This window comes from Enterorhabdus sp. P55, from assembly GCF_009911695.1.
GTDB lineage: Bacteria > Actinomycetota > Coriobacteriia > Coriobacteriales > Eggerthellaceae > Enterorhabdus.
This window is the reverse complement of the sequence record NZ_QWKK01000006.1, coordinates 1-57,073: the sequence shown is the minus strand read 5'-3', so window position 1 is coordinate 57,073 and position 57,073 is coordinate 1. Positions and strand designations below refer to the sequence as shown.

At 67.9% G+C, this 57,073-nt stretch carries 49 protein-coding genes and 1 tRNA gene (1 of these 50 cut by a window edge); 40 read left to right on the top strand and 10 right to left on the bottom strand.

From position 1 onward, the window contains the following. Together D1643_RS01390 and D1643_RS01385 are read left to right on the top strand one after the other, a co-directional pair. Positions 1-510, top strand: the final stretch of a protein-coding gene (locus D1643_RS01390; RefSeq protein ID WP_370520245.1) for a molybdopterin-dependent oxidoreductase. The gene continues 1,902 nt to the left of window position 1, outside the view; only the last 510 of its 2,412 coding nucleotides appear in the window; the start codon falls outside the window, past its left edge; the stop codon is at positions 508-510. Beyond that, on the top strand, positions 497-2,056 hold the full coding sequence (locus tag D1643_RS01385) for a molecular chaperone TorD family protein (RefSeq protein WP_160707859.1): 1,560 nt from the start codon (positions 497-499) through the stop codon (positions 2,054-2,056). Before D1643_RS01390 ends, D1643_RS01385 begins: the two co-directional genes overlap by 14 nt. Positions 2,057-2,198: 142 nt before the next feature. Here the strand turns inward: D1643_RS01385 and D1643_RS01380 are convergent, their stop codons facing one another. Further along, entirely contained in the window at positions 2,199-2,954 is a 756-nt protein-coding gene (locus D1643_RS01380) for a hypothetical protein (RefSeq protein ID WP_160707858.1), read from the bottom strand. 128 nt (positions 2,955-3,082) lie between these two features. On the opposite strand from D1643_RS01380, the gene D1643_RS01375 reads away from it, so the two are divergent. The 11 genes from D1643_RS01375 to D1643_RS01325 all read left to right on the top strand — a co-directional run bounded on the left by D1643_RS01375 (position 3,083) and on the right by D1643_RS01325 (position 15,590). Next, positions 3,083-4,114 carry a LytTR family DNA-binding domain-containing protein gene (locus D1643_RS01375; RefSeq protein ID WP_160707857.1) on the top strand — a complete coding sequence of 344 codons (1,032 nt, stop codon included), beginning with the start codon at positions 3,083-3,085 and terminating at the stop codon, positions 4,112-4,114. Positions 4,115-4,311: 197 nt separating this feature from the next. After that, complete coding sequence (locus D1643_RS01370; RefSeq protein WP_160707856.1) at positions 4,312-4,479, top strand: hypothetical protein; 168 nt, start codon at positions 4,312-4,314, stop codon at positions 4,477-4,479. Positions 4,480-4,489: 10 nt separating this feature from the next. Then, positions 4,490-5,335 carry an ABC transporter ATP-binding protein gene (locus D1643_RS01365; protein ID WP_160707855.1) on the top strand — a complete coding sequence of 282 codons (846 nt, stop codon included), beginning with the start codon at positions 4,490-4,492 and terminating at the stop codon, positions 5,333-5,335. 1 nt (position 5,336) lies between these two features. Beyond that, entirely contained in the window at positions 5,337-6,086 is a 750-nt protein-coding gene (locus D1643_RS01360) for an ABC transporter permease (RefSeq protein WP_160707854.1), read from the top strand. 590 nt (positions 6,087-6,676) lie between these two features. Further along, complete coding sequence (locus D1643_RS01355) at positions 6,677-7,612, top strand: class B sortase (RefSeq protein ID WP_160707853.1); 936 nt, start codon at positions 6,677-6,679, stop codon at positions 7,610-7,612. A gap of 133 nt (positions 7,613-7,745) precedes the next feature. Further along, a complete protein-coding gene (gene purM / locus D1643_RS01350) occupies positions 7,746-8,822 on the top strand; it encodes a phosphoribosylformylglycinamidine cyclo-ligase (protein WP_160707852.1) in 1,077 nt (358 codons plus the stop codon). After that, complete coding sequence (gene purN, locus D1643_RS01345; RefSeq protein WP_160707850.1) at positions 8,812-9,426, top strand: phosphoribosylglycinamide formyltransferase; 615 nt, start codon at positions 8,812-8,814, stop codon at positions 9,424-9,426. The genes purM and purN overlap by 11 nt, the downstream gene beginning before the upstream one ends. 408 nt (positions 9,427-9,834) lie before the next feature. Beyond that, on the top strand, positions 9,835-10,824 hold the full coding sequence (locus tag D1643_RS01340) for an XdhC family protein (protein WP_160707848.1): 990 nt from the start codon (positions 9,835-9,837) through the stop codon (positions 10,822-10,824). Between the two features lie 504 nt (positions 10,825-11,328). After that, on the top strand, positions 11,329-12,894 hold the full coding sequence (gene purH, locus D1643_RS01335) for a bifunctional phosphoribosylaminoimidazolecarboxamide formyltransferase/IMP cyclohydrolase (protein WP_160707846.1): 1,566 nt from the start codon (positions 11,329-11,331) through the stop codon (positions 12,892-12,894). A 460-nt stretch (positions 12,895-13,354) separates the two neighbouring features. After that, positions 13,355-14,530, top strand: a complete 1,176-nt coding sequence (locus D1643_RS01330) for an ATP-grasp domain-containing protein (protein ID WP_160707844.1) — start codon at positions 13,355-13,357, stop codon at positions 14,528-14,530. Then, positions 14,520-15,590: a lysylphosphatidylglycerol synthase transmembrane domain-containing protein gene (locus tag D1643_RS01325; protein WP_236643286.1), complete on the top strand. Its 1,071-nt coding sequence runs from the start codon at positions 14,520-14,522 to the stop codon at positions 15,588-15,590. The genes D1643_RS01330 and D1643_RS01325 overlap by 11 nt, the downstream gene beginning before the upstream one ends. Here D1643_RS01325 and D1643_RS01320 read toward each other — a convergent pair. After that, a complete protein-coding gene (locus D1643_RS01320; RefSeq protein WP_160707842.1) occupies positions 15,587-16,471 on the bottom strand; it encodes a methyltransferase domain-containing protein in 885 nt (294 codons plus the stop codon). The two genes, D1643_RS01325 and D1643_RS01320, sit on opposite strands and share 4 nt — an antisense overlap. A gap of 176 nt (positions 16,472-16,647) precedes the next feature. Between D1643_RS01320 and D1643_RS01315 the strand changes: the two genes are divergently transcribed. Beyond that, a tRNA-Pro gene (locus D1643_RS01315) sits at positions 16,648-16,724 on the top strand. 125 nt (positions 16,725-16,849) lie between these two features. Here D1643_RS01315 and D1643_RS01310 read toward each other — a convergent pair. Further along, positions 16,850-17,197 (bottom strand): helix-turn-helix domain-containing protein, encoded by a 348-nt coding sequence (locus D1643_RS01310; protein ID WP_160707840.1) that lies wholly within the window; start codon positions 17,195-17,197, stop codon positions 16,850-16,852. 122 nt (positions 17,198-17,319) lie between these two features. Here D1643_RS01310 and D1643_RS01305 point away from each other — a divergent pair, with 122 nt between their 5' ends. From D1643_RS01305 to D1643_RS11520, 9 genes are all read left to right on the top strand, one after another. After that, entirely contained in the window at positions 17,320-18,252 is a 933-nt protein-coding gene (locus tag D1643_RS01305; protein ID WP_160707838.1) for a radical SAM protein, read from the top strand. A 618-nt stretch (positions 18,253-18,870) separates the two neighbouring features. Then, on the top strand, positions 18,871-19,641 hold the full coding sequence (locus D1643_RS01300; RefSeq protein ID WP_160707836.1) for a hypothetical protein: 771 nt from the start codon (positions 18,871-18,873) through the stop codon (positions 19,639-19,641). Between the two features lie 52 nt (positions 19,642-19,693). Then, positions 19,694-22,402: a molybdopterin-dependent oxidoreductase gene (locus tag D1643_RS01295; RefSeq protein WP_160707834.1), complete on the top strand. Its 2,709-nt coding sequence runs from the start codon at positions 19,694-19,696 to the stop codon at positions 22,400-22,402. Beyond that, a complete protein-coding gene (locus D1643_RS01290) occupies positions 22,392-23,018 on the top strand; it encodes a 4Fe-4S dicluster domain-containing protein (RefSeq protein WP_160707832.1) in 627 nt (208 codons plus the stop codon). The genes D1643_RS01295 and D1643_RS01290 overlap by 11 nt, the downstream gene beginning before the upstream one ends. Before the next feature lie 16 nt (positions 23,019-23,034). Beyond that, positions 23,035-23,847 carry a DmsC/YnfH family molybdoenzyme membrane anchor subunit gene (locus D1643_RS01285; protein WP_160707830.1) on the top strand — a complete coding sequence of 271 codons (813 nt, stop codon included), beginning with the start codon at positions 23,035-23,037 and terminating at the stop codon, positions 23,845-23,847. Between the two features lie 19 nt (positions 23,848-23,866). Continuing rightward, positions 23,867-24,625 (top strand): molecular chaperone, encoded by a 759-nt coding sequence (locus D1643_RS01280; RefSeq protein ID WP_160707828.1) that lies wholly within the window; start codon positions 23,867-23,869, stop codon positions 24,623-24,625. Between the two features lie 2 nt (positions 24,626-24,627). Next, positions 24,628-25,251 carry a 4Fe-4S dicluster domain-containing protein gene (locus D1643_RS01275; protein WP_160707826.1) on the top strand — a complete coding sequence of 208 codons (624 nt, stop codon included), beginning with the start codon at positions 24,628-24,630 and terminating at the stop codon, positions 25,249-25,251. Between the two features lie 2 nt (positions 25,252-25,253). Beyond that, positions 25,254-26,294 carry a 4Fe-4S binding protein gene (locus D1643_RS01270; protein ID WP_160707862.1) on the top strand — a complete coding sequence of 347 codons (1,041 nt, stop codon included), beginning with the start codon at positions 25,254-25,256 and terminating at the stop codon, positions 26,292-26,294. 14 nt (positions 26,295-26,308) lie between these two features. Beyond that, the gene (locus D1643_RS11520) at positions 26,309-28,141 is read left to right on the top strand and encodes a helix-turn-helix transcriptional regulator (RefSeq protein WP_236643285.1); all 1,833 of its coding nucleotides are present in this window, start codon (positions 26,309-26,311) and stop codon (positions 28,139-28,141) included. Between the two features lie 1,044 nt (positions 28,142-29,185). On the opposite strand, the gene D1643_RS01260 is transcribed toward D1643_RS11520, so the two are convergent. Continuing rightward, a complete protein-coding gene (locus tag D1643_RS01260) occupies positions 29,186-30,337 on the bottom strand; it encodes an aldo/keto reductase (RefSeq protein WP_160707824.1) in 1,152 nt (383 codons plus the stop codon). Between the two features lie 188 nt (positions 30,338-30,525). Between D1643_RS01260 and tatA the strand changes: the two genes are divergently transcribed. The 3 genes from tatA to lysS all read left to right on the top strand — a co-directional run bounded on the left by tatA (position 30,526) and on the right by lysS (position 33,380). Further along, the gene (gene tatA / locus D1643_RS01255) at positions 30,526-30,783 is read left to right on the top strand and encodes a twin-arginine translocase TatA/TatE family subunit (RefSeq protein WP_160707822.1); all 258 of its coding nucleotides are present in this window, start codon (positions 30,526-30,528) and stop codon (positions 30,781-30,783) included. 168 nt (positions 30,784-30,951) lie between these two features. Beyond that, entirely contained in the window at positions 30,952-31,422 is a 471-nt protein-coding gene (greA, locus tag D1643_RS01250) for a transcription elongation factor GreA (protein WP_160707820.1), read from the top strand. A gap of 8 nt (positions 31,423-31,430) precedes the next feature. After that, positions 31,431-33,380 carry a lysine--tRNA ligase gene (gene lysS, locus D1643_RS01245; RefSeq protein ID WP_160707818.1) on the top strand — a complete coding sequence of 650 codons (1,950 nt, stop codon included), beginning with the start codon at positions 31,431-31,433 and terminating at the stop codon, positions 33,378-33,380. 87 nt (positions 33,381-33,467) lie between these two features. Here lysS and D1643_RS01240 read toward each other — a convergent pair whose 3' ends face one another. Continuing rightward, positions 33,468-34,811, bottom strand: coding sequence for an ATP-binding protein (locus tag D1643_RS01240; protein WP_160707816.1), 1,344 nt, complete (start codon positions 34,809-34,811; stop codon positions 33,468-33,470). Positions 34,812-34,992: 181 nt separating this feature from the next. Here D1643_RS01240 and D1643_RS01235 point away from each other — a divergent pair, with 181 nt between their 5' ends. After that, entirely contained in the window at positions 34,993-35,886 is an 894-nt protein-coding gene (locus tag D1643_RS01235) for a LysR family transcriptional regulator (RefSeq protein WP_160707814.1), read from the top strand. Here D1643_RS01235 and D1643_RS01230 read toward each other — a convergent pair. From D1643_RS01230 to D1643_RS01220, 3 genes are all read right to left on the bottom strand, one after another. Further along, positions 35,877-36,125, bottom strand: a complete 249-nt coding sequence (locus tag D1643_RS01230; RefSeq protein WP_160707812.1) for a zinc ribbon domain-containing protein — start codon at positions 36,123-36,125, stop codon at positions 35,877-35,879. The two genes, D1643_RS01235 and D1643_RS01230, sit on opposite strands and share 10 nt — an antisense overlap. Positions 36,126-36,256: 131 nt before the next feature. Continuing rightward, positions 36,257-36,598, bottom strand: coding sequence for a 4Fe-4S binding protein (locus D1643_RS01225; protein WP_160707810.1), 342 nt, complete (start codon positions 36,596-36,598; stop codon positions 36,257-36,259). Between the two features lie 28 nt (positions 36,599-36,626). Further along, complete coding sequence (locus D1643_RS01220) at positions 36,627-38,954, bottom strand: molybdopterin-dependent oxidoreductase (RefSeq protein ID WP_160707808.1); 2,328 nt, start codon at positions 38,952-38,954, stop codon at positions 36,627-36,629. Positions 38,955-39,133: 179 nt separating this feature from the next. On the opposite strand from D1643_RS01220, the gene D1643_RS01215 reads away from it, so the two are divergent. The 8 genes from D1643_RS01215 (at position 39,134) to D1643_RS01180 (ending at position 48,025) form a co-directional block, all read left to right on the top strand. After that, entirely contained in the window at positions 39,134-40,087 is a 954-nt protein-coding gene (locus D1643_RS01215) for a LysR family transcriptional regulator (protein WP_160707806.1), read from the top strand. Between the two features lie 205 nt (positions 40,088-40,292). Continuing rightward, positions 40,293-41,762, top strand: a complete 1,470-nt coding sequence (locus D1643_RS01210; RefSeq protein ID WP_160707804.1) for an MFS transporter — start codon at positions 40,293-40,295, stop codon at positions 41,760-41,762. 198 nt (positions 41,763-41,960) lie between these two features. Continuing rightward, positions 41,961-44,366 carry a molybdopterin-dependent oxidoreductase gene (locus D1643_RS01205; RefSeq protein WP_160707803.1) on the top strand — a complete coding sequence of 802 codons (2,406 nt, stop codon included), beginning with the start codon at positions 41,961-41,963 and terminating at the stop codon, positions 44,364-44,366. Between the two features lie 2 nt (positions 44,367-44,368). Beyond that, positions 44,369-44,707 carry a 4Fe-4S dicluster domain-containing protein gene (locus D1643_RS01200; protein WP_160707802.1) on the top strand — a complete coding sequence of 113 codons (339 nt, stop codon included), beginning with the start codon at positions 44,369-44,371 and terminating at the stop codon, positions 44,705-44,707. An 81-nt stretch (positions 44,708-44,788) separates the two neighbouring features. Next, positions 44,789-46,183, top strand: coding sequence for an SLC13 family permease (locus tag D1643_RS01195; protein ID WP_160707801.1), 1,395 nt, complete (start codon positions 44,789-44,791; stop codon positions 46,181-46,183). 52 nt (positions 46,184-46,235) lie between these two features. Continuing rightward, positions 46,236-46,754, top strand: a complete 519-nt coding sequence (locus D1643_RS01190) for a peptidylprolyl isomerase (protein ID WP_160707800.1) — start codon at positions 46,236-46,238, stop codon at positions 46,752-46,754. Positions 46,755-46,804: 50 nt separating this feature from the next. Then, on the top strand, positions 46,805-47,716 hold the full coding sequence (locus D1643_RS01185; protein WP_160707799.1) for a LysR family transcriptional regulator: 912 nt from the start codon (positions 46,805-46,807) through the stop codon (positions 47,714-47,716). Positions 47,717-47,758: 42 nt separating this feature from the next. Beyond that, complete coding sequence (locus D1643_RS01180; RefSeq protein WP_160707798.1) at positions 47,759-48,025, top strand: hypothetical protein; 267 nt, start codon at positions 47,759-47,761, stop codon at positions 48,023-48,025. A 20-nt stretch (positions 48,026-48,045) separates the two neighbouring features. Here D1643_RS01180 and D1643_RS01175 read toward each other — a convergent pair whose 3' ends face one another. Then, the gene (locus D1643_RS01175) at positions 48,046-49,560 is read right to left on the bottom strand and encodes an APC family permease (protein ID WP_160707797.1); all 1,515 of its coding nucleotides are present in this window, start codon (positions 49,558-49,560) and stop codon (positions 48,046-48,048) included. A gap of 356 nt (positions 49,561-49,916) precedes the next feature. On the opposite strand from D1643_RS01175, the gene D1643_RS01170 reads away from it, so the two are divergent. Beyond that, on the top strand, positions 49,917-52,487 hold the full coding sequence (locus D1643_RS01170) for an ATP-dependent Clp protease ATP-binding subunit (protein ID WP_160707796.1): 2,571 nt from the start codon (positions 49,917-49,919) through the stop codon (positions 52,485-52,487). Between the two features lie 84 nt (positions 52,488-52,571). Here the strand turns inward: D1643_RS01170 and D1643_RS01165 are convergent, their stop codons facing one another. Next, positions 52,572-53,774 carry a hypothetical protein gene (locus tag D1643_RS01165; protein WP_160707795.1) on the bottom strand — a complete coding sequence of 401 codons (1,203 nt, stop codon included), beginning with the start codon at positions 53,772-53,774 and terminating at the stop codon, positions 52,572-52,574. Between the two features lie 128 nt (positions 53,775-53,902). On the opposite strand from D1643_RS01165, the gene ispD reads away from it, so the two are divergent. The 4 genes from ispD (at position 53,903) to D1643_RS01145 (ending at position 56,954) form a co-directional block, all read left to right on the top strand. After that, on the top strand, positions 53,903-54,760 hold the full coding sequence (ispD, locus tag D1643_RS01160; RefSeq protein WP_160707794.1) for a 2-C-methyl-D-erythritol 4-phosphate cytidylyltransferase: 858 nt from the start codon (positions 53,903-53,905) through the stop codon (positions 54,758-54,760). Next, complete coding sequence (gene ispF, locus D1643_RS01155) at positions 54,750-55,292, top strand: 2-C-methyl-D-erythritol 2,4-cyclodiphosphate synthase (protein ID WP_160707793.1); 543 nt, start codon at positions 54,750-54,752, stop codon at positions 55,290-55,292. The genes ispD and ispF overlap by 11 nt, the downstream gene beginning before the upstream one ends. Before the next feature lie 563 nt (positions 55,293-55,855). Next, a complete protein-coding gene (locus D1643_RS01150) occupies positions 55,856-56,395 on the top strand; it encodes an RNA polymerase sigma factor (protein ID WP_201750895.1) in 540 nt (179 codons plus the stop codon). Beyond that, a complete protein-coding gene (locus D1643_RS01145; protein ID WP_160707792.1) occupies positions 56,334-56,954 on the top strand; it encodes a hypothetical protein in 621 nt (206 codons plus the stop codon). Before D1643_RS01150 ends, D1643_RS01145 begins: the two co-directional genes overlap by 62 nt. Positions 56,955-57,073 lie beyond the last annotated feature (119 nt).

Here is a 57,073-nt window from a genome sequence, read left to right as displayed (position 1 = left end):
GACAACCGCGACGAGGGCACGCTCGGATGGCTGCCGGAGTTCACCGGCCCGCCGGAGGGCCCGGCCGAGACGCCGGAGCTGGCGCGCGAGTACCCGCTCGTGCTCTCCGATGTGCACGCCTATCGCCTGTGCGTCCACAGCTACTACACCGACACGCCCTGGCTCCACGAGCTGCAGCCGACGCCGTGGGTGAAGATCAACCCGGCTACGGCGGCGCGCTACGGCATCGCCGACGGGTCGTGGGTGCGCGTCGAGTCGCCTCACGGGCGGGTGCGCTTGGTGGCGGAGTACTTCGAGGGCGTCGCGCCGGGCGTGCTCATGACGCGTCGCGGCTGGTGGCGCGCCACCACGCCCGATGCCCCGGCTGAGCGCGTCCGCTTCGCCTGGCAGAGCGACTCCTCGGTGCTCTACGACACCGATGAGGTCCGCTTCGACCCGTTCCACTCCGCCATGGCCAAGCAGACCCTCGTGCGCATAGCCCCGTGGGAGGAAGGGGATGGAGATGAGTAGGGATGCGAAGAGGGGCGCGGGGGGCGTGATGGAGCCGAGGGCGGAGGCCTCGAAGAGCGCAAGCGCGCGGAGCGCAGAGGCGGAGGCCGCGCAGGGCGCGCCTGGCGCGGCGGGTGCGCGGGACGCGGGCGCGCCGGATGCGGCGGATTCGGGGGCTGCAGGCGCGCGGGATGCAGGGGCTGCCGAAGGCGCGCGCGGGGCGGGAATCGCGGCCCCTGCGCAGGACGCGGGCGCACGGCGCTTCGCCATCGGCTTTGACAGCACGCGGTGCGTGAAGTGCTGGGCGTGCGAGGTGGCCTGTCGCCAGTGGAGCGGCCTTGCCGCCGACGCTCCGGCTCGACGCTGGGTGCGCGAGGAGGTGCGCGGCACGTTTCCACGGGTGGAGCGCGTGTTCGTGTCGGAAGGCTGCCGGCACTGCGCCGACGCGCCCTGCGTGGCAGCCTGCGCGTTCGGCGCCCTGGGGCAGCGGGCCGACGGGCGCGTGACGGTGGACGCGGCCCGTTGCGCGGGCTGCGGGCGCTGCGCGGCGGCGTGCCCCCACGCTGTGCCGCGCTTCACGGCGTCGGGCGTCATGGACAAGTGCGACGGCTGCTTCGCGGCGGGCGTGCCCGACGGCGCCGCGCCGCACTGCGTGACCACCTGCCCGACGGGGGCGCTCGCGTTTTTCGGCCTCGCGGACGAGTCGGGAGGGCTTGAAGGCACGGCGGCCGACGGGCCGTCCTGCGCGTCTGCTGCTGCGCCCGGCGAAAGCGAGTGCGCGCCACGCGGAGCGGCGGACGCACCTGCGGGACGCGAGGGCGCGCGCCGGGCGGAAGGCCTGCTGCCAGGTGAGGGGGAGGGGAGCGCGTCCTCCTCTCCGCTTTGCAACGCAGCCGGGGGCCTTCGGGCGGCGGCTCGGTCTGCGTGGGGTGGCGGGCGCGCGGACGGGGCCGCGCGCCCTGCGGAGCGCACGGCCCCCGGGGTTTCCGCCGATGAGCTGGCGGACGCCTACGGGCTCCTGGCGGCGCTCGTCATGCGCGAGGTGCCGGCAGCCTTCCTGGCGGCGCTGCGCGACAATCTCCCGGCCGCGCCGGAGCCGCTCGCAGCGTACGCGCGCTCGCTTCAGGGGGCTGATCTCGACCGGGAGGCCGAGGAGCTGGCGGTTGACTTCGCCACGGTGCTCCTGGGGATGTCGCCGCATCCGGTGTTCCCCTATGAGTCGGCCTACGCCGACGGCGACCGCCTGCTCATGCGGCCGGTGCGTGACGACGTGGTGCGCGCCTACGCGGCCGCGGGCTTCGCGGTCGACCCGGCGCTCTGCCTGCCGGAGGATCACCTCGCCTTCGAGCTTGCCTTCGTGTCGTACCTCGCCCGGTGCGAGGCTGACGCCTGGGCAGCCGGTGACGAGGCGACGGCCGCCCAGGCCGCCGCGCGCCGCGCCGCCTTCGAGCGCGACCACCTGGGCTCGTGGGTCCCGCGCTTCGCTGCCGACTGGGCGCGCGCGAGCGCGTCCCCCTTCTACCAGGCCCTCGCTCGGCTTCTGGTCGACCTCACCGCTCCCGCCTAGGTCGCCGTGCCTCGGCGCTACCGTACCAAACTGACAATCTCTGCCAAGCCGCTGACCTGGTATAACGTCATGTTATACCAAGTCAGCGAGCATTTTCTGAGATGGCAGAGATTGTCAGTTCGGTACGCTTTGCCGCGCCCGCCTAGGCCCTTTCGGCGTCTTGGCGGGCGCGGTGGCGGAGCGCGGCGGCGAAGGCGGCAGCCGAAGCGGCCAGCCAGAGGGCGAAGACGACGCCAGTCGCGAGCCAGCCCTCGGGCGGCGTCGCGCCGATGGCCAGCCAGGAAACCGCAGAGGCACCGGCCTGAAGGGGCGAAAGGGCCGCCAGGGGCAGGATGGCCGAGTCGATGGTGGCCAGCAAGGTGGGCATGGCCAGGGCTACGAGCGCGAGATACCAGCCGCTCGTCTGGCCCTGAGCGCGCGTGATGAGCCCCATGGCGGTCGAGGCCAGCATGAACGGCACGCTCGCGAGGACTGTGGCCAGCGTCGCAGGTGCCAGCGCGCCGACGGGGACGCCTGCAATCGTGAGGCATGCCAGCGCGAGCAGCGCTATGAGGATGAGCGCGGCGAGCGCCTTTGACGCGGCGATGGCGCTCATCGATGCGCCGGCCCGGGAGAGCAGGGCGGTCGTCCCGTGCTCGCGCTCCTCCGCCATGAGCGAGAGGGGGATGACGCTGCCGCCGGTGAGCGCCGGCATGACGGCGCTGGAGGCCAGGACGAAGCGGGAGAGATCGCCGCGGGCCTGGGGGATGTCGGAGAACCCGAGGGACCATTGAGCGACGCCCCAGCACAGCAGGACGCCGAAGGCCGCCATGAAGAGGACGGTGGGCGTGCGCAGCGTGCAGCCGAGGTCGCGCAGCACCAGAGCGCCCACGGTGCGCATCGGGCTGATCTCTGGCATTCGCATGCTCCTCTCATCGTTCGAAAGTCCCCCTATTATAATAGTGCGCGGCCGGAGACGCCGGCCGGCGACGGAGGTTCCGCGGTCCGGCGGCGCGAGAGGGCAAGCCCGGCCGGAAAGGCAGAGACATGCAGGTACGGGAAGATTCCAGGGCAGGCGACGCCGCCGCGAGGGATGCGAGCGCGGTCGGCCCCGCGTCCGCGACGTCCGCCGCGGCGAGCGCGCTGCCCGTCGAGTACGCCTCGGCGGCCGACCTCGTGCGCGGCGAGGTGGGCGCAGGTCGCAGCGTGCACCTCGAGTGCTCGCGTGACGCCATGCGCGCCGCTCGCGAGGCCGTCCAAGAGCTGGCCGGCCCGCGACGCACTGCCTTCTACCTGGAGGACGACGGCGGCTTCGACCGCGATACCGTCCGCTCCTACCTGCGCTTCTTCGCGCGCCTGGCTGGCGACGCCTCCGCGGCGTCCGATGCGATCGCCCACTTCGGGCTGCGCGAGCGCGCCAGCGTCCTCGTGCCCAAGCTGACGCCGGAGGAGCGCGCGCTGCTCGGCTTCGCGCGGGTGAGCCTGCTCGACCCGGAGCTGTGCTTCTGCGAGCGCCCGCTGCTGGAACTGGGCCCCGACGCGCGCCAGACGGTGCTCGCCTGGATCGGCGCGCAGAGCGAGGCCGGCACCCTCTTCGTCACCTGCGGCCAACCCCTGCGCGAGGCTCTGCTCATGCCCGGGCGCGCCTTCTGGGAGGAGGACGGTCGCTTCCTCGCTGCCGAGGTGGACGACGATGCCGCCGACGATGAGGACGAGCCCGCCTTCGAGGGCGACGAGGTGCGCGTCTGCAAGATCGCCGCCAAGGCCGGCGACGTGACGCTGCTGCTCGACCCGCGCGAGATCGACTTCATCGAGAGCGCCAATCGCGTCAACTACGCGAGCGTCCGCGGCGAGCTGTACCCCACCGCGCTCACCATGGACGAGCTGGAGGTTGAACTCGAGCGCTTCGGGTTCTTCCGCTGCCATCGCTCCTACATCGTGAACGTGCAGAAGGTGGCGAAGGTGGAGCGCTACACGCGCAACACCTACAACCTCGTGCTCTCCGACGCGCACCACTCGTCGCTGCCGCTGTCGAAGGGCCGGGCGGAGGAGATGCGCGAGCGCTTCCGCTGGAGGTAGCGTTTCTCGGAGGGCCGCGTCGGGCGTGCTCCCCTCGTGCCCTTCGTGCTCCACTCGTGCGCCGCTGCGCTCCTCTCGTGCGGGGAGTGCTCCTGTCATTCGGGAGTTATTGCAGGTCAGGGGCCTGCTGGGCATCATGGGCCGTGTTGAGTCAACCGGCGCCGCCCAAAGCGCCCCGCACGAGAAAGAGCATCACCATGATCACCACCCACGCCTTGAGCATCCTCGTCCTCGCCCTTGCGATCGCCTTCCTCATTCTGCTCGCATCCCATGTGAGCCACGACTTCGCCCTCCGCCGCGCCAACGCGCGGATCGACGCCCTGGAGGCCGCCTGCGCGGCTGTCCCGGTCGCGGCGGCCGAGTAGGAGGGGCGCCATGGCTGCGAGCATTCTCTCCATGGAGGCGGTGAGCCTCTCGTTCAAGGACAAGCGCGTCCTCGATAACCTCACCTTCGCCATTCCGCGCGGGCAGACCTTCGGCTTCCTCGGGCCGTCGGGCGCGGGCAAGACCACCACCATCAAGCTGCTCACCCGCCAGCTCGTGAAGGACGCCGGGCGCATCAGCCTGCTGGGTCGTCCCATCGAGAAGGCGAGCCCCGCCGACTATGAGCGCATCGGCATCCTCTCGGACACGAGCGCGCTGTACGAGCGCATGAGCATCGCCGACAACCTGCGGTTCTACGCCCGGACGCGCGGCGTGAGCCACGGTCGCGTGCCGTACCTGCTCGAGCGCATGGGGCTGGCCGAATCGGGCAAGACGCTCATCAAGAACTGCTCGAAGGGCATGCGCCAGCGGGCGGCCTTGGCCGCGGCGCTCGTGCATCAGCCGGAGCTGCTGTTCCTGGATGAGCCCACGAGCGGTCTTGACCCGGCGGCTCGCGCCGAGGTTCACAAGATGCTCGGCGAGCTGAAGGAGCGCGGTACTACCGTGTTCATCACCACGCACGATATGGCCGAGGCCGAGACGGTGTGCGACCGGGTGGCCATCTTGAACGACGGGGCTATCGCGGCCTGCGATGCGCCTGATGACCTGAAGTTGCGCTATGCTCGCAACCGCGTCGTCATCCGCACGCGCACCCGCGGCGCCTTCGAGGCGGCTAAGGATGCCGCCGGAGCCGCCCTCATCGACGAGCTGATACGCGCCGGCGAGCTGGTGTCCATTCATTCTGACGAGCCTAACCTCGAGGAAGTGTTCCTCGAGGTGACCGGAAGGGAGTTCTAACGTGGAAGCCTCGATGCGCAAGCTTGGCGCGCTGCTTGACAAGGACGCGCGCGACCTGCTCAAGAACCCCACCATGGTGGTGGCCGTCATCATGCCGGTGGCCCTCACCCTGTTCTACCGCTTCTCGTTTCGCGACGCCTTGGCCGCCGGCGAGTCCGACCCGGCGATGCGCCTGATCGTCGACGGCATCTTCCTCGTCATCGCGCTCTGCATGAGCGTGGGCGTGGTGGGCGCCACCGTGCTCGTCTACGGCATCGCCGAGGAGAAGGAGAAGCATACGCTGCGCACCCTCATGCTGGCCAACGTGAGCGCGGGCCAGGTGGCGCTGGCCAAGGGGCTCGTCAGCCTGGCGGCCATCCTGGTGGTGGCGGTGGCGTGCTTCGCCCTCACGGGCGTGAGCTGGCAGTTCTTCGGCGGGTTCATCGCGTTTGCGGCCGTGGGGTCGGTGCCCATCATCCTGCTGGGCCTGGTGCTCGGACTGGCTGCGCGCGACCAGATGACCGCCGGCCTGTACAGCATGCCCATTCTGGTGATCAGCCTGGTGCCGCTGTTCACGACGTTCGCCCCGGAGGCTGAGTTCGTGGCCGGCCTCACCCCGCTCGGCGGTGTCTGCGATCTGCTGCTGCTCATGATAGAGGGCAACCTGATGTCGGCCGACGCCCTGGCTCCCGTGGCCGTCACCCTCGCCTGGACGGTGGCGGGCGCGCTGGCCTTCAAGCTGCTCTACCGCAAGCTCGCCCAGGACAACTAGGGAAGAGGCGCCGCGCGTCGGAGGGTATCCGGCGTGCGGCGCCTCTGCGTGCGGGAAGGCGACGCGCGCGCAGCCCGATCTTCCCGCCGAGGCGAACCGGGGGGGGAGGCGCGGGACGGCGAGCGGGGCGTTCCCCCCCCCGGCCCCGCCTCCCTTGGGCCGGCGTGCCTTGCGCGGCGGGGGTGGTTCGCGGTACGATAATGGGGTTATCGTAGTTTCGGCCCATGCGGCGCGCCAGGCGCGCGTCCCGTAGACAAGGGGTACCCTCCATGGACTTGTTCGGCTTCCACGTTCCCATGCAGGCGATCTGGATCATCGTCGCCATCGTCGTGCTCGTTATCGTGGCGTTCATCGCCAAGGGCTTCATCGACGAGATGAAGAAGTAACCGGGGCCGGCGTCGGACGCCCCGGGCTCGGTTGCGTCGCGGCGCGCGGCGCTGACGCCGCCGGTGGTGAAAATTGCGTAGACGACGCAGTTCACGCCCCCATTATTGGGGGCGTTCCCTATTATGGTGGGGTTAAAGGCACGAGGCCGCCGCAGGGGCGGCCGCGGCCCAAGGGGAAGGGCCGCAGAGGGAAAGGACGGTGCCGTGGCACGAGGTCACCGCAACGACGCATCGATGGACGTATCTCGCGAGGCCACCAAGGAGCGCGCCCGCAAGAAGCGCCGGGGCCCCTGGCGCGTGGTGTTCTGGCTGGCGCTGGTGGTGCTCATCGGCTCCCTGAGCGTGCTGGGCTACCTCATCTACACCTACTGGAACGGGCAGAAGGCCTACGACGACATCGTGGACGTGGCCTTCGAGGAGCCGGCTGACCCGCGGGCGGCCACCCTGGCCGACTTCCGCGTGGACTGGGACGCCCTGCGCGCCATCAACCCGGAGGTGGTGGCCTGGGTCTACATCCCCGGTACCCCCATCAACTACCCCGTGGCCCACAAGGCCGGCGACAGCGAGTACTACCTGCACCACAACTTCGCCAACTCCTCCACTGGCGAGTTCGGCGCCGAGTACGGCTGCGTCATGCTCTCGGGCGAGAACAACCCCGACTTCACCGACTCGGTGAACATCATCTACGGCCATAACATGCGCAACGGCTCGATGTTCGCCTTCTTCAACCAGATGAAGGACAACGCGGTATTCAACGAGCACCGCACCGTGTACCTGCTGACGCCGGAGGGCAACTACCTGCTCAAGTCCTTCGCCCTCGACCACGTGCCGGGGACGAGCACCGACATCGTGATCCCCAACTTCGAGACGCCTGAGGAGCTGACCGCCTACGTGCAGGATCGCATCGCGCAGTCCATCGTGACGCCCGATCCGGCGGCGCCGGCGGCGGCCGACATCACCAAGGTGTTCGCGTTCTCCACCTGCGACGGAGCTAACAACAAGAACCGCTACATCACCTTCTGCTACGTGGACGAGTTCCTGCCGCTGTCCGTGGCCTCGGCGGCTCCGTCCATGGCGCCTGAGGTGGACGGCGATGACGTGGCCGCCACCAACGACGCCGCCGCGGAGCGCGTCTCGTAAGCGCAGGCGGCTGGCGGGCGCCCGCGGCCCTTCGAGCCGCGGCGGCGTGAAGGGCCCCTGCCGGGGCCGAGGCATTTCGGTGCCGCCATCGCGCGGCGCGGATCAATCGAGAGAACGGGGAAGGACGGACAAGATGGCTGAGGAGCAGGTAACCTACGCCCAGGCCGGCGTGGACATCGAGGAAGGCGCCCGCGCGGTGGACGCCATCAAGGGCGTCGTGCACTCCACCTACCGCCCGGAGGTCGTGGGTGATATCGGCGGCTTCGGGGGGCTGTTCTCCCTGGCTGCGGCCAAGGCCATGGACGACCCGCTGCTGGTGAGCGGCACCGACGGCGTGGGCACCAAGCTCAAGCTGGCGCAGCTGGTGGGCAAGCACGACACCGTGGGCATCGACCTGGTGGCCATGTGCGCCAACGACATCTTGGCCACGGGTGCCGAACCGCTGTTCTTCCTGGACTACGTTGCCGTGGGCAAGCTGGACGCCGACGCCATGGCGAAGATCGTGGGCGGCATCAGCGAGGGCTGCCGCCAGGCCGGCTGCGCGCTCATCGGCGGCGAGATGGCCGAGCACCCCGGCGTGATGGATCCTGACGACTACGACCTGTCCGGTTTCTGCGTAGGTCTGGTGGATCGTCCGAAGATGCTCGACCCCCAGTCCGTGCGCGAGGGCGACGTGCTGGTGGGCCTGGCCTCGAGCGGCCTGCACTCCAACGGCTACTCGCTTGCGCGCAAGGTGTGCGTCGAGGGTCGCACGGCCGAGGAGCTGTCGGTGCCGGTGGAGGCGCTCGGCGGCCAGTCGGTGGCCGAGGCGCTGCTCGCGCCTACACGCATCTACGTGAAGCCGGTGCGCGCCGTGCTCGACGCCTGCCCGGACGCCGTGCGCGCGCTCGCCCACATCACTGGCGGCGGCATCACCGAGAACCTCAACCGCGCGCTGCCCGAAGCGTGCGATGCCGTGGTGGAGCTGGGCAGCTGGCCTGTGCCGCCCGTGGTGCGCCATGTGTGCGACGCTGCGCGCCTGAGCGAGGCCGAGGCGCTCAAGACGTTCAACATGGGCTTGGGCCTGGTGCTCATCGTGGATCCGGCTCGCGCCGACGAGGTACGCGACGCGCTGGTCGCCGCCGGCGAGACGCCGTACCGCGTGGGCTCTGTGGCCGCTGGCTCCGGCGTGGTGCGCTACGAGAGCGAGGGGAGCCTCTATGGCGCCTAACCTGAAGATCGGCGTGCTGCTCTCGGGCAACGGGACCAACCTCCAGGCCATCATCGACGCCGCGGCTGCGGGGCTGCCGGTGGACATCGTGGCGGCCGTGTCGTCGCGGCCCGACGCCTACGGCATCGAGCGCGCGCAGGCGGCGGGCATTCCCGTGACGGTGCTCAACCGCGACGCGTACGCCGATCCGGAGGCCGCCGACGCGCTCATCGCGCGCACGCTGCATGCCGCCGGTGCCGAGTACGTGGTGATGGCCGGCTACATGCGCAAGCTCACCCCGGTGATGCTCGACGCCTTCCCCGATCGCGTGCTTAACCTGCACCCGGCGCTGCTGCCCTCGTTCAAGGGCGCGCACGCCATCGCAGACGCCTACGCGGCGGGCGTCAAGGTGACCGGCGTTACCGTGCACCTGGCCAACGAGGACTACGACAAGGGGCCCATCGTGGCCCAGGAGCCGGTGCGCGTGGAGGAGGGGTGGTCGCTCGACGATCTGGAGGCCGCCATCCACGAGGTGGAGCATCGCCTGTATCCCGAGGTGCTGCGCATCATCGCCGAGGGGCGCATGACCCTGGGGGACGATCGCAGGGTGCGTATTGCGGGCTAGACGCGTCACCGGCGCTTGAAACCATGCGATGAAGGCCGTATAATGCGGATAAGCGGTTGCCCGTTGCCTCGGGCGGCTGCTTCACATTACCGTGACTAATGTGATGAAGAGCCGCTCTTTAGCTAAGGGGCGGCTTTTTCGTTGGCGATAACGCAAGACCAATTCAATCACCGCAACGATCACCAGACAAAAGGCCAAGAGCTCCGTCCCTGTAACCATACTGCCTCCTTGGTAAACGCCAGGATGCAGCACCGCCTATCCGCGCGCGCATGCTAGCACCTTGCTTGGGGAAAGCGGGGGAGACGTCGGGTTGGCGGTCGATCGGAGGTTGTGCTCGTTTATTCTCGTTGCGCTATAATACGGTCAGTGATTTCCGAGGGCGCAAGGGGCGCCGGATGGGGGTGCGAGATGGACAGAGCGACGCTTGAGCGTATCGCTGACGATCTGGAGGCCGGGCGCGCGCCGACGCTTGCGACGGCCGACTTCCCGGTTTTTTCCGCCGAGGCGTCGGCGGGCAATCCTCATGGAGGGCCGAAGGCGCTTGACGCTATCGCCGCCAGCTTGACGGCGGCCGACGCGCCTACCTTCCGACGGGCGCTGCGCGCGCTCGACGAGGGTGACCTGGCGTGGCTCGGCTTCAAGGTGGTGTACGACCCGGCTGCGGCGGTGGGCAACGTCGACAACGAGGTCACCAAGAAGTACGGCGAGCAGGGGTCGGCCGATGGCGAGCCGCTCGTGTTCTTCTGCAACGACGCCAAGGAGATCGTCGCTTCGCGCGAGCCGTCTGCCCGCGACGTGTTCCAGATGAAGGACGTGACGCGCGGGCCGTCGATGCACAACGAGCAGTTCGACGGTCTCACCTGGGTGAGCATGCCGCTGTTCGACCAGGTGCGCGTGGTGCTGCTGGGCGCGTCCGATGCCGCGGCCGAGGTGGCGGCGCTCGCCGACCACGTGGGCTTTCACGTGGTGGCGGTGGACTACGACCCGGCCTACCTCAACGAGGAGCGCTTCCCTGCGGCCGAGCGCGTCCTGCTTCACGGCGGCAACTTCGACGAGTTGGCCAACCTGTCCGGCGATGCGGGCGACTATGTGTGCGTGCTCACGCGCGGGCATATGTTCGATCCCGAGGGCTGCGTGTGGGCCGTGCAGGCCGGTGCGCGCTACATCGGCATGATGGGCTGCGCGGGCAAGAACTCCACGGTACACGATCTGGTTATCGGCGCGGGGGTCACCGAGGAGGACTGGGGGCGCATCAAGCGGCCCATCGGCCTGAAGTTCGGCGCCAAGACGCCGGCTGAGCTGGCTATCGCCATCGTCGCCGAGCTGGTGGACGTGCGCTATCGCGACCGCTACTCCCAGGAGGCACGCGACCGCCACGAGGCGAGTCTCGGGCGCTAGGGCGCGCACCGTCGGACGCCGGACGGCGAGGGGCTTACGACGCAAGGGGCCGCGACTCGGTTGGGTCGCGGCCCCTTGCGCGCTCGGGGCCGGTCGGGCCAGGTGCCGCTGCCGCTTTTCTCGCCGAAAATGGCACAGATCGTCAGTTTGGTACGGTTGGGGTGGGCGTAGGGCTGGTTGGCAATCTTCCCGACCTGGGGTTTTGTCCACGAGGAGCCCGTCGATTCACGCTCCAGCCGCCCGCGAGGCCCCTCGCACCGTACCAAACTGACGATTAGTGCCACAAATGCGCCTTTTTCTGGCGGTGACCGCGTGGCTCTCTCACCAGGATGCGGTCGTCGGCTTCCCGCGCTCCCCGCCGTCCCCGCCCGCCCTCTGCCATTTCGCGCCCATATCGCGCCCCGGCCCTCCGGCCGGGGCGCGCCGGCTTCTGGCGCTGCCCGCCCGCTGCGGCTGGTATGCTTAGCGGGTAGGGATTCCCGGAAGGAAAGGATGTAAGACCATATGAGCAATCCTCAAGTTAAGCGCGTGCTGATGTCGGTGACCGACAAGACCGGCATCGTGGACTTCGCGCGCGCCCTCGTCGACGAGTTCGGCGCGGAGATCATCTCCACCGGCGGCACCGCGCGTGCCATCGCCGAGGCGGGCGTGCCTGTCACCCCCATCGACGACGTGACGCAGTTTCCCGAGATGATGGACGGCCGCGTGAAGACGCTGCATCCCAAGGTGCACGGCGGCCTGCTCGCCAAGCGCGACAATGCCGACCACATGGCCCAGGCGGCCGAGCACGGCATCGAGATGATCGACATGGTGGTCGTGAACCTCTACGCCTTCGAGAAGACGGTGGCCTCGGGTGCCGACTTCGGCACCTGCATCGAGAACATCGACATCGGCGGGCCCTCTATGCTGCGCTCCGCCGCCAAGAACTTCGAGTCCGTGGCCGTGGTAACCGAGCCGGCCAGCTACGACGCCATCCTCGGCGAGATGCGCGCCAACGATGGCGCCACCACGCGCGATACCCGCGCCAAGCTGGCGCTCAAGGTGTTCCAGACCACGGCGGCCTACGACGGCGCCATCGCCGCCTGGATGGGCGCGCAGCTGGACGACGCGCAGTTCCCCGCCGAGCTGGCCGTGCGCCTCACCAAGCGCCAGGACCTGCGCTACGGCGAGAACCCGCACCAGTCCGCCGCCTTCTACGCCCGCGACGACTACCGCGGCGCCGAGCATTCGCTGGCCCATGCCGCCCAGCATCAGGGCAAGGAGCTGTCCTACAACAACTACCTCGACCTCGATGCCGCCTGGAGTGCCGTGCGCGAGTACGAGGGGCCGGCCTGCGTCATCGTCAAGCACCTGACCCCCTGCGGCGTGTGCGAGGACGCTGATGTCACCATCGCCTACCAGCGCGCCCATGAGTGCGACCCGGTGAGCGCCTACGGCGGCGTCATGGCGTTCAACCGCCCCGTCACCTCCGACACCGTGGTGGCCATCTTCGAGAACAAGCAGTTCGTGGAGGCCATCATCGCGCCCGAGTTCTCCGGCGACGCGCTGGAGATGTACAAGGCCAAGAAGAACGCGCGCCTGCTGTCCACGGGCGGGGTCAACCCGGCCGGCGGCGAGGTGGAGTTCCGCTCCGTCGAGGGCGGCCTGCTCTGCCAGGACTCCGACTCCGTGGCCGAGGACGTGGCCGCGTTCACCTGTCCCACCAAGCGCAAGCCCACCGACGAGGAGATGGCCGAGCTCGTCTTCGCGTGGAAGGCGTGCAAGTCGGTGAAGTCCAACGCCATCCTCATCGCCAAGGACCACGCGTCCGTGGGGGCCGGCGGCGGCCAGCCTAACCGCGTGAACTCCGCGCGCATCGCCGTTGAGCAGGCGGGGGAGAAGGCTCGCGGCGCCGTGGCCGCCTCTGATGCGTTCTTCCCGTTCCGCGACGGCTTCGACGTGCTGGCCCAGGCCGGCGTGACCGCCGTCATCCAGCCGGGCGGCTCCATCCGCGACGAGGAGGTCATCACCGCGGCTGACGAGCAGGGCGTGGCCATGGTGTTCACCGGCCACCGCCACTTCCGCCACTAGGCGTCGTGGCTGCTCGGGGCGGCGCGCCTCTGGGCGGCTTCCGCGCCTGCGGCCTTTTGGGGCTCCCGCTGCACAGGCGGGAGCCCCTTTTGTTGCGGGCGCGAATTCGGGCGGATTTCTGCGAGAAAGTGCGGCTTTGCATGATCTTGGCGCGCCCTCGCGAGGGGGCGAGTTGCGTTTGCCCGGGTCGCCGTCGTCCGCACGGGCGTCTGCGGGGAAGAAAGGCGCTTCTCCTGGCGCAAAATCATGCAAAGCCGCGCTTTCTCGCTCTCTGAAGGCTGATTTGCTGCCCGGCGCCGTTTGGGGCCGTCGATGCCCGCCGGCGCGCCCCGGGGAGAAACAAGTGGGGAACGCCGGGCGGAAAATAGGGCGGTGGTTTCGTGAAACGCGGAGGGCCGGGGTATACTTAGGCCCGTTGGCCGCCCACGGGCGGGTGTCTATGCCGGAAAGAGAAGCGCCCATGATCATCCTCGACGCGCCCTACGCCTCGCGACCCTTGGCGCAGTGGCTCGGGCAGTCGCAGCACCCGGTGCTCGCCAACGACTTCTCCCGCGCGCTCTCCGCTGGGGCCAAGATGCCCCTCAATCTGGTGGATGACGCGGAGGCCACTCGGCGCATCGACGCGGGCGAGCGGGTCTATACCAACTCCGAGAACGCCCTGGCCTGGATTCTCGGCCACACGTCGAACAAGGCGCTTTCCGATGCCATCCGCCTGTTCAAGGACAAGGCGGCTATGCGCGAGAGGCTGGCGCCGCTGTGCCCGGGGCTGTTCTGCGTCACCCTCGACCGTTGCGAGCTGGAGGCCGTCAACGTGGACGACCTGCCGTTGCCGGTGGTGCTCAAGCCCGCGGTGGGCTTCTGCTCCATGGGCGTCTACGTCATCGAGGAGCGTGACGACTGGGCCGCCGCCGTGGCCGGCATCGCGCGCCATGAGGGCGAGTGGCACGCCCGCTACCCTGAGGACGTCGTCGGCTCCCAGACCTACCTCGTGGAGGGCTACCTCGCGGGCACCGAGTATGCGCTCGACGCCTACTTCGACGAGGATGGGCACGCCCATGTGCTCAACGTGCTGCGCCATGACTTCGCCGGGCCGGAAGACACCTCGGATCGGCTGTACCTCACCGACGCCGCTCTTGTCGAGGGGCTGGCCCCGCGCCTGACCGCATGGTTGGACCAGGTGAACGCCCTGGTGGGCGCCCGGTCGTTCCCCGTGCATGTGGAGCTGCGCATCGACGGCGACGTCATCGCCCCCATCGAGTTCAACCCGCTGCGTTTCGCGGGGCTCGGCGGCACGGACGTGGCCTACTACGCGGTGGGCCTGCGCACCTACCAGGCCTTCCTGGAGGGGGACGATCCTGATCTGCCGGCGCTCTACGCCGCGCATCCGGGGGACGTGTTCTCCCTGTCGCTGCTGACCCCGGCGCCCGACGCGGATCTGACGCGTCCCTTCGACTACGAGGCCCTGGCCTCCCATTTCACCGACGTGCTGGCGCTCGTGCCCTTCGACGTGCAGGCTGTGGGGGCCTACGGGTTCCTGTTCCTGCGCACCGACGCGGCTACCGCGGCCGAGCGCGACTGGCTGCTCCATGCCGACTTGGAGGCCTTCGTAGACGGGAGGGATGGCGATGAGCGATAATCCCGCCATGACCCCTGAGCCGCCCGAGCAGAGCGTCGAGAAGAGTTCGCGCTCGAGCCTGAGCAAGATCCTAGCCGGTGGCGTGCTCGTCATCGTGCTGGCCGTTATCTTCCTGCGCGGCGATCAGCTGGTGGAGCTGGCCGACACGGTGCGCAAGGGCGCGCCGGTGTTCCTGGCACTGGCCGTCGTCTCCCAGCTGGGCAAGTACTTCGCTCAGGGCTGGGCCTACATCTACTGCTTCCATGCCGTGAGCGAGGGCTTCCGCTTTCGCGAGTCCATCAAGCTCGTCTTCGGCACCTTCTTCATGAACACGGTGGCGCCTTCGCTCAACTTGGCGGGCATGACGCTCGTGGTGGACGACGCCGCCAAGCGCGGCATTCCCGCGGGGCGTGCCACGAGCGCGGCGCTGCTCATGCAGGTCACCATCGACACGGGCTTCGTGGTCATCATGCTCATCGGGTTCGGCCTGCTCAGCGTGACGGTGGGTCTGCAGCCGGGATGGCTTTTGGTGGGGCTTCTGGCCGTGCTGCTGGTGAGCGTGCTCGTCACGGTGATGATCGTGGGCGGTAAGCGCCCCGAGCTGGTCATTCGCGTGCTCACGCCCATCGAGCGCCTGGCCGACCGCGTGCTGCGCAAGTTCAAGAAGGGACCCATCGACGGCTGGGCTGATCGCACGGTGCGGTCGTTCTCCGAGGCGTCGGGCCTCATCGTGCAGAACCCCCGCAAGACCGCGGCGGCCTTCGGCTTCTCCATCCTGGCGAGCACCTTTGAGCTGGGCTGCTTCGCGCTGACCGGCGTGGCCTTCGGCGTGCAGGCCATCGAGCCGCTCGTCTGCGGCTATGTGGTGGCCACGCTCTTCGCCATGATCTCGTTCACGCCCCAGGGCGTGGGCGTGGTGGAGGCGGCGGTGCTCGTGGCGTTCACGCTGTTCGGCATCAGCCAGGCCACGGGCATCGCGGTTGTCATGGTATACCGCGGCATCGTATTCTGGCTGCCGTTCCTGGTGGGGGCCATTCTCATCCAGCGGACGAAGGCCTTCCGGGGCAAGGGCGCGGCTTAGACGTTCCAGGCAAGGAAGGCCCAGGTGGTGACGCGGGGCTCGCGGAGGCGCCAGGCGCCCTCGGGGACGCCCTTGCGGTCGGGTTGGCCGGCGTGCTCGTTGGGAATCAGCTGATCATCGAGCCAGGTGCGCAGGTGCGCGAGGGCGGCCTCCTCCTCGGCGGGGGAGCTGTCGCTGCTGAGGGCGCTGCGCACCATGGCCTCGTAGTCGTCGCGGGCTGCCTGGGGCGTGGCGTAGGTCGCGTCGCGCTCGCTGGAGATGTAGGCCACCTCGGGGCGCAGCCCATGGTCGACGAGGATGTTGAAGGCGAACTGGAAGTCCTCGCCTGGCTGGTGGGGCAGCTCGGCCGCTCGCAGCGCCCGGCTGTCCACCCGCGGCGAGGCGTCGGCCGTGAGGGTGATGCCCACGCGGCGACGCGCCACGGCAGTGAGCTTGAGCAGCGAGTCCTCCAAGTCGCTCGTGGCGATGGAGCGCGACGCCACGCACACGTCGTGGCTGCGTGGGCCCACGCCGTGGGCCGCCCAATCGGCCTCCCAGCTCATCTGCAGGGCCTTGATGCCCGTGACGCCCCGCTCGGCCGCCAGGTCGTCCATGACGCCCAGCATGCCGGCGGAGAAGTCGGCCGCGGTCACCGGGTGGCCGGCCGCCGCCAGGGGCAGCGCGAGCGCGCCCGTGCCGCAGCCCATGTCGAAGACGGACTCGCCGGGGCGGACGGCGGCCAGCTCCAGGAAGCGATCCACGTAGAGGCTCGGGGCGTCCTTGGTGGCGAAGGTCTTGGAGCGCTCGTCCCAGAACGCGGCGTCATCGGGCGCGCGCCGCAGCCTCTGGCGCTCTTTCCAGGCGTCGTTCCAGGGGGAGGAGGGGCTGGTGCTCTGCGTCATGGGGTCTCCTTCGTCGGCGAGCGCGCTGCCTGCGCTGCCCGCTCGGGGCGTCGCGTGCTATATGTTCTCAATTGAGTATAACTCCATCGCGCCTATCTGCGGCCGCTGACAAGTTCATCGTTGCCAATTCAGGCGGGTGTGGTATCATATCGAGCGCTGTCGATGAGACAGCCTTTCGGGATGTGGCTCAGCTTGGTAGAGCGCTGCGTTCGGGACGCAGAGGCCGCAGGTTCAAATCCTGTCATCCCGACCACTAACTCAGGGGTCGCCTTCGGGCGGCCCCTCTTGTTGCTTGGCCCCTTCGAGGGCGGGCGCGTCTCGCACGCGCCCGCCACCCTGACCTGTTTGGTAGCGCGTCTCCGTCACTTCTTTGAGGGGCTACGCCTCATCGCAGAGCCAGCGCTGGCTCCAGAGTACCATGGCGTTCAGGATGGGAATGAAGCTCGCGCCCAGATCGGTCAGCGAGTACTCCACGCGAGGTGGAATCTCGCGGTAGATCTCGCGATGCACCAGGTCGTCGGCCTCAAGCTCGCGCAGCTGCTTGGTCAGCGTGGACTGCGAGATGCCCTCGATACGCCGCATCAGCTCGCCGAAGCGCTGCACCTCGTAGGTGGCGATGTACCAGAGGATGAGGATCTTCCATTTGCCGCCGAGTACGGCTTGCATGCGGCTCATGGATTCGCAGCGGGCGAGCGCGCGCTTGTCGGTGAACTTGTTATCAGCCATGGTTCTCCCTGGTGAGTAGTAATAGTGCAATTTTGGTGACTACCAACATAAAAGATCGGTACTGGTACTGCAAGCACCATAGCGGCATCCTAGCTGGTGAAAATCACGGCGAAAGGAGCCCCATGCACTACACGGGAACCATCTGGCGGCCGCCCTACGAGGCCGGCTCGCTCATCATCGAGGCCACGGCGGGCTGCACCCACCGGCGCTGCAAGTTCTGCACCTTGTACGAGGATCTGCCGTTCAAGTTCCGTCCCTCGCCCCTCGATGACATCGAGGCTGACCTGCTCGAGGCGCAGACCTGGTATCATGATCCGCTGCGAAAGGCGGAAGAACGTCTCTTCGAGCGCGAGCCTGCGCAGGTCAGCCGTGTGTTCCTGGCCGGCGCGAACCCCTTCGCGCTGAAGGCGGCGCGGCTGCGGAAGATAGCGGAGCTCGTGCGGCGCTCCTTTCCCAGCTGCGAGAGCATCGGCTGCTTCGCGCGCGTGACTGACGTGACGGCGAAGACCGACGAGGAGCTGCGGACCCTGCGCGCGGCGGGGTTCGACGGACTCACGCTGGGCATTGAGACGGGCGACGACGCGGCGCTGGCCTTCATGGACAAGGGCTATGGCGCCCAAGACATCGTGACCCAGTGCCGGCGGCTCGACGAGGCCGGCATCCGCTACGCGTTCTTCTACCTTGCGGGCATCTCCGGGCGGGGGCGCGGCCTTGAGGGCGCCCGCGCCACGGCGGCGGTGTGCAACCAGGCGAATCCCTGGCTCATCGGCGCGAACATGCTCACCGTCTACCCCACGTCAGCCCTGTACCGCGAGATGCAAGCCGGCCGCTGGACGGAGGAGGCGGAGGTGGAGAAGTACGAGGAAATTCGCGAGCTCGTCGCCGGCCTGCGCATTCCCGTCACCTTCGCCATGCTGGGTGCCTCTAACCCCGTGATGCTCCAGGGGCAGCTGCCCCGCCAGCGTGAGCAGCTCATCGACGCCCTGACCGCCATCGTCGCCGACATCGGCGAGGAGCGCCTTCGCGCCTACCGCACCAACCTGCGGCACCTGTAGGTCGGCGCGCCGAGGCGGGGCATCGGGGTGGAAACGGCCTGGCGGGAGGTGCCAGGCCGGGTGTCGGCAGGGTGCGGGCGGGCGCCGGCGGGGTGCGGGGCGGAGCTATCGCGCGGGCGCCTCCGCACCCGGGCGCGCCCGCCCGGCGGGCGGATCCGGGTTTCTGGCCAAAAACACCGTGGTTTACGCCGTGCGCGGGGCCGCGGCGCGCCGGCTGCCGGCGTTTCCCCAGGTCGCGCGCTGCCGCCGGGGCGCCCTCGGGCTCGGGTGTCCCCTCCGGGCGCGTAAACCGCGGCGAAATTGGCCAGGAATCGCGGATTCGCCCCCCCACCCGGCTCCCTCGCGTCGCCTGAGCGCGGGCCCCTCGCGTCCTGCGCCTGATCCTCGGCTTCCGCCGGCTCTCCGTCTCGCTCCCGCGAGGACGGGTGATGGCCCGTCCTACGCGATGGCGTCTCCTGCAATGCACGATGAGGGCGTTCACCTGGGGAAACGATAGCGTTATCACCCATGGTTGGCGAGGCGCGCCTTGGCTGAGGTTTCGCCCATTACGGACGTTTCGGGACGCCCCGCCTCTTCGGTAGAGTCGTTTTCGCACGAACGAGACCGAGGAGGGGAATCATGGGGAATTCCAATCCGGACGCCGCGCTGGCCGCGGCTGACGTACGCGTCGCCGAAGCGCTGGCCGCCGACCTCGCCGACGAGCCTGCTTCCTTCGAGGAGGCCGTCCAGCGCGTGAGGGCCTGCGTCACCGCCAACCACGCCAACACGCTGCCGCTGCTCGCCTGCCTGCGGGCGGTACCCGAGCCGACGCCCTATCGCGAGGCCGCCGACGCCGTGGATGCCCTGCCCGTCAGGGGGCTCTCCACCCAGAACGCCTACGTGCTGTTCGACCTCCTGGAGAAGTCCGGCGGCGTGCGGGCCATCCCCATCGCCGAGCCCGCCGTCGTGCCGGGCCCCGCTTCCGACGAACCTGCCCCCTCAGCCGGCTTCGAGCCTGCCTCGATCCCGGCCCCTGCCGACCCCGCGCCCGCGCCTGCCCCGGCCTCCCTCCCTGACCAGCCGGTCGACCACCTGCTGGTCATCACCGAGGCAGGTCGCGCGGTGCTTGACGAGTTCGAGCCGTCTCGTCGCCTGGCCGCCCTCCTTGAGGAGGAGCCGGCCGGCTACGCCGACGCCTACGGGCGCGTGCTCGACCTCTGCTCCGCGCCTGAGGGCGCCTCCCGCGCCGAGGTGGAGGAGGCCCTGGCGGGTCATCCGGCCCTTCTCTCGCCGAAGCAGATCTACCCCAACTACTTCATATCGAAGCTTGAGACCGTTGACGGTATCTCTTGGGACGGTCGCTGGCATGCCACCGAGTCTGGCCTGCGCCTGCGTGCCCTGGCCGGCTAACGGCCATCCCAATGAATACAGTGCAGAAGAGAGTCAAGAAGGAGGGAGCTTAATGAGCCATTCCAGCATGACACGTCGTGGGTTCCTGAAGTCCACGGCAGCCATGGGGGCCGTGGCTGCGCTCGGCATCAGCGCGGCTGGCAGCCTCGTCGAGGCCGATCCCGCTCACGCGGCGACGGCAGGGGAGGAGAAGGTCTACAAGACCTCGTGCCGCGCCTGCATCGCCAACTGCGCGGTGCTCGCCCACGTGCGCGACGGCCGCGTCATCAAGATCGAGGGCAACCCGGAAAGCCCCATGTCCCGCGGCGGCGTGTGCGCCAAGGGCCTGGCGGGCATCCAGGCGCTCTACCACCCCAACCGCAACAAGTACCCCATGCGCCGCGTGGGCGAGCGCGGCGGCAACCAGTGGGAGCGCATCAGCTGGGAGGACGCCATCACCGAGGTGGCCACCAAGATCAACGAGATGTCCGACAAGTACGGCTCCGAGTCCATCTCCGTCTCCACGGGCGGCGGCGGAAACCCGCACTTCTCCAACATCAAGCGCTTCGGTGAGGCCATCAACACCCCCAACGTGTGGGAGCCTGGCTGTGCCCAGTGCTACCTGCCCCGCATGGGCGCGGCGCTGCTGGCTTACGGCCGCGGCAAGCCCAACAACCTGTCCTTCTCGGACTCCAACGGCTGGGACTACTACTACGTCGACAGCCCGGTGACCTCGCTCGTGCTGTGGGGCACCGACCCGTCTAACTCCTCGGTCGCCACGGGCGGCCGTGCGCTGGCGGAGCTGCGTGCCCGTCCCCAGGGCCTCAAGACGGTGGTCATCGATCCGCGCTACACCCTCGACGCCGCCAAGGCCGACGTGTGGCTGCCCATCCGCCCCGGCACCGACGTGGCGCTGCTGCTCACCTGGACGAAGTGGATCCTCGACAACGAGAAGTACGACGAGGAGTTCTGCCGCGCCTGGACGAACATGCCCTACCTCATCAACCCCGAGACGCGTCTGACCCTCAAGGCCACCGAGGCAGGCCTGCCCGGCACCGATGCGGACTACGTCATCTGGGATCCGACCGCGAACGCGCCGGTGGTCGTCCAGTACCCGATGAACGAGGGCGTCGCCGCCCCGCTGTTCGGCACCTACGAGGTCAACGGCATGCAGTGCCCCACTGGCGGCGAGCTGCTCAAGCAGTCCGTCGAGGAGTGGACGCTCGAGAAGGGCGCCGAGGTCTGCTGGCTCGACGCCGACCAGATCGAGCGCGCGCTGGAGATCTACACCGATCCCGAGGGCCAGTCCGGCATCATGCAGGGCGTGGCCATCGACCAGTACGCCCAGTCGCAGCAGAGCGCCCTGGGCGCCCTCAACCTCGAGTTCCTCAGGGGCAACGTCGAGAAGCCCGGCACCATGCTCCAGAGCTTCGCGCCCGCCCCGTGCAAGGACCAGCTGGGCAACACCCCGCGCCTGCTGTCGAAGGAAAAGGTGATGAAGCGCGCCGGCTACTTGGAGCACAAGGGCCTCATCTGCTGGGACATGGCGTTCATCCCCGGCGTGTTCGACATGATGCGCGACGGCGATCCCTACCAGATCCATATGTGGATCGAGCGCTCGGGCAACAAGCACGTGGTGTTGGGCAACTCGTCGTGCCTCGACGAGGTCACCCCGAACGTGGACTACATCGTGCACGCCTTCATGTACCCCACCGCCTTCTCGGTGCTCTGCGCCGACCTCATCCTGCCCACGACCGAGTGGCTGGAGACCAACCTTCCCATCCCGCAGCTCAACACCATCGTCATGCGCCAGGCGGTCACCCACCTGTTCGAGACGGTGGAAGAGGGCATCATCTGGACGAACATCGTGCAGAAGTGCGCTGAGCTGGGCAACGAGCATGCGGCCAAGGCCTTCGACGCCGAGGCGTGCATGACCACCCCGTTCTACAAGAACGAGTACGAAAAGCAGCTCCAGCACCTCAATAAGCTGGACATGACCTGGGAGGAGGCTTGCGAGGAGGGCGTCATCACGTGGGCCGAGGAGGACGAGTACCGCACCTACGGCGTCTACCTGAAGCCCGATCCCGCCACCGGCCTGCCCAAGGGCTTCGGCACCCCCTCCAAGAAGCTCGAGGTGTACTGCGAGTCCAACATCATCCTGGGCCGCACCGGCGCCCCCTGGGCCCAGTGCGCCGAGGAGAAGCCGCTCGTGCTGGAGCCGGCCTCTGCGGACTACGAGCCTTTGGCCTACTACGAGGAGCCGGCCGAGTCGCCCCTGACCGACACCGAGTACCCGCTTGTGCTCACGGAGGGCCGCCTGCCCATGTACCACCACGGCACGCTGCGCAACATCCCCTACCTGCGCGAGATCTACCCGGTGCCCGAGATGTGGATCCACCCGGAGGACGCCGAGAAGTACGGCATCGCCGACGGCCAGTGGGTGAACATCGAGAGCCGCCGCGGCAAGACCCACGGCGTGGCCCGCGTGACGACGGGCATCGCCAAGGGCGTCGTCTATCAGGAGCGCTTCTGGGCGCCTGAGCTGCTGGACTCCGACGACCCGGCCCAGGCCTACAAGGTGATGAACGTCAACGTTCTCACCAAGAACGACCCGCCCTATAACCCGGAGTACGGCACCTACACGCTGCGCGGCTTCCAGGTGAAGGTAAGCCCCAGCGACGATGAGATTCTCAAGAGCGTGTGGACCGAGCCCGAGCAGTTCAACGCTTGGATGCCCGCTCCCAGCGACCCGACCGAGGATGTGTATGAATATGGCGCATAACTGCATTGTGGTGAACCTCGACCGCTGCACCGGCTGCTTCGGCTGCGAGGTCGCCTGCAAGATGGAGAACGACGTGGCCCTGGGCCAGCGCTGGTCCAAGGTGTTCACCGTGGGGCCGGTGGGGGAGTACCCCGACATGACCCGCTACGCGCTGCCGACCATGTGCCAGCAGTGCGAGGACGCCCCCTGCGTGTCGGTGTGCCCCACCGGCGCGAGCTACCGCGACAAGGACAACGTGGTGCTGGTGAACAAGGAGCAGTGCATCGGCTGCAAGTACTGCATGATGGCCTGCCCCTACGGCGTGCGCTCCTGGAACGAGGCCGAGGGCTGCGTGGAGAAGTGCACCCTGTGCGGCCATCTCACCTCCCAGGGCAAGCAGCCCGCCTGCGTGAAGAGCTGCGCGGCTGGCGCCCGCTTCTACGGCGACCTGGACGATCCGAACTCGGAGGTGTCCAAGGAGCTGGCGAAGTACGACGAGAAGGACATCCACGTCCTGCGCGACGCGGGCAACAAGCCTGCCACCCGCTACATCATGACCGAGAAGATCGGCACGTGGTACGACCGCGTCGAGCCGCGTGGCGGCCACCAGACGGCGGCCTACCCGGTCGAGGACTAGAAGAGAGGAGACCAACGTGGAGATCCAATGGTCGCTGGTTCTTTTCACCTGCCTGTCGGGCGCGGGCGCGTGGCTGCTCGCCTGCGCGGGGCTTGACGCCTTCCGCGGGCTGACCAAGAAGGCGTCCGTCCCCGCCATCGTGGTGGCCATCGTGCTCATCGTGGCGGGCGGCCTGGCCTCGGCCACGCACCTGACCCACGTCGACCGCATCATGGCGGTGCTGGCGCATCCGGCCCCGGGCATCTTCCTGGAGGCCCTGCTCCTCGGCATCGACGTGATCGTCGCCGTGGTGCTTCTCGCCCTCGTCAAGCGCGAGGGGTCGGAGGCGGCCCGCAAGGCGCTTGGCGTGGCTGCGGTGGTCATGGCCGTCGTGTTCAGCTACTCCTGCGGCTCGTCCTACATGATGGCCTCCCAGCTGGCGTGGAACACCGTCACGCTGCCCCTGGGCTACCTGGGCACCGCCGCCGCCACCGGCACGGCGCTGTGGTACGTCCTGTGCGCGGCGCTGAAGGAGGAGTCCCCGGCCCTCGCCTTCGCGGCGCAGGAGACCGTCGCCGGCGGCGCGGCCGCCCTGGTGCTGTCCCTCGCCTTCGGGCTCGTCTCCGGCGCTGCCCTGGGCGCTGAGGCCCTCACCTTCTGGGTCGGGGTCGTCCTGTGCGGCGGGGTCGTGCCGGCCGCCTGCGGATTCGTGGGCATGAAGAAGCCGGAGAACGCCCTGCAGCTGGCTGTGGTGGCCGCGGCGGGCGCCCTCATCGGCTCGGTCGCCTTCCGCGTGCTCATGTGGCTGGCGAGCGTTGCCCTCATGAGCCTGTTTGGCGCGACCATCTAGCAATCCCGAAGGAGCAACCATGCGAGACGCCATCATCGACTCCGAGCTGGCCGCCGACCTGCGGCAGGCCAACGCCTCCCGCGCCGAGTTCGACCGCTTCCTGGCCAGCCTCTACCTCTACGAGCTCACCGCCGATCAGGTGGAGGCCCTGGCCGGGGTGGCCGTCGAGGACGACGGGTCGGACGTGGCCCGCGGCCTTGGCATCATCCGCGAGTACCTGCGGCACCGCGATCGCGCGACGCCGCAGGCCCTGGCCGTGGACTACGCCCACGTGTTTCTTGGCGCCGGCACCTATGACAAGATCATGGCGCCGCCCTACGAGTCGGTGTTCACGAGCGAGGAGCGCATCCTCATGCAGGACGCGCGCGACGGCGCCCTGGCCTACTACCGGGCCGAGGGGCTTGAGCTGCCGGCTGACAACACGACGCCCGAGGATCACCTGGGCTTCGAACTTCAGTTTGCCGCCCTGCTGGCCGAGCGCATGGCCGAGGCGCTGGAGGCGGGGGAGGCGGCTCGCGCCGCCGAGCTGGCCGACCTCCAGCGCAGCTTCTTCACGTACCACCAGGCCAACTGGCTGCCGGCGCTGTGCGATGCGGTAGAGGAGCACGCCCAGACGGCGTTCTACCGCGGCGTGGCGCTCGTGACCAGGGGATACCTGGCTGCCGAGGAAGCCTTCGTCGCCGAGCAGGCCCAGGCGCTGGGGCTGGGCGAGGCGGTGGACGAGGTGCTGCCGCCCTGGCGCGCCGCCGAGGCGGACACGGCCGAGGCGGACGCCTAGCCATGGGCGCTGCGCTTACCCGCCGGGCGTTTCTCGGCCTGTGCGCCGCCACGGCCGCCTGCGCGGGCGTGGGCGGCGTCGGGGTGGCCTTCGCCGGCCAGGGAGACCTGCTGCGCCCTCCCGGCGGGCAGGACGAGGCCGCGCTCCTCGGCGCGTGCCTCAAGTGCGACCGGTGCCGCAGCGCGTGTCCTACCGGGGCCGTGGGCCTGGCGCAGGTCGAGGACGGCCTTCTCCGCGCGCGTACGCCGGTGATGGACTTCCATCGCGGCTGGTGCGACTTCTGCGGGAAGTGCCAGGCGGCGTGTCCCACCGGCGCGCTCGGGGCCTTCGACCCCGCCGTGGACAAGCTGGGCGTGGCCGTGGTTCAGCCCGATCGCTGCCTGTCGTACCTTCAGACGTGCACGAGCTGCCAGGATTCCTGCGGCTTCGGCGCGCTCTCCTTCAACGCGGGCGGACATCCGGTGGTGGACGCGACGGCCTGCAACGGCTGTGGGCGTTGCGAGCTGGAGTGCACGGCCCTGGTCTACGGCGCCTTTGCCGGCGGCACGCGCCGTGGCATCAAGGTGGAGCCGCTGGACGCGGCGGCGCCTGAGGCCGCATCAGGCGTAGGGGAGGGAGTTCGGTGAAGATGAGGATGTCGACGGCCCGGACGCTCGCGGCATGCGGGGTCTTGGGGCTGGTGGGCGTTGGCCTGGCCCTGCACACCGGAACGGGCACGCCGTCTGCCTGGGGCCTGCCCGACGTGGCGGCGCTCTGCCCGCTGGGAGCGGTCGAGGCCGCCATCGCCTCTAAGACGGTGGTGCCGCCGCTGCTCCTGGGGCTCGGCATCGCGCTCCTGATCACGGTGCTCGTCGGCCGGGCGTTCTGCGCCTGGGCCTGCCCGGTGCCGCTGATCCAGCGCGTCTTCGGCCGCCGGCGCTCGACGGACGGCGCGTCTGCGGCTGGCGATTCCGCGTCCGACGCCCTCGCGGCTGCGGCTGGCGATTCCGCTCCCGCGGCCAGCGCGTCCGGCGCGCCCGCCGTGGCGCGTGGCGCCGATCCGGCGGCTGCGCTCGACGTGGCGCCCGCCGACCGGGGTGGCGTGGGCGACTCGCGCAACTGGGTGCTCGGCGCCACCGTGCTCACCACGGCGGCCTTCGGGTTCCCCGTGTTCTGCCTGGTCTGCCCTGTGGGGCTTTCCATCGCCACGTTCATCGGGCTGTGGCGCCTGCTCCAGTTCAACGAGACGACGCTTTCCCTGGTGGTGTTTCCCCTCATCCTGGTGGTGGAGGTGCTGGTGCTGCGCAAGTGGTGCCATCGCTTCTGCCCCCTGGGGGCGCTCCTGTCGCTCGCGTCGCGCCTGAACCGCACGTTCCGGCCATCCGTGGACGCGGGCGCATGCGTGGCCTGCAACGGCGCGAGCGGCTGCGGCCGGTGCGCCGCGGCCTGCCCGGAGGGCATCGACCTGCATCATCCCGAAGACTCCGCGCCGCTCAACGAGTGTACGAAGTGCGGGGAATGCGGGCAGGCGTGCCCGGTGCACGCCATCACGTTCCCGCTGCTGCCCCGCGGCGTGCGCCAGCAGGGCGGGGAGCGCGTTGCCGTCGCCGAGCGCGCCGGGCGGCAGTCGGGCTCCTGCTCCGATGACGAGGACGTCATGGAGGGCGCGGGGGGAAGAGGGCGCTTGTAGGGGGGAAGGGACGTATGGAGGAAGTACAATGGGAGCTGAACGAGGCGACGACCGATCAGGTGAGGACCGCTGCCATGCCCCAGATAGTACAGCGTATCTACAGCGCCGTCACCGGTGCGCCGAAGGATCCTCCTGCCCGCTCCCACGATGATGTGACGGCGGGCGGCGTGCTGTCTCCCACACGGCTCGGCATCGACATCGACCAGCAGTGGCCCTCGCTCAAGCTGGTGGGCTTTGGCATCTACTACGCGTGGATCTGGGTGTCCTACAACTCGAGCGTGCTCATGGTCGGCGACGCTCCCAAGGCGCAGGCGGCTGACACGGTGTTCGCCACCTACCTGGCGTCGACCTTGGCCCTGGCGACGATGCTCCTCGTGCTCTCGTGTGCTGTGAGCCGCGTCAGGCGGCTGGTGGAGAGCAAGGGGATCGTGCTCGCCTTCTCGCTTTTGGCCTCGGTGGCCACGGCGGGGACCTACCTCACCTCCGCAGGGGGTGCGGCGGACAACGCGCCGCTCTATGCGATGAGCGCCCTCACGGGCGTGGGCACCTCGCTTATCGTGCTGCGCTTCGGCCTCGTGTACGCTAAGATGCCGCCGCGTGAGGTGGTCATGTACAGCACCGCCTCGTTCGTGTTCGCCTGCCTCATCTACTTCGTGGCCGTGGGGCTGCCCGAGCCGCTGGGCCTGGGGTTCACGGCGTGCCTGCCGGTGGTCGCGGCGCTCACCACCATGACTGGCGCCGAGCTCTCGGAGGGCGGGTCGCGGCCGGAGGATCCGGGGGCGTCCGCTCCTCGCGTCGGGCGGTTCTTCGTGCGCCTGGTGGCGGCGGTAGTCGTCTTTTCCGTGGTGGTGGGCGTGGCTCGGGGCTTCTCCATCATGAGCGATCCGGCATCCACCTTGGATGAGCAGGGGTCGCTCATCGTGTTCGGCAGTGCCGTGTTCGCTGGCGCCGTGTTCCTCATCGTGGGGCTGCTAGGTCGCTCCTTCGACATCAGCTGTCTGTACTACCCGGCCATTCTTCTCCTGGCTGCCGGCATCCTGGTGACGCCGCTGCTCGACCAGGACGGTGCCTTCAATAACTATTTCGTGGGTATTGCCTACAACTGCTTCGTCCTGGTCATCTGGTGTCTGCTTGCCTATGTCGCCTACCAGTCGAGCCTGCCCGCCTTGCGGGTGTTCGGGCTGGGGCGCGGCGCGTCGGCGCTCGGTACTACGGTGGGGTGGTTCCTGGGGTCGCGTCTTTTGGCTCTGCCTGATGAGAGCGTCTTCTCGCTCAGCATGGTGTCGGTGTCCATGGTGTTCGCGTTGCTGGTGGTGTCCATGCTCGTGCTTAACGACCGGGTCATCGGCGCCGCGCTGCGCGCGCCGACTGGCCGGGGCGTCGGGGGCGGTGGGGAGCGCGGCGGCTCGGGCGCGGACGGGATCGAGGGGGCGCCTGCGGGCGCCCGGGATGAGCCGGACGTGCGGGAGGACGTTTCCGGGGGAGATGCGCCTGGGAGCGCCGCGCTCGGCGACGGCCCGGCCGCCGACGGGAGCGTGGCTGCCGATGGGCGGGGAGGGGGCGCTTTCGGGGCGGGCGCGTCGGAAGCGCTGGACGCGGCCGAGGCCGTCTGGCGCCTCCATGCCGCGCGCTGCGACAGTTTGGCTGCGCGCTACGGGCTCTCCCCGCGGGAGCGGGACGTGCTGTACTTGCTGGCGCGGGGGCGGTCCATCGACTACATCGCGCAGGATCTGTCCATCTCGTTCAACACGGCCAAGTCGCACATTCGCCACATCTACGTGAAGGCGGACATTCACTCTCGCCAGGAGCTGCTCGATCTGATGGATTCCGAGATCGACCTGGCCTAGTCCGCTTTGCCTCCGACGGGCGCGGGTGTACACCCCTTCCGCTCTCCTGCGGGCAATTCGCGCCGGGGCGCCCCGTGTCCCGCGCCCAGGCGCCCCCCCGTTCGCGACCCCGCCCGGCGGGCGGATCCGGATTTCTGGCCAAAAACGCCGCGGTTTACGCCGCGCGCGGGGCCGCGGCGCGCCGGCTGCCCGCGTTTCCCCAGGTCGCGCGCTGCCGCCGGGGCGCCCTCGGGCGAAAGCGGCCTCCCGGGCGCGTAGACCGTGGCGAAATTGGCCAGGAATCGCGGATTCCGTGTTCCGTGTCAGGGAAGTTCCGCGTCCAACCCCCCCGCGTCCGCCCGGCGGACGATGGGGGGGGCGGGTGACAGGGAGGGGTGGCTTGCATGAGGCGGCCGGCGGAGAGGCGCGCGACAGGCTGGCGCCTGCCTCGCGGGCGGGCGCCAGCGGGATGCGGGCGAGCGCCGGTGCCGCGCGGGCGTCCCCCGCTTGCGGCTCCCCGTGTGCCTGGGGCGCCCCCCCCCCTCGTATTCCGTGCCGGGCCCTTCCCGTGGGGCGTCCCGGTGCGGGTTCGCCTGATGGGGTGCGGGGCTGTCGCGCGGGCGTCCCCCGTTTGCGGCCCCCGCGCCCGGGCGCCCCCCGCTTGCGACCCTGTCCGCGCTCGGGCTCGCCCGTCCCGCACCCCCGTTCGCGTCCCCGCCCGCGCCCGGGCTCGCCCGTCCGGCGGGCGGATCCGGGTTTCTGGCCAAAAACGCCGCGGTTTACGCCGCGCGCGGGGCCGCGGCGCGCCGGCTGCCCGCGTTTCCCCAGGTCGCGCGCTGCCGCCTGGGCGCCCTCGGGCGAAAGCGGCCTCCCGGGCGCGTAAACCGCGGCGTTTTTGGCCAGGAATCGCGGATTCGCCCCTCTTCTGGCTCCTTCGCGCCACTTGAGTGCGGGCCCTCGTCGCGGGCGCCATGAGTCCGGGCGCCCCGCATCTGCCCGCGTCCCGCCCACCCTGGGCCGCCCCGCGTTCCGCCCCCCCCGCATCTGCCTCGCGGTTCGCGGTCGCTAGCAGCCGAACAGAGAGGCGGTTTGCTCCATGCGCGCGGCGACGGCCACGCCGAAGGGGCAGCGTGCCTCGCAGGCCCCGCAGCCGGTGCAGCAGCCGGCCGTGGCGCTCAGGGCCTCGTAGTGGGCCTGGACGGAGGACGGCACCTCGTCGTGGAGCGCGGCCAGGTCGGCGTACTTGTTGACCAGCGCGATGTTGATGCCCGCGGCACAGGGCGCGCAGTGGCCGCAGTAGGTGCACTGGCCGTACCAGGCGTGCTGCGGTGCGCCGGCCAGCACGCTCGCGTAGTCGCGCTCCTCGGCGCTGGCCTCGCAGTAGGCGAGCGCCTCCTCCAGCTGCGCGACGCTCTTGTAGCCGGCCAGCACGCTGGCCACGGCAGGCCGCGTGAGCGCATAGTGGAGGCACTGCGCCGGCGTGAGCGCCACGCCGAAGGGCGACGTCTCGGCCGAGAGCAGCCGTCCGCCCGCATAGCCCTTCATCACGGTGATCGCCACGCCTCGTTGCTCGCAGGTGGCGTAGAGCCGGGCGCGCACGGGCTCGATGCCGTCGCCGGTCACGTCGGAGTAGTCGCCGAACAGCGTGTCGAGGTCGTCGGAGGCCGGCATCAGGTCGAAGGCGGGGTTCACCGAGAACAGGATGACCTCCACCTCGCCGCATTCGGCTGCCAGCTGCGCCACCTCGGGGTTGTGAGTGGAAAGCCCCACGTGCCCGACCTTTCCCGCGGCCTTGAGTTCGCGCACGTAGTCTATGAAGCCGTGCTCGCCGGCCATGATGGCGCGGAACTCCGCCGGGTCGTCCACGAAGTGGATCATTCCCAGCTCCACGTGGTCGGTGCGCAGGCGCGCGAGCAGATCCTCGAAGGCGGGGCGCACCTGGGCGAGGTCGCGTGTGCGCACGTACTGGCCGTCCTGCCAGGTGGAGCCGATGTGTCCCTGGATGATCCACCGCTCGCGCGTGGGCTCGAGCGCCGCGCCGAGTGCCGAGCGCACGGCCGGGTCGCTCATCCAGCAGTCGACGATGTTCACGCCGGCCCCTACGCAGCGGTCGACCAGGGCGCGCACCCCGTCGCCGTCCATCCCCTCGATCCACTCGGCGCCGAATCCGATGACGCTGGCTTTGAGGCCGGTTGTTCCCAGCGGGCGGTACTCCATGGCGGTTCTCCTCTCAGAAGCGCGGCTTAAGTCTCCATTGAACCACTTCGAGTGAACTCCAGGGCAAGGGGTGTTGTTTTCGTCGGGGGCGTTCCATTTACGGGCGGTTGTGGTACCCTTCCCCCCAGCAAAAAGGGGCGAAGTCTCGCCCTCAGCACCGAGGCGGGCGCAAGCCCTTGGAGGAACCTATGAAAATTCTGGGAATGGGCGTTCCCGAGCTGCTTATCATCCTCGCGGTGATCCTGCTCATCTTCGGCCCCAAGAACCTGCCGAAGCTCGGCAGCGCCCTGGGCAAGACCGTCAAGAACCTGCGCGACGGCATCGGCTCCGGCGAGAAGGAGATCGAGGAGGCCGTCGACCAGGACGAGATCGTCGAGGAGGTGGCCGAGGAGGCCCCCAAGAAGACCGTCAAGAAGAAGGTCGTCGTCAAGAAGGCCGACGAGTAGCTCCATCGGACGGCGCGCCATCCCGGCTGCGCCGACACCCGGCTTCACGAGCGCATCGCCAGGTACGGCGGTGCGCTCCTCTTGTGTCAGCGCGCGGAACCGCCAACGCGGCGCAGCGCGATCGAGTGCACGTCGGGGAGACGTGCCCAACCCCTAAGGACGGAGAACATGGCAGACAACAACTACATTCTCACCCAGGAAGGCAAGGAGAAGCTCGAGGAGGAGCTCCACTACCTGGAGACCGAGAAGCGCGCCGAGATCGGCGAGCGCATCAAGGTGGCCCGCGAGTTCGGCGACATCTCCGAGAACTCCGAGTACGACGACGCGAAGAACGAGCAGGGCATGATGGAGGCGCGCATCGCCGAGATCAGCCGCATCCTGTCGGAGGCCACCGTCGTGAACACGCCGAAGCGTTCCAACAAGGTGAACATCGGCTCCACCGTCACCGTGAACATGGGCGGCCGCGAGCGCGTCTTCACCATCGTCGGCGGTGCCGAAAGCGACGTGGCGGCTGGCAAGATCTCCAACGAGTCCCCCGTGGGCTCTGCGCTGCTCGGTCACAAGAAGGGCGACACCATCGAGGCCACCGGCCCCACCGGCAAGGACATCACCATGGAGATCCTCAAGATCGAGCACTAGGAGAAGCGATGGCTGAAGAGATCACGGAAATCATCGAGGACGACCCCATCGAGGTGCGTCGCGCCAAGCGCGCGGCCCTCATGGCCGCGGGGCAGGATCCCTACGGCCGCGCCTTCGACCGCAGCCACACGGTGGCCGAGCTCAACGAGGGCTGGGCCCACCTGGCCGACGGCGACTCCACCGAGGATGAGGTTACCATCGCCGGCCGGGTCATGGCCAAGCGCGTCCAGGGCAAGATTGCCTTCTTGGAGCTGCGCGAGGCGGGCGAGGACATCCAGCTGTTCTGCCGTATCAACGCGCTGGGCGAGGACGCCTTCGCGGCCCTCTGCGACCTGGACGTGGGCGACTGGATCGGCGTCCACGGCACCATGATGCGCACCAAGCGCGGCCAGCTCTCGGTAGGCGTGGACTCCTTCGAGCTGCTGAGCAAGTCGCTGCGCCCGCTGCCGGAGAAGTTCCACGGCCTGACGGACAAGGAGACGCGCTATCGCCAGCGCTACGTCGACCTGGTGATGAACCCGGAGGTGCGCTCCGTTTTCGAGAAGCGCTTCAAGATCGTCTCGGCCATTCGCCGCTACATGGAGGATCAGGGCTTCTACGAGGTGGAGACGCCGTTCCTCCACGCCATCATCGGCGGCGCCAACGCCAAGCCCTTCATCACGCACTTCAACGCGCTCGACCGCGACTACTACCTGCGCATCGCCACGGAGCTGCCGCTCAAGCGCCTGCTCGTGGGCGGCTTCGAGAAGGTGTTCGAGATCGGCCGCCAGTTCCGCAACGAGGGCATGGACCCGTTCCACAACCCCGAGTTCACCACCATGGAGGCCTACCAGGCCTTCACCGACCTGGACGGCATGATGGACCTCACCGAGGGCTACATCAAGGCGGCGGCGATGGCGGCCTGCGGCACCCTTTCCATCACCTACCAGGGCACGGAGGTCAACCTGGACGGCACCTGGCGCCGCGCCTCGATGGTCGAGCTGGCCAGCGAGGGCGCGGGGGAGGACGTGTCCTTCGAGCGCACCCGCGATGAGCTCGTGGGCATCTTGGAGCGCAACGGCGGGCACGCCGAGGCCGCCTGGGGCAAGGGCAAGCTCATCGCCGAGATCTTCGAGGCCGTGGCTGAGGAGAAGCTGACCCAGCCCACGTTCGTCATCGACCATCCGCTTGAGGTGTCGCCGCTGGCGAAGAAGCACCCGGATAACCCGGAGCTCACCCAGCGCTTCGAGCTGTTCATCATGGGGCACGAGTACGCCAACGCCTTCACCGAGCTCAACGACCCGGTGGATCAGGCCGAGCGCTTCCGCGCCCAGGTGGAGGCGAAGGATCTCGGCGACGACGAGGCCATGGGCTACGACGCCGACTACATCCGCGCGCTCGAGTACGGCATGCCGCCGGCGGGCGGCGTGGGCGTGGGCATCGACCGCCTGGTCATGCTGCTGACCGACGCGCCCTCCATTCGAGACGTGCTGCTGTTCCCGCACATGAAGGACGAGACGCCCGCTGGCGGTGCGCGCTCTGCGGCCCCTGCGGCGTCGGTCGCGACGGATCCGGCTCCCGAGCCGGTGGACTTCTCCAACGTGGTCATCGAGCCCCTGTTCGCCGACGAGGTGGACTTCGACACGTTCAGCAAGTCTGACTTCCGCGCCGTGAAGGTGCTCGCCTGCGAGGCGGTGCCGAAGAGCAAGAAGCTGCTGCAGTTCACGCTCGACGACGGCACGGGGGAGGAGCGCACCATCCTCTCGGGCATCCACGCCTACTACGAGCCCGAGGAGCTGGTGGGCAAGACGCTCATCGCCATCACCAACCTGCCGCCGCGCAAGATGATGGGCATCGATTCCTGCGGCATGATCATCAGCGCCGTCCACGAGGTGCCGGGCGATGACGGCGAGCCCGAAGAGCGCCTCAACCTTCTCATGGTGGACGATCGCATCCCCGCTGGCGCCAAGCTGTACTAGGCGCTGCTATCTGACGCATGACGGCGAGGGCCCGTCTGGACTGACTGTCCAGACGGGCCCTCGCTCTTTTCTTCGACAGGCGAACCGCTATCCGAGGAACCACCGCCAGGCGGGGATTTGACGAACGATGCGTCCGTCGCGCGTATGCGTGGCCTCGGCGCCATCTCCCGCTATGAGGATGCCTTCTTGCAGCCCCTGCTCGTCGAGCGCCTCCCAAAGGGCGCGAAGCTCGCGGTTGAGCGTGGCCTCATCGTGAGCGTCCGCGCAGACCTGGAAGAGGCCCAGCGGCTTCTCGTCGAGAGCGTCGCCCAAGGCGAAATCGACCTCATAGCCGTGGGCGGAGGTTCGCAGCGAGGTGATGGCCTCCTTGCGCATGCCCGGCGCCCGGCGCCTCAGCTCCAGGTACACCGCGTCTTCGAGCCGCTGGCCCGCGTCGTTGCTATTGGCGCGTCCGCTGGCGAGTGCGAGGCCCGGGTCGATCGCGTATACCTTGGGGATGGAGTTCGTAGACTCGGCCAGGCTGTAGGTGCGTTCCCTCACCACGAAGAGCAGATAGGCGTCCTCGAGGTATCCGAGCAGGTCGCTGAGAAGCTCACGACTCGTGGATATTCCGGCTGACTTCAGGTCGTTGGCAATCTTTCGAACGGAGAGCTGGCGACCGTTCAGGCCCATCAGCCGCTGGGCGAATGCCGTCGCGACACGCGGCTTGGCGATGTTGTGGCGCTCGATCACGTCGCGGGCCACAACGCGCTGCACGTAGGATTGGAGGAGAGGCACGGCTTCTTGGTTGGAGAGCTCCTGCGCAGCAGGGAATCCTCCGCGTCTCAAGTAGTCAGCGAGGGCCCCTTCGAGCGCGATACGCTCAGCAGTCGAGTAGCCGACGCCGGCGGGGGCGGAGATGCCGTTGAAGGAGAGGTACTCGGCAAACGATAGGGGTAAGAGCTCGAACTCGAGGGCGCGTCCTCTAAACTCGGTGGCAATCTCGCGGGAGAGCATCTTCGAGGAGGAGCCGGTCGCGTATATGGTGGCACGATGCGTATCCACGATCCGGCGAAGCCAAGGCCCCCAGTTTTCCATCTCCTGAAGCTCGTCGAAGAAGAGGAAGGTGCCTTCCTCGAAGGCGTGCGGATGGATGGCTTGGAAAGCCTCGAGCACCTCATCGCCCGTTTGAGGGGTTACGGGCGCCAATCGATCGTCTTCGAAGTTGAAGTAGCAGATGCGATCCTGCGGAATGCCGGCGTCTGCAAGGGCGCGCATCTCCTGGAAGAGGCGATAGCTTTTGCCGCTGCGCCGCATGCCGCTCACCACTTTCACGAGATTGCCGGCGCGAGGCGGGAGCGGCTCTCCGAGGCTGAGCGCGCGCTGATGCAGGGGAGCGTAGAGGGACAGGTCGAAGTCGCGTAGGATTTCGAGAATGACAGGATTGGCCATGACAGCTCCTAGAATAAGTGGTCAAGAAAATATACCACTTTTTCTATTAATGGACAGGTATCCTGTCCACTTTTCAATCATATCGCTCCCGTTGTCATCTCGCGAGGAGAGATGACAACGGGAGCGGGGCTGTTGCCGAGGGCGGCCCTGGGCGAGAATCGGGGCCGAGGGGGTGGTGGCCGTGGATGTGCGGAGCCTGGAGCTGTTTTTGGCGGTGTCCGAGAAGCAGAGCATCTCGAAGGCCGCGCAGGAAAACTACGTGTCGCGGCAGGCCCTGACCGAGGCCATGAATCGGCTTGAGGACGAGCTCGACGTGCAGCTGTTCGTGCGCAGCCACCAGGGCGTGACCCTGACGCCTGAGGGGCGCTTCCTCGCCGAGCGGCTCTTCGTCCTGAAGCCGCTGTGGCGCAGCACGCTGGAGGGGCTTAAGGGTAAGGCGCCGGAGCCCAAGGTCGTGCGCATCGGGCTGCCGCTGTTCCTCTTCAGCGCGAAGACGCTGGCGACTATCGTTGGGCTTTCGGCGGAGTATCCCCAGTTCGCCATCAGCATCGTGGACTGCTCGTCGGAGACGGCGCTGAGCCGTCTGGGCCGTAGCGAGCTGGAGGTGGCGGTGACCTGGCTCGACTCGCGCAGCCGGAAGTTCGTTGCCGAGCCCGTTGGGAGCGCGGAGCCGCGGGCGCTCGCCTGCGTGTCGGCGAGCTCGCCGCTTGCCCGGAAGCACAGGCTCACGGCGGCGGACTTCGCCGGGCAGAACCTCCTTGCGCTCGAGGCGGACACGCTGGCGGGCGCCCGCGAGGTGGAGTACTGTCGCAGCGCCGGCGCCCGCCTGACCATCGTGCCGCGCAGCCACTCCTACATCGTCGGAATGATCGAGGACGACGCAGGGGCCTTTCTGCTGCCGAGCACCTCGGCGAGCCAGTTCTCCTCGAGTCGCATCAAGGCCGTTCCGGTGGTCGACTTTCCCAAGGTGCTGCACCAATCGGTCGTGCGCCTGGCGGGGTCATCGCGGGAGGTGGGCGCCTTGGCTCGCAGGCTCGGCGAGGTGCTCACGCGGGAGGCAGGCCCCTACGCCTGATCGCGCGGAATCGTGGGCGCTCCGGGGGCTGCGGGGGCTCCGGGGGCAGACGGCGCCCCAGGAGCTGCGGGAGCGCCCGGGGCGGATGGCGCGCCGGGGGCGCCCGCAGCTCCAGATGACGCCAGCCCGACGGGAAGCTCCTTCCCGCATTCGGGGCACGTCTTGTCGAGCAGCGCCACCTTGGCGCCGCATGCGGGGCAGGTCTTGTCCAAGTCGACGGATGCCGGCCTAAAGCACATGGAGGACTCCTTTCTTCGGTTGCGCCGCCTCTTCCACATGCGGAAAGGCGGCCGTGTGGTGCCGCGGCGCGGCGGCCTGATCCGGGGCGGCCGGGTGCCGCGCCGCGGCAGAGCTCGTCGGCGCTGCTGCGCTAGGCGGTGGGGGTGTAGAGCACCATGAACTGCTTGTCCATGCGTGCCGCCAGCTCCTCCACCGGCCCGTACTCGATGACCTGCGCCTGACAATGGTGGACGCAGGTGGGCCAGCGTCCCTCCGCCACGCGGTCGGCGCACAGGTCGCAGAGCGCGGTGGGCGTAGGCAGGTAGTGCCAGTCCCACTTACGCGGGGCGATCTCCTGCGGGCCGATCTCCGCGAGCTTGATGCCCCAGCGCCCTGTCTCGAATCCGTGCTCTACCTTGCACGCGGTCTCGCAGGTGTGGCAGCCCGTGCAGAACTCGTAGTCGATCAGCAGGCCGTATCGGGTGTTTTCCATCTTCTGTCCCTTCTCGCTCAGCGTCTGATTAATAGCCCGGGTCGTAGGCGGGGTGGTAGTCGGTGCATTTGGAGATGCGGCACATCTGCGTGTCGTAGGGCGCGCAGTAGCCAAGCGGGCCGTAGTCCTCCATGGGAACGAGCTGGTTGATGTTGGAATCGAAGACGCCGAACGGGTTGTCGCCGGATATCTCGCCCCGGCGCTCGGGGTACCACCAGCCGTGCTCGGCCATGATGGTGTCTGGGTGCATGGACGGGTTGATGACGCACTTCTCGCGAACGGAGCCCCGAGGGTTCTCGATGAGCACCCAGTCGCCCTCCTCGATGCCGTACTTGTCGGCGGTCTCCTGGGTCATCTCCACCTGCGGCCAGGGGTGAAACTCGCGCATCGACTTGAGGTGCCTATGCTCGCTGTGGAAGAACTCCCAGGAGCGGCGGCCTGTCGTCAGGTAGAGGGGGTAGTCCTCGAAGGCCTCGGGGTCGGCGTTCTTGTTGGGCTCGGGTACGTAGTGGGGCAGCGGGTCGCCGCCAGCGGCCTCTGCCGTCAGGCTGTAGAACTCGAAGCGCCCAGTAGGCGTGGAGAACCCGGGCTGGCCGTCGGAGCGCAGGAGGCCCTTCTCGTACTTTCGGTACTCGAACGGCTCCCAGACGTACATCTTCTCGCGCAAGTCGTCGAAGGTGAAGTCGGGCGGGTAGTAGGGCTTGCCTGCCTGGTCACGGATGTTGTGCAGCACGTCCTCCCAGAACTCGGTCGCGTTGGCCCAGGGCGTGCCCTCGGGGTTGAGCCGGTGCCCGATGTCGAGGACGATGTCCTCGTCGGTGTGGGCGTTGGTGGTGACCACCGGGCTGATGGCGCGGGTGGGGTTGAACATGCTGCGGCAGCCGGTGCGCTCGACGCTCATGGCGATAGGCAGGAAGAGGTCGGCGCAGGCGGCGGCCGTGGGCGTCATGTAGTAGTCGGTGACGACGAAGAAGTCCACGGTGCGCACGGCGGCGAGCAGGCGCTGGGGGTCGGCGCCCATGTTGGCCAGGAAGTTGGACGACTGCTCGAAGAGGAACTTGATGGGATAGGGCTCGCCGGTCTCGAGGGCCTTGAGCAGGCTGTCGGGGTGGGCCTGGGGCTCGAGCCCCATCTGCTCGACGACGAACTCGTCCTGGCCGAGGCGCTCGGTCATGTCGAACTCCTCGCCGGCGGTATTCTTCATACCCGAGAACATGCGCCGGGCATCGCCGGAGATGAATCCGGTGTTAACTACGATGTTGCCGCCGGGAACGTCGATGTTGCCGGTGAGCGCCCAGAGGGCCGCGCAGCCCATCGCGGCGCCGAAGCCGTTTTTGAACTGGTCGAACTTGAGGCCCCACTGAACGGATGCCGGCTTGGCGGTGGCGTAGCGGCGCGCCGAGGCGACGATGAGGTCCTCGGGGATGCCGGTGATCTCCGCCACGCGCTCGGGCGGGTACTCCGCGGCACGTGCGGCCAGCTGGTCGAAGCCGTAGGTCCATCGCTCGACGAAGTCATGGTCGTAGAGATCCTCCTGGATGATGATGTTGATCCAGCCGAGCGCGAGCGCGCCGTCGGTGCCAGGCTTGATCTGCAGGTAGTGCTCCGCCTGCGCGCCCATCCAGGTCAGGCGTGGGTCGATGACGATCAGCTTGGTGCCCATGCGCATGAGGTCGACGATCCAGTGGCCGAAGAAGCCGTCGGCGTTGGAGACGATGGGGTTGCAGCACCAGATCACGCACACCTCGGGATTCACATAGTCGGGGTGATCGTAGCCCTCCTCGACGCACTGAGCGCAGTCGGCCACCATCACGTCGCCACCCATCCAGAAGCACACGTTCATGCGCGGGACATAGCAGGAGTTGCCGCTCAAGAACCCGAAGGTGTAGTTGGGCGACCCCATGACGGTGGTTGCGAGCGCGGCGAACTGCCAGGTGGTGTTGCGCCCCGTCCCGCCGAGGATGCAGAACGACTTCTTGCCGTACTTTCCGAGAATCTCCTCGGCTTTCTCGACGTAAAGATCGTAGGCCTCATCCCACGTGATGACCTCCCATGCGTCATCGTTGCCGCGTTGGGAGGGATCGCGCTTCATGGGGTGGTAGATGCGGAACGGGTGGTTGACCATCTCCTCCATGGCAAGGCAGCGCATGCAGAGACGACCGTTGGAAAGCGCCCCTTTGGGGTCGCCCTCTATCTTGACCAGCTTGTTGTCCTTGACGTAGTGGAGCACACCGCAGCCGTTGTGGCAGCCGGGGGCTGTGTACTGGCAGTTGCGGTAGACCGTGTACTCGCCCTCCTGCCAGGTCCACTCGTCGCGGTAGAGCTCCTCGTTGATAGGTCGCGGGCATCGTGGCATTGCCTCTCCTTTCGCCGGCTCTTCTCCTCGCACGGTAGCCTTGCGGCCCATGCTTTCTGCGGCTCAGTGTAGGGGCGGAGAGCCTGGCGCGAAATCAGGTTCTTCCTGCCACCGTGTCAATCAAAAACTGACGCCCCCGCGAAAGCCGTCGTCGCGGGCCGGATGCTAGAATTCTTGCCATGGACATCAAGCAACTGCGATATTTCGTGACTGCCAGCGAGTGCCTCAACTACGCGCACACGGCTGCTGTCCACTACACGACGAGACACGCTATCACCTATGCCATTCGGAGCCTTGAGGAGGAATTCCACCGCAAGCTGTTCGTGCTCAATGGCAACCGGCCGCAGCTTACGGCCGAAGGAGAGCTGTTCGCCAAGAAGGCGAAGCGCGTGGTAAGCGAGTTTGACCGGCTGACGCGCGACTTCTCCGTATCGGCTGATGGCTGTGACAGCCAGATGCGAGTCATCGTGGACGCGCGCATCCTGCCCAGCAGCAGCTTGCTGGGTGCCGGGGACGACGGCATGGATGTCATCTTCCGATCGTTCGTCGAGGAGTCCGACCCGGAGGGATGTCTCCGGGGCCTCTATGACATGCGGTTCGACCTGGCGTTCGGCCGCTATGACCGTCTGAGCTTCGAGGGGCTGGCGGCTATCTGCTTCGGGCGCCAGCCCTTGGGGGTGCTGGTGGGCGCTGCCCACCCCCTTAGCGCGCGGGAGCGTCTTGCGGTGCCTGACCTGGCAGCCTGTCGTCTGGTGACGGCTCGCGGCCATCGCTATCGCCATGCAGCCCTTCTCTCTGAGTGCCGCGCCCGAGGCGTAGAGCTGCGTGAGCTCTCCTGCGTCGACGACCCCTCGCTTGTCCTCGGCATGGTATCCCGCCGAGGCGCTGCCGCGCTCGTGGCGATGGGGGAGGACGGGGCGGCGGCCGCCTATGGCGCCTACCGGGTGATTCCCCTCGAAGAAGACGGCCGGCAGCGTTGCCTCTATGACTGCCTCGTCTATCGTGATGACCAGGCTCAGGCGCGCAGCGTGCGAAGCTTCCTCAAGGGCTACGTGATGGGCGGGCGCCTGGATGTCCTCGGTCTCTCCAAGGTCGATCCCCTCGTAGCCGCGCTGCGCGAACGCTCGCGCTAGGGCCCTCGCGGCTCTCTTCGCCATCCCTGCCTCCCCTGCGCCGCTTGGACAATTTCGATACGCGGTTGACAACTTCCGCGACCACCCCCTGAGCCTGGAAAAGCTCCTGGCCGCACGGTACATTTCCGTCATCGGCCACGCGGACGGAAGGAGGGACGTCGGGGTTTCGGGAAAGGCGAAAGCTCATGGAGCGAAAGGGAGGAAGATGGGAAACTTTGAGGAAAAGACGCTAAGCGCCCCGGGCGTTGAGGGGGAGGCCCCTGAGCCTCAGACGGGTCAGGGAAAGGGCGTGGGCTACAGCGTCATGGCATTCCGCTATGGCCTGGGCATCATGTTCTCCACCATGATGACGGCTATGATCAGTACCTTCTGGGCGGTGTACCTGACGGGCACGGCAGGCCTTGACACCGTGCTTATGGCAAGCGTGCTGTCCATAACCGCCCTCGTGGACACCGTGTCGCTGCCCTTCTTGGGCGCGATCATGCAGAAGATCCGCCTGTTTCACGGCAAGTACGGCATGTTTCGCCCGTGGCTTGTCATGGGCGCCGTTCTCTGCGGCCTGTTCTTCTGGATGCGCTTCACTGACCTGGGGATGACGGGCCTGGGGCAGGCGGTCTGGTTTGGCGTGGCGTGCTTCGGCTACAACCTCTGCTTCAACCTGGCCTACACCGCCTACAACGGCGTGCTGCCCCTGCTGGCGCCTAACCCGGACAACCGCATCGCCTACTCCGCGACGCGCAACCTGCTGAACTCGGCCGGCCAGTTCGTCTTCTCGCTCGTCGCGGTGAGCGCCGTGGCCCTGTTCGGCCAAGGCAACGACGTGATGGGCTACTCGCTGTTCGCCGTTTCCATCGCGGCGCTCTACGTCATCGCCTACACGCAGCTGGCTGCCGCATGCAAGAAGGCTGATGCGATCAACGAGGCGGAGGAAGCCGACAAGCAGGGCCAGGAGAAGAAGACCGACCAGTACGATGCGTCGCTGTGGCAGATGATCCGCTACACCCTGTGCAAGCCGTTCGTGCTGTTCATCTGCGCCGGCATGTGCCGCACCGCCATGTACATGATCGTGAACGGGCTGTCGGCCTTCTACTACACTTACGTGGCGGGCGATGCTTCCATGCTGACGGTGTACTTGTCCAGCTCGACGGGCCTCATGATCCTCGGCTCCTTTATCGCCCCGTTCGTCGCCAAGTACATCAAGGGCTCGAGAAACCTCTACGCCCTTGGCGTCGGCATCTTCACCTCCTGCCTGCTGTGTGCCTTCCTGCTGGGCTCCAACCCGGTGGTGCTGACCGCGCTCATGTGCGTCGGCTACGTCGGCTGGGCCTTTGCGCATTCCTGCGAGATCGCCTACTACAGCTCCGTCGTCGACTACTCGTCCCTGCGCGCTGGACGCGACCTCAAGCCCTTCATGATGATGCTGTTCTCGCTCATTCCCAAGCTGGCCATCACCATCGGCTCCACGGTGCTTGGCTTTGGCCTGGTGGCCATCGGCTTCGATGCCACGGCGGTGACGGCCGAGGCTGCCAGCGGGCTCAAGTTCCTGTTCAGCGGCCTGCCGGCTGCCTTCGGCATCGCGTGTGTCGTGCTCACCCTGTTCAACCCCATGAACAAGAAGCTGTCCGACCAGGTTGCCCGCGAGCTCGCCGAGTCCGAGGCCACCAAGGCCGCGTAGCGACGACGCGGATGTGCGGCTACGCCTGTATGCAATGCGGGGCCTGCAAGGGGGTTCGAGCGGGTATTGAGCCCAAGGCTCCCTGCGCAGTCTGCGGCACCTTGAACGATCCGGGGCGAGGGGCCTGCGAGAGCTGCGGAGCAGCTTTGGAGGACCTCACGCCCGGTGTTGCGATGAGATACCACGAGAGGAGAACCAATGGAATTCGACAATGACATCGGCAAGCCGTGGCGCTGGGTTGAGGAGGACGGCACGGTGGTCACGCGCGGAGCGGCCTGGTCGGCACCGGGCTGCCATCCGACGGGCTGCGGTATCAAGACCTACGTGAAGGACGGCAAGCTCGTCCGCATCGAGGGCGACGAGAACCACCCCGTCACGAAGGGACGCCTGTGCGTCCGCTGTCTCACGCTGAAGGACTTCACCTACCATCCCGACCGCGTCATCTACCCGATGAAGCGCGCCCGGGAGGATCGCGGCAAGGACAAGTGGGAACGCTGCACTTGGGAGGAGGCCTACGAGATCATTGCGGAGAACGTCGGCCGCATCAAGGAGGAGTATGGCGCTGAGACCATGCTGGCCATGACCGGCACCGGCCGCATGACCCAGATGGCTGGGGTAGGTGCCCACCGCGCGCTCGGCACGCCGAACGGCTGCTACGCTCAATCAGGCTTCGCCTGCTACGGGCCGCGCGTCTCCATCACCCAGTACCTGCTGGGCGCGCCCTATCCGGAGATCGACTTTGCCGGCGGCTTGCCGGGCGGCTACGATGACCCGCAGTACCAGGTACCGGAGATGATCGTCCAGTGGGGCAAGGAGCCCCTCGTCTCCAACGGCGACGGCCTGTTCGGCCACGCCGTCCTCGACCTGGTGAAGCGCGGTGCCAAGCTCATGTGCGTCGATCCGCGCCTGACATGGACATGCGCCTTGGCCGACTACCACCTGCAGCTGCGCCCCGGTACCGATGCGGCGCTTGGCATGGCCATGCTCGACACCATCATCAGCGAGGACCTCTACGACCACGACTTCGTCGACAAGTGGTGCTACGGCTTCGAGCAGCTGGCCGAGCGCGTGGCCACCATGCCGGCCGAGCGCGCGGCGGAGATCTGCGAGATCCCGGCGGAGGAGATCAGGGAGGCCGCCCGCGCCTATGCGGGCGCCAAGCCGGCGTCCATCGCATGGGGCCTGGCCATCGACCAGACGGTCAACGGCGCCCAGGCGGGCCAGTGCATCCTGAGCCTCATCGCCATCACGGGCAACTTCGACGTTCCCGGCGGCAACATCCTCCAAGACATCTTCGACGGCTCCGGCGACAAGGTGGTCGCGGGCTTGGGCTGGAGGCTCCTCCCCGACGAGCTGAAGGAGAAGGTCATCGGCCTGGAGGAGTATCCCGCCTACGTCAACATGATGCTGCGCGCCCACGCGGATCGCGCGCTCGACGCCCTGGAGACCGCCGTGCCCTACCAGATCCACGGCATCTGGTTCGGCTCCACCAACCTGCTCGCGCCCACCTGCTCCGCGCAGCCGAAGCGCTGGTACAACGCCGCCAAGGACCTTGACTTCAACTGGGTTAACGACATCTTCATGACCCCGACGGCCATGGCCCTGTGCGACGTGTTCCTGCCTGTCTCCTCCTGCATCGAGCAGGACTCCATCGTCCCCACCCACTATGGTGGCACCCCGAACTACTACAGCGCGCTGAACAAGTGCATCGAGGTGGGGGAGTGCAAGGGAGAGTTCTACAACTATCATGACATGGGCCTCATCGTGAACCCCTCTGCCTGGACGGGCGAGAACGCCTGCACCCCCATGGAGTTCATCGACGACTACTTCGTCGGCGGCACGGGCATGAACCACGCCAAGCTACGCGAGGAGGTCACGCACCAGCGCGTCGTGGGCTACCGCAAGTACGAGACCGGGCACCTGCGCCCTGACGGCAACCCGGGCTTCAACACGATGACGGGGCGCCTCGAGCTCTACTCCTACGCGTTCCAGTCGTTTGGAGAGGACCCGCTGCCCTACTATGTGGAGCCCCCGTTCAGCCCGGTGTCCACTCCGGAGGTGGCTGAGAAGTATCCCTTCATTCTCACCACGGGCGCTCGCGAGTACGCCTACTTCCACTCGGAGGGGCGCCAGATCCCCTACCTGCGCGAGCTGGTGCCCGACCCGGTCTTCGAGGTTAGTGCCGTGGACGCTGCGGCCAAGGGCGTTAAGGACGGCGATTGGGTGCGCGTGGAGAACCAGTTCGGCTTCTGCCTGTTCGTCGCCAAGGTCACCAACGCCGTCAAGCCGGGTCTCGTGCATGCTCAGCACGGCTGGTGGTTCCCTGAGGAGGATGGCGAGGCGCCGCACTTCTACGGCGTGTGGAAGTCGAACATCAACAGCCTCGTGCCCCACTCCCGCAACGGAAAGCTGGGCTTCGGCGCTCCCTACAAGTGCCTGCTCTGCGACTTCCGCAAGGCGGTGCCAGAGGACTTCGAGCGCGTCGACGTCGAGGGCATCGATCAGCCGGGAATGCCCAAGCACAAGTATGATGACAACTTCTACCGCTTGGATGAGGATGAAAGCTACCGAAGCGACTCGCCCGCGGCGGGAAAGGAGGAGTAGGCATGGGACGCTACGGCCTGCTTATCGACTACGAGTTCTGCTCCGGATGCCAATCGTGTGAGGTGGCCTGCAAGGAGGAGCACGGCTATCCAGTAGGCACATGGGGCATCCGCGTGTTCGACGACGGCCCCTGGCTGGTCGAAGAGCCCCATGATTGGAACTGGCACAAGATTCCCGTTCCCGCCAAGCTCTGCGACCTGTGCGCCGACCGCGTGGCTGCCGGGCGCGAGCCCACCTGCGTGCACCATTGCCTGGCGCAGGTGATGAAGTTCGGCCCGGTGTCCGAGCTGGCCCTGGAGCTTGAGCGGAAACCGAACCAGGTGCTCTGGTGCCCGCGGTAGTCTGATGGCCCAACGGGTCCGGCGTTGCGGCGGCGTGCTGCGGCGCCGGGCCATGCAGGGGATGAAGCGAAGGGGGGAGAGATGGCAAAGCGTATCGTCGGCATCGCAATCGCACTGGCGTTCCTGCTCTTTTTCGCGCTCACGCCGCCGCCGGAGGGCCTGGCTGTCGCGGCATGGCATGTGTTCGGCGTGCTGTTCTCATCGGTGATCATGTGGCTATTCGACATCTTCCCCAAGATGATCGTCACGCTCTACGTGTGCGCGGCCTGCGTGGCGGTTGGCTGCTACGACTCCATGTCCGAGGCGCTCAAGTCATTCATGACGAGCGCAAGCATCATGGTGCTCGGCTCGTTCTTCCTGGCGGGCATGCTCTCGCAGACGAGCATCCCGCTGCGTCTGGTGGGGTTCCTCGTGCGGTTCACCAAGGACAGCGGCCGGGCCTTTCTCCTGGTTATCCTTGCCACCTGCGCGCTCATCTCCTCGTTTTGCGATGACATGACGGCAGCGACCATCGTGTACACGTTCGTGGTTTCGCTGTTTGGCATCGAGCGACGGGTGGTGACGGGGGAGAACCGGAATCTGCGCGCGGCCATGATGATCGGCATTCCGCTCGCGGCCTATGCCGGCGGCTGCATAACGCCGGTGGGCGCTCCGAGCAACGTGGTGGCCATCGAGCTGCTCCGCGCCACGGCAGGCGTGGACATCACGTTTCTGCAGTGGGTGCTCATCATGATCCCCCTCTCCTGGTTCATCGTATGCGTGCTGTGGGGATTCCTCTGCCTGACCCTGCGGCCCGAGCCGCTGGATCCGACGACCTATCGGAAGATTCTCGAGGCGACGAGTCTGGGGCGATGGACGGTGCTCGAGAAGAAATCCCTGGTCATCTTCTTGGGAATGGTGGCCCTGTGGTTCGCCGGGTCGGTCGTGCCCCTTCTCAGCAGCCCTATGGTGGTCATCATCGGCGCCATCGTCATGTACCTGCCCGGCGTGGATGTCATGGTGCCCGAGCGATTCCAGAAGATCGCCTCATGGGACCTGTTCTTTCTGCTGCCGGGCGTCATGGTCATGGCCACAGTCATCGAGCAGTCGGGGCTCATCCAGTGGCTCGTGGGCAACGCGTTTGCGACGCTTGCGGGCTTGCCGGTGCCCCTCACGCTGTTCCTTGCGTGTCTCGTGCTGTTCCTGATACGCGTGCTTATCCCGGCGGGGCCGCCGGTGACCATCCTCGCCATCCCGGCGCTCATCGGCATTGGCGCGGTGACGGGCATCCATCCGGTCGTCATGACGTGCGTCGGCGTCGTGTGGGGCACCATCTGCTTCATGCTTCCCATCGACATATTACGTGCCTACACCTACGATGCCGGCCAGTTCACCGTCAGGCAGATGTGGAAGGCGGAGATCCCCACGGTGGTGGTAAGCCTTGTGTTCAGCACGGTGTATCTGCCCATGGCCGTGGGCGTGGTGTTTCCCGGATAGCGCGCTCGCCGCCTGCGGCGGGGGCGTGTCGACAAGAGGAAGGACAATCGCGATGAGAGAGTTGGGCTCATGGGTGGACATCGCCTATCGGGGAACGTATCCTGACGGAGCCGTATTCGAGGAGCGTGTGGATAAGGCGCCCCTGCGCGTGGTGTTCGGGGCCAACTGCGTCCCGAAGGGGCTCGAGCGGGTTCTGCGTGAGATGGCGCTTGGCGAGGAGCGCGTGGTTGCGGTGTCGGCTGCGGAGGGCTTCGGGCCGCGTGATGAGGACGCGGTGTTTCGCATCCCGGTGAGCATGATTCCCGACTACCGCTCGCTTCCGGTGGGCGAGTATATCCAGTGGTACGGCGATACGCGCAAGAACAAGGAGCCCACGGCTGCCAAGGTGGTCAAGGTGGACGACTTCGAGGTGGTGCTCGACTTGAACCATCCCCTGGCGGGGCGCGACGTCGTGTACGTAGTGAGGGTGGTCGCCGAGGGCGAGGCAGGCGCGACTCAGGTGGACGTGCTGCTCGACGAGCTTCGAAGGCAAGTCGAGGCGCAGGTCGGGAGGCGGATCGCAGACGTCTGATGCGGTGCTTCCCGCAGGTGCGCCGGCTGAGGGCAGGAAGGGGTGTTCCCGTGGAGATCAACCAGCTGCGCTTCTTTCTCGCCTCGTGCGAGGGGGCGAGCTTCGCGAAGGCCGCGGAGGCGACGGGCACGTCGCGGCAGGCCGTCAGCAACTCGGTGAGGAGCCTTGAGTCCGAGATGGGCGTCCAGCTCTTCGAGCGCAAGCACAACCAGATGCGGCTCACGGCGGAGGGCGAGCGGTTCGCGCGCCGGGCGCAGCGGGTCATCAGTCTCGTCGACGACCTCTACAACGAGGAGGCCGACGGCCGTGATGAGCTGGTCTTGGGGCTTGACTCCTTCGTGATCGGCTCGATGACGGATCCCTTCGACTCGCTCATCGAATACGCCTCGGCGGAGGGCGGCTGCTTCGTCCGCGTGGCTCAAGATCCCTTCGAGTCCATGAAGGAGATGCTGCTCAACGGCAGGCGCGACCTGCTCATCCTGCGCTCGCTCTCCAGCTCCTTCGACGGCTGCGCCGCCGTGCCCCTGCGCTCGGCCAAACTGGGTCTCATCGTGAGCGGGGACGATCCGCTGGCGGCACGCGATGCACTCGGCATCGAGGACGTCCGCGGCCGGACCCTCATCGTCCCCAATGGCTCGCGGCAGCGCTACAAGGCGTTCTTCGACGCGCTTGCCGCCGAGGGGCGCGGCCCCAAGGTAAGCTACGTCGACAACTCGGCCATGGCGCTTGCGGCCATCAAGAAGACCAAGGGGGTGGGCATGACCGACTTCGACGGCCCTCCCGAGAGAACGGCGATCGGCGGATGCTTCAAGATCCCGTTCGCCGGGGAAGCGGAGAACGTGCGCGACTGCGCGGTCTACCCGCTCGATAGCCCGAAGAAGGATCAGATCACCCATTTTGTCCGCTGGCTTCAGGATGAGGCCCGCTTCCTCAAGTGGCACCCTTCGGTGCCCATCTCATAGCGCCGGCTCCCCTGATGGTCTCATTACCTTTCGGGCAAGGTCATGAGCTATATTCCGCGCGCTATCGAGTCGTTGGTTGAGCAAACTGCGAGCGAGTACGCGGTGCTGCTGGTGACCGGCCCTCGTCAGGTGGGAAAACGACCCTGCTCGCCCAAGAAGACGGCGTCGCCCAGCCGTTCGATGACAAAAAGCTTCGGGGTCCTTGACCGCGCATCGGTTCCCCGGGGGACGGGCGCTATCGTCTGCGCGGCCGAGAGGGTCAGCGCCCTCGACGGCGACACACTGGTGATCCCCGCCGGCTTGCTGTAGCGAGGGCGCCCGCTCGCGTCCTATCCCACCAGCATCGGCACCAGGTAGAGCAGGGCCACCACGACGCAGCAGGCGGCCACCACGATCTTCCACAGGCGGTACTCGCGATCCATCTTCGCGGCTTCCTGCGCGTCGGGCACGTCGGCGGCGCCGGGCAGCGCCTCGGCCACCGACACCGGCTCGGGCTTGCCGTAGCGGCTCTGGCAGGCGAAGAACACCACGAGCCCGATCACGCACCACAGGGCGCCCACTACCAAGGGCTCGGTGCCCAGCTGGCTCATCATGACGGCGTAGATGACGATGGACACCGGCACGCCCACGGCTACGCCCGGTACGCGGAAGGGACGCGCCAGATCGGGCATGCGTCGACGCAGCCCCAGGGCCGCCGCGATGCCGATGATGTAGTAGAACAAGTCGGCGAACAGCGACAGCGACGCGATGAAGTCCAGCGTGGAGGTGGCCACGAGCAGGATGGACAGCGCCCCGAGCGCGATGATGGCCACGTACGGCGTGCGGAAGCGCGGGTGCACCTTCGCGAACACGCGGGGCATGGCGCCGTCGCGGGCCATGGTGAACAAATAGCGCGGCGGCACGGCGATCGACGCGTTGAGCGTGGAGAAGTCGCCGCCGAAGGCCACGCCGAGGGCCAGCAGCAGAAGCGGCAGCCCCAGGATGCCGGCCGACACCATGGCCTCGGCGTAGGGGGCGGCCGCGTCGGCCAGGCCGGGGATGGCGTCCACCGGCGTGATGCCCACGAGGAACCACTGGAAGGCCCCGTTCACGGCGAAGATGATGAAGGGCGCGAGCTTCAGCGCCCGCGGGATGTTGACGGAGGGGTAGCGGATCTCCTCGCCCATGCCGCAGCAGGTCTCGAAGCCGGCGAAGCACCACCAGATCATGGCCACGGCGGCGATGAACCCGAAGGCGTCCAGGGAGCCCAGGAAGTCCGGCGTCGTCACGAAGGTGGGCAGGCTCACCTCGGGGATCATCGTGAGGAACCAGATGACGGCCACGCCCCAGAAGAAGAACATGAACCCGTTCTGCAGACGGCCGGTGATCTGCACGCCGCGCACGTTGGTGACGATGAACAGCAGGAGCGCCGCGCAGGCGAGCACCACGTCGGGCACGGGCAGCTCCACGCCCACGGCCAGGAAGATGGTCTTGAAGTAGTAGGCGAAGGCGAGCGACTCGCCGCCGGTGACGGCCACGAGCGAGATGATGAAGTTCCAGCCGGCGAGCATCCCCAGGGGACGTCCGAGCCCGAGGCCCGCGTACTGGTAGGTGCCCCCGGCGTAGGGGAGCGCCGCTCCCATCTCGGCGTAGAGCAGCGCCGGGTAGATGGACACGAGCATGGCCACCAGCGTGGCGATGATGACCGCTGGGCCCATGAGTCCCACGATGTTGCCGCCCGTGGTGAACAGGCCCACGCCGATGACGGTGCCCACGGTGATGGTGATGGCCTCGCGCAGGCCGAACTGCCGGCGCAGCGACGGCGCGGAGGCGGAGGGGTCGTTGTCATCGTAAGGTGCGCTCATGGCGGCTCCTCTCTGAAACCGCGGAGTAGGAGGCTCGCGGTGACGGAACATGCCCAGAAACTATAGCGCTCTACTGTAGTAAAGTAAAGGAGGAGGCGGCCGATTGGGGATCCTGGGACGATAGGGGTGGAGGAGGCTGCAAGGCGGAATGCTTCGCTGCGCTCTGCCATTTGAGGCGGGGGCTCGAGCGGGCAGTCGTCTTTCCTCGCCCTGCGGATCGCCCATCTCCCATGTACGCATAATATGTGTGGGGGGCGCCCTCGGCGAGCTGGCGTCTTAGCACTTGTTTGACAGGAATGCTAGGATGATTCCGAGCAACAGAGAGAGCTTGAAGCTCCGCGAGAAACGAGGCGAGCATGTCATTCGAGAAGTTCACCGACAAGGCCCGCAAGGTGCTGGTCCTGGCGCAGGACGAGGCACGCGGGCTCCACCAGCCCTACGTGGGCACCGAGCACATCCTGCTCGGGCTCATCCAGGAGAAGGACGGCCTGGCGGCCCAGGCCCTCGCGCGCCTGAACGTCGGCTACGAGGGCGTCGTCCAGACCATCCGCCAGGTGGTCTCCATCGACGAGGAGGCCGATGTCTCCGGGCACCTCCAATTCACCCCGCGCGTCAAGCGCGTGTTGGAGAACTCCCTGCGCGAGGCCATGCAGATGGGCCAGTCCTACATCTCCACCGAGCACCTGCTGCTCGGTATCGTCCGCGAGGGCGAGGGCACCGCGCTCGAGGTGCTCGGTCGCATGGGCGTCACCGGCGACGACGTGCGCGCGGCCTTGAACGACCTGGTGGGCCAGAGCGCCGTCTACGCCGGCCGCGGCGGGTTCGACCCGACGGGGGCCGGCTCGGACTCCATGCTCAAGGAGTTCGGCACCGACCTCACCAAGAAGGCCCGTGACGGCCAGCTCGACCCCGTCATCGGCCGCGCGGCCGAGATCGAGCGCGTCATGCAGATCCTGTCGCGCCGCCAGAAGAACAACCCGCTCATCCTGGGCGAGCCCGGCGTGGGCAAGACCGCCATCGCCGAGGGGCTGGCCCAGCTCATCGTGGCCAACCAGGTGCCCGACCTGCTGCGCAACAAGCGCCTCATCACGCTCGACGTGTCGGCGCTCGTGGCCGGCTCCAAGTACCGCGGCGAGTTCGAGGAGCGCCTGAAGAAGGTCATCAAGGAGGTCATGGACGCCGGCGACGTGCTGCTGTTCATCGACGAGATCCACACCATCATCGGCGCTGGCTCGGCCGAGGGCTCCATCGACGCGGCCGCCATCCTGAAGCCCCCGCTGTCGCGCGGCGAGATCCAGATCATCGGCGCTACCACGCTCGAGGAGTACCGCAAGCACCTGGAGAAGGACTCCGCCCTCGAGCGCCGCTTCCAGCCGCTCACGGTCAACGAGCCCAACGAGGAGCAGGCCATCCGCATCATGGAGGGGCTGCGCGACCGCTACGAGGCCCATCACCAGGTGCGCTTCACCGAGGAGGCCATCCAGGCCGCCGTCACGCTCTCCGAGCGCTACATCCAGGACCGCTACCTGCCCGATAAGGCCATCGACGTGCTCGACGAGGCCGGCGCCCGCATGCGCATCCGCAACATGACGCTGCCCAAGGAGCTGCGCGACCTCGACGACGAGCTGCGGCGCATCCGCGGCGAGAAGGACGCCGCCATCGCCGATCAGAACTTCGAGCGCGCCGCCCAGCTGCGCGACGAGGAGGCCCAGCTCAAGACCAAGCGCGAGGAGGCCGAGAAGCAGTGGGCCGAGGACTCCTCCAAGACCATCCAGCAGGTCACGCTTGAGGACATCGCGGACGTGGTGTCCATGTCCACCGGCGTGCCCGTCTCCAACCTCACCGAGGCTGAGACGGAGAAGCTCCTGCGCATGGAGGGCGTGCTTCACGAGCGCGTCATCGGCCAGGACGAGGCCGTGACCGCGCTCTCCAAGGCCATTCGCCGCTCGCGCAGCGGCCTCAAGGATCCCAAGCGCCCCGCCGGCTCGTTCATCTTCCTCGGCCCCTCGGGCGTGGGCAAGACCGAGCTCTCCAAGGCGCTCGCCGAGTTCCTGTTCAACTCCGAGGACGCGCTCTTGTCCTTCGACATGTCCGAGTACATGGAGAAGCACGCCGTGTCGCGCCTGATCGGCAGCCCTCCGGGCTACGTGGGCTTCGACGAGGGCGGCCAGCTGACCAAGGCCGTGCGCCAGCGCCCCTACTCGGTGGTGCTCTTCGACGAGATCGAGAAGGCGCATCCGGACGTGTTCAACATCCTCCTGCAGATCCTCGAGGAGGGACGCCTCACCGACGCCCAGGGCCGCACCGTGGACTTCCGCAACACCGTCATCATCATGACGTCGAACGTGGGTGCGCGCGACATCGCGCAGACCACGACGCTCGGCTTCTCCGCCAGCGAGGGCAGCGGCCTTTCCGACAAGGAGATCAAGTCCCGCGTCATGTCGGAGATGAAGAAGCTGTTCCGGCCGGAGTTCCTCAACCGCATCGACGAGATCATCGTGTTCAAGTCGCTGACCGAGGAGCAGATCGCCCAGATCGTCGAGCTCATGGTGGCCGACCTGCGCGACCGCATGATCGCCCAGAACATGTCCATCAACCTCGACGAGGCCGCCATCAAGCTCATCGCCAAGGAGGGCACCGACACCACCTTCGGCGCCCGCCCGCTGCGCCGTGCCATCCAGCGCCTGCTGGAGGATCCGCTCTCCGAGCAGATCCTCGAGGGCCGCTGGACGAGCGGCAGCGTGGTGGACGTCACGGCGGTCGACGGCGAGCTCGTGTTCAACGAGGGCACCGGCTCCATCCCGGCGCCCCGCAAGCGCGATTCCATCGCCCGCGACGCCGAGCTGCTGCTCACCAACTTCGACCTGGGCCATGCCGGCTCGCGCCCCGCGCCCGCCGGCTCGCTCACCGGGGGCGCCGCCGACTAGCCGACGCGCCCGTCCGCCTGGAATGCCGAGGGCCCCGGGGACACGCCCCCGGGGCCCTTCTTGCGTGCTTGGGCCGCGCTGGGCCTAGCAGGCGATGCGGTCGAGCACCTCGATCTTGCGCTTCACCTGGTCGACGATGATGCCGATGCGCCGCTCGGGAATGTTGGGGCTCTTCCCCAGGATGGCGGCCACGGCCTCGGGGAACCCGTCGAGGGCCGCCGCGTCGAGCCAGCCGAAGTAGCCCTCGAACAGCGCTACCTGCTCGGCGGGCTTCATGCCGTCGCGCTTGAACGGCTTGGCGCGGTACAGGAAGTCGCCCGGCACCTCCAGCAGCTCCGCGTCCGACCAGAGGCACGATCCGGTGTCGAACACCGGGGCCAGGCCCGTGACCTCGAGCGTCTCCACGTTGCGAATGACGCCGAAGTTGCGGTAGTGCCTGTCGCGGTTGGCCAGCACGAAATCGCAGGCGAACATCTTGGCCAGCTGGGTCATCACTTCGTCGGCGTCTAGGCCGAAGTCGGCGCAGCGGCGCACGTAGAACTGGAGGTCGGACAGGTTGTTGGGCTGCTTCACGTTGCGGACGACGTCCCAGCCGGCCACGAGCTCCTCGTCGTCGCCCAGGAGGTTGCCGCAGGCGGAGTACACGCGGCGGCCGTCCTCGAACAGCCAGTAGGGGGTGAACTCGCCCGGCTCCATGAGGCGGCGGTGCAGCTCGGTGGCGATCACCTCGTTGTAGGGCTCTTGGTTGAAGGCGCCGATGCCGGATTTCAGCAGGACGCGCTGCCCGTCGATGATCTTCCACTTCTTGAGCAGGTCGCCGCCGAGCGTGCTGTTGGGCGACGAGAGGCTCACCCGCGCGTAGTCGGGTGCGTCGGGCGACGACCCCTGGGAGTCCTGCCCCAGGGTGAGGAACCCCAGGTCATCGGTGAAGTCGTTGTCGAAGAAGTTGACGGCGTCCCAGGTCTTGGGGTCGTCCTCGTCGTTGAGCCAGTAGCGGTCCGAGAGCGACAGCCCGAAGCTCCGCTCGGCCAGCACGAGCGTGCTGTCGATCCGCAGGTTCTCGAGCAGGCGCTTGACGTGGGCGCGCGAGGCGGGGATGGCGCGATGGTGCCACCAGTAGTTCACCTGGTGCTTGGAGATTTCGCCGTGGCGGTCGGCCAGGCCCACCGGCGCGGCGTCGAGGTTCTCCGTGCGCGTGACGCGCACGGCCTTGTGCTCGTCCAGGTCGTACTCGAAGGCCAGCACGGGCGTGTTCTTGTTCATGAGCACGTAGCGAGCCACCGCCATCGCTTGCCACCGCCTTCCCGGTTCGTCGGCCTTTGTCGCATTATACGGGATGGGGGAGCGAGCTCGGGCGCGGGCCGCCGTCCTGCTCTATACTAGACGCGACCGACAAACCACCAGGGGGTAGCCCAATGTCCAAGACCATCGATCCCATCTTCGAGCCGGCGGTGCTGCGCGCACCGGAGCTGCTGCTTGACGGCCTCGACTTCGACGCGCTCAGCCAGGTGAGCTGCGGGCTGCAGGGCAAGGTGGACAAGAACCCCCAGACGGCGGCCATCATCCTGGCCGGCGGCACGGGCGAGCGCTTCGGCAAAGAAGGCGGCAAGCAGCTGGTGGAGATTGCCGGCAAGCCCATCCTCACCTGGTCGGCCGAGGCCTTCGACGCCGTGGGTGACGTGGGGCTCATCGTCATCGTGTGCCCGGAGGAGCGCATGCGCGAGTACCTCTCCCGCGCCATCGACCCGTTCCCCTTCGTCACGCCCGTCGTCATGGCGCCGGCGGGCTCCATCCGCCAGGAGTCGGCGTTCTCGGGCCTGGAGTATGTGGGCGACGACTACGAGTACGTGGTGCTGCACGACGGCGCCCGTCCGCTTATCTCGCCCGACCTCATCCTTCATACCATCAACACGGTGAAGGGGAACTTCGACTGCGACGGCGCCGTGGTGGCGCATCCGGCCGTCGACACCCTCAAGGTGGTGGAGAACGGCGTCATCATGGGCACGCCCGACCGCTCGGTGTTCTGGAACGCCCAGACGCCCCAGGTGTTCCGCACGGGCATCTACCGCCGCGCCCACGCGAGCGCGCTCTCTGACGGCTTTGTGGGCACCGACGACTCGGCGCTCATCGAGCGGCTTGGCGGTCGCGTGCTCGTGGTGGAGGGCAAGCGCGACAACATCAAGCTCACGGTGCCGGAGGACTACGTGCTTTTGGCCAGCGCCGTTCGCACCATGTTCCTGAGGGACGCCGAGGGGGTCAGCCATGGCGAGTAGCGTGGGAGCGGCCGGCGCGGGGGCTGGCGACGCGGCGATTCCCGCGGCCCTGCGCGGACTGCGCACGGGCCTTGGCTACGACGTGCACGCCTTCGCCGAGGGGCGCCGCCTCATCCTGGGCGGCGTGGACATCCCGCACGCGCGCGGGCTCGACGGCCACTCAGACGCCGACGTGCTGGCCCACGCCATCGCCGACGCGCTGCTCGGCGCCGTGCGCGGGGGCGACATCGGCAAGCTGTTCCCCGATACCGACCCGGCCTACAAGGACGCCGACTCGCTCAAGCTGCTGGCCGCCGTGGCCGCCTTCGTGCGCGAGCAGGGCTTCGAGATCCTCGACGTGGACAGCGTCATCGCCGCCCAGGCGCCCAAGCTCTCGCCCTACCGTGACCAGATGCGCGCCAACCTGGCTGCCGCCATGGGCCTGTCGGCAGAAAACGTGGGCGTGAAGGCCACCACCACCGAGCGCCTCGGCTTCGAGGGCCGCGAGGAGGGCGTCTCCGCCACCGCCACCTGCCTCGTGTGCCGCCGGTAACGCGTCCCGTCGCGCCCGGGCGGCAAACGGCCCCGTTTCTGGCAAGAGATGACGACTTTGCAACGTCGGCCTCCCTCTGGCCGACGTTTCGGCGTGCGTTTCCCCAGGTCGCGATAGCGCGATGCGGAGACGAGGGGCGCGGAGCGCCGTCTCGCGCCCGAAAAAAGTTGCAGCCCCGTCATCTCTTGCCAGAAAACGTCCCGAGTTCTGTCCGCGTCGACGGGGGAGGGGCTTCCTTCGTCGTCCCCGTCTGCTCCCGGCGTCTGTTCCGCGTCGCCTCGGCTCGACCTTGCCGCGATGCCGAACTATCGACTCGCAAGGCGCCTCCTCGGATGGACGACAGGCCCTGACCCCGGCGCCCGGCCACGGCCCACGCTAGTCATGCCGTCCCAGCCCCCGGCGCCGCGCCTCCCCTCACCGCCTCGCCCCCAGCGCTCGCCCGGCCCCCCCGGCCCATTCCGCCCGCCGTTTTCGAAAAAACCGCACCTCCGCCCGCACATTTCGCGTCGCTGCGGCGTATTACGGTTGAAGGGCCTTTCAACCGAGATGATGAGGGAGCGTTCGTGGACAACCGGGAGTATCGCGCCGCCGTGGATGCCTATGGCGACATGGTGTACCGCATCGCGCTCAACCAGACGCGCAGCGCGGCCGATGCCGACGACGTCACCCAGACGGTGTTCATGAGGCTCTACGCCAAGCCGCCGGCCGATGCCGGGGGCGACCGGCTCAAGCACTGGCTCATCCGCGTGACGGCGAACGAGTGCAAGAGCCTGTGGCGCTCGGCATGGCGTCGGCGCGTGAGCCTGCAGGAGGTCACCGACGAGCATCTGCCGCCCGCCTTCGACGAGCCCGACCATGAGCGCCTCTACGACGCCCTGGCCGCGCTGCCGGAGAAGTGCCGCATCGTCGTGCACCTCTTCTACTTCGAGGGCTACGGCACGCGCGAGATCGCGGAGGTGCTCGGCATCAGGGAGCCCACGGTGCGCACCCGACTCACTCGGGCACGGAAACTGTTGAGACAGCAGCTGAAGGAGGCGTGGGATGACGACGAGCAACCAGAGCCGGTACCGAGCCATGATGGAAGAGGTACGTGCCCCTGCTGAGCTGCTGGGAAAGGTTAAGGGCATTCCCATGGAGAAGACGAAGAAGGCGCCGACGCTGGCGCTGAAGTACGCGACGGTGGCGATGGCCGCGCTTATCGGGACGTTCGCGGTGAGCAACGGCGTGTGCTACGCCGCCACGGGCGAGACGTGGGTGGAGAAGGCCATCGTCATGGTGAACGGCGATCCGGTGGAGGTGACCGTCAAGGACACCACGGAGCCCGTCAAGGTGAGCGCCCACGCGGACGGCGCCACGGAGGGCGAGGTCGTCTACCAGTCGAACTCGACGGCCACGGCGGGGTCGGGCGCCCAGGGCGCCACGGGCACCTTCGAGGTCAGCGACCTGGGCTCGGCCGAGGCCGGCGGGATCCAGGCCATCGTGCTTGAGGGCTCTGACGGCCGCGTGCACGTGAGCGTGGCCGGCGGCGCCCCCGTCGACGTCACCGACCAGCTGGCGGCGTCGGGCGCCGCCGCGGGCACCTGCGAGGCGGACGGCGTGACCTATGCCTTCGAGGTGACCGGCCAGAAGGGCGCCTACCGCGCCACCGCCGAGCGCGCCTAGCGCGCCCGCCCGGGCATCTGCCATTCCCTCCCGCGGCCCCGCGCGCCCCGTTCGGCGCCGGGGCCTTTCCCTTCGCGCGGCCGTCGCTGCCGGGCCGCACCCTGCTCGGGCCCGCTGCG

Excerpts from the sequence above, each read along its gene's own strand:
- D1643_RS01385 (WP_160707859.1), top strand. The coding sequence starts at position 497 with ATGGAGATGAGTAGGGATGCGAAGAGGGGCGCGGGGGGCGTGATGGAG.
- D1643_RS01380 (WP_160707858.1), bottom strand. The coding sequence starts at position 2,954 with ATGCCAGAGATCAGCCCGATGCGCACCGTGGGCGCTCTGGTGCTGCGC.
- D1643_RS01375 (WP_160707857.1), top strand. The coding sequence starts at position 3,083 with ATGCAGGTACGGGAAGATTCCAGGGCAGGCGACGCCGCCGCGAGGGAT.
- D1643_RS01370 (WP_160707856.1), top strand. The coding sequence starts at position 4,312 with ATGATCACCACCCACGCCTTGAGCATCCTCGTCCTCGCCCTTGCGATC.
- D1643_RS01365 (WP_160707855.1), top strand. The coding sequence starts at position 4,490 with ATGGCTGCGAGCATTCTCTCCATGGAGGCGGTGAGCCTCTCGTTCAAG.
- purM (WP_160707852.1), top strand. The coding sequence starts at position 7,746 with ATGGCTGAGGAGCAGGTAACCTACGCCCAGGCCGGCGTGGACATCGAG.
- purN (WP_160707850.1), top strand. The coding sequence starts at position 8,812 with ATGGCGCCTAACCTGAAGATCGGCGTGCTGCTCTCGGGCAACGGGACC.
- D1643_RS01340 (WP_160707848.1), top strand. The coding sequence starts at position 9,835 with ATGGACAGAGCGACGCTTGAGCGTATCGCTGACGATCTGGAGGCCGGG.
- purH (WP_160707846.1), top strand. The coding sequence starts at position 11,329 with ATGAGCAATCCTCAAGTTAAGCGCGTGCTGATGTCGGTGACCGACAAG.
- D1643_RS01330 (WP_160707844.1), top strand. The coding sequence starts at position 13,355 with ATGATCATCCTCGACGCGCCCTACGCCTCGCGACCCTTGGCGCAGTGG.
- D1643_RS01325 (WP_236643286.1), top strand. The coding sequence starts at position 14,520 with ATGAGCGATAATCCCGCCATGACCCCTGAGCCGCCCGAGCAGAGCGTC.
- D1643_RS01320 (WP_160707842.1), bottom strand. The coding sequence starts at position 16,471 with ATGACGCAGAGCACCAGCCCCTCCTCCCCCTGGAACGACGCCTGGAAA.
- D1643_RS01310 (WP_160707840.1), bottom strand. The coding sequence starts at position 17,197 with ATGGCTGATAACAAGTTCACCGACAAGCGCGCGCTCGCCCGCTGCGAA.
- D1643_RS01305 (WP_160707838.1), top strand. The coding sequence starts at position 17,320 with ATGCACTACACGGGAACCATCTGGCGGCCGCCCTACGAGGCCGGCTCG.
- D1643_RS01300 (WP_160707836.1), top strand. The coding sequence starts at position 18,871 with ATGGGGAATTCCAATCCGGACGCCGCGCTGGCCGCGGCTGACGTACGC.
- D1643_RS01295 (WP_160707834.1), top strand. The coding sequence starts at position 19,694 with ATGAGCCATTCCAGCATGACACGTCGTGGGTTCCTGAAGTCCACGGCA.
- D1643_RS01290 (WP_160707832.1), top strand. The coding sequence starts at position 22,392 with ATGGCGCATAACTGCATTGTGGTGAACCTCGACCGCTGCACCGGCTGC.
- D1643_RS01280 (WP_160707828.1), top strand. The coding sequence starts at position 23,867 with ATGCGAGACGCCATCATCGACTCCGAGCTGGCCGCCGACCTGCGGCAG.
- D1643_RS01275 (WP_160707826.1), top strand. The coding sequence starts at position 24,628 with ATGGGCGCTGCGCTTACCCGCCGGGCGTTTCTCGGCCTGTGCGCCGCC.
- D1643_RS01270 (WP_160707862.1), top strand. The coding sequence starts at position 25,254 with ATGAGGATGTCGACGGCCCGGACGCTCGCGGCATGCGGGGTCTTGGGG.
- D1643_RS11520 (WP_236643285.1), top strand. The coding sequence starts at position 26,309 with ATGGAGGAAGTACAATGGGAGCTGAACGAGGCGACGACCGATCAGGTG.
- D1643_RS01260 (WP_160707824.1), bottom strand. The coding sequence starts at position 30,337 with ATGGAGTACCGCCCGCTGGGAACAACCGGCCTCAAAGCCAGCGTCATC.
- tatA (WP_160707822.1), top strand. The coding sequence starts at position 30,526 with ATGAAAATTCTGGGAATGGGCGTTCCCGAGCTGCTTATCATCCTCGCG.
- greA (WP_160707820.1), top strand. The coding sequence starts at position 30,952 with ATGGCAGACAACAACTACATTCTCACCCAGGAAGGCAAGGAGAAGCTC.
- lysS (WP_160707818.1), top strand. The coding sequence starts at position 31,431 with ATGGCTGAAGAGATCACGGAAATCATCGAGGACGACCCCATCGAGGTG.
- D1643_RS01240 (WP_160707816.1), bottom strand. The coding sequence starts at position 34,811 with ATGGCCAATCCTGTCATTCTCGAAATCCTACGCGACTTCGACCTGTCC.
- D1643_RS01230 (WP_160707812.1), bottom strand. The coding sequence starts at position 36,125 with ATGTGCTTTAGGCCGGCATCCGTCGACTTGGACAAGACCTGCCCCGCA.
- D1643_RS01225 (WP_160707810.1), bottom strand. The coding sequence starts at position 36,598 with ATGGAAAACACCCGATACGGCCTGCTGATCGACTACGAGTTCTGCACG.
- D1643_RS01220 (WP_160707808.1), bottom strand. The coding sequence starts at position 38,954 with ATGCCACGATGCCCGCGACCTATCAACGAGGAGCTCTACCGCGACGAG.
- D1643_RS01215 (WP_160707806.1), top strand. The coding sequence starts at position 39,134 with ATGGACATCAAGCAACTGCGATATTTCGTGACTGCCAGCGAGTGCCTC.
- D1643_RS01210 (WP_160707804.1), top strand. The coding sequence starts at position 40,293 with ATGGGAAACTTTGAGGAAAAGACGCTAAGCGCCCCGGGCGTTGAGGGG.
- D1643_RS01205 (WP_160707803.1), top strand. The coding sequence starts at position 41,961 with ATGGAATTCGACAATGACATCGGCAAGCCGTGGCGCTGGGTTGAGGAG.
- D1643_RS01200 (WP_160707802.1), top strand. The coding sequence starts at position 44,369 with ATGGGACGCTACGGCCTGCTTATCGACTACGAGTTCTGCTCCGGATGC.
- D1643_RS01195 (WP_160707801.1), top strand. The coding sequence starts at position 44,789 with ATGGCAAAGCGTATCGTCGGCATCGCAATCGCACTGGCGTTCCTGCTC.
- D1643_RS01190 (WP_160707800.1), top strand. The coding sequence starts at position 46,236 with ATGAGAGAGTTGGGCTCATGGGTGGACATCGCCTATCGGGGAACGTAT.
- D1643_RS01180 (WP_160707798.1), top strand. The coding sequence starts at position 47,759 with ATGAGCTATATTCCGCGCGCTATCGAGTCGTTGGTTGAGCAAACTGCG.
- D1643_RS01175 (WP_160707797.1), bottom strand. The coding sequence starts at position 49,560 with ATGAGCGCACCTTACGATGACAACGACCCCTCCGCCTCCGCGCCGTCG.
- D1643_RS01170 (WP_160707796.1), top strand. The coding sequence starts at position 49,917 with ATGTCATTCGAGAAGTTCACCGACAAGGCCCGCAAGGTGCTGGTCCTG.
- D1643_RS01165 (WP_160707795.1), bottom strand. The coding sequence starts at position 53,774 with ATGGCGGTGGCTCGCTACGTGCTCATGAACAAGAACACGCCCGTGCTG.
- ispD (WP_160707794.1), top strand. The coding sequence starts at position 53,903 with ATGTCCAAGACCATCGATCCCATCTTCGAGCCGGCGGTGCTGCGCGCA.
- ispF (WP_160707793.1), top strand. The coding sequence starts at position 54,750 with ATGGCGAGTAGCGTGGGAGCGGCCGGCGCGGGGGCTGGCGACGCGGCG.
- D1643_RS01145 (WP_160707792.1), top strand. The coding sequence starts at position 56,334 with ATGACGACGAGCAACCAGAGCCGGTACCGAGCCATGATGGAAGAGGTA.